The following is a 56,359-nucleotide window of genomic DNA, read 5'->3' as shown; positions in this document are numbered from 1 at the left end:
CAGAGGTTGGGCACAGACACTGTCGTGACGCCGGCCAGGCGTGATCAGGATTGCCAGCGGGCGGCCCTGGCCATCACAGGCGAGGTGGATCTTTGTGGTCAGGCCTCCTCGGGATCGGCCGAGGGCGTGATCGTCCGGTTCGTCCTGACGGGGCTTCCCCCTTTTCGGCCCGTGCTGGCGGCGTGCTGGTGGGCGCGGAGTGCTGAGGCGGTTGGATGTGAAGACATATCCGATCCGGCAGTTGGAGGCGCGGTGGCGGGGCCGGTAAGAATCCGGAGGCTGACTGACCAGAGGCTGATGAGGACACCGTGCGGGATGTGATTCAGGTTCAACGAGATCGGCCTGGCCTGTCTGGACCCTAAGAAGCCATCTCAATTGGTTCGGTAGGCTCTCCGGTTGTGTTGGGGATCGTGGAGCGGCTGGTGCCGGACGAGTTGTGGGAGTTGTTCCAGCGGGTGGTGCCGGAGGCTCCGTCTCGACCTCAGGGAGGCGGCCGACGTCGGCACGGCGACCGCGAGGTGCTGGCCGCGATCGTGTTCGTGGCCACGTCGGGCTGCACGTGGCAGCAACTTCCCGCAGCTTCCTTCGGGCCGTCCGGGGCAACGGCTCACCGCCGATTCACCGAGTGGACGAAGTCGCGGGTGTGGGCCAAGCTGCACCGCCTGGTCCTCGATGAACTCGGCTCCCGCGGCGACCTGGACTGGTCTCGATGTGCGATCGACTCGGTGAACATGCAGGCCCTGAAAAGGGGGACCTGACAGGTCCGAATCCTGTCGACCGGGGCAAGTACGGCTCGAAGATCCACCTGATCACGGAGCGGACCGGTCTGCCCCTGTCCGTCGGCATTTTCCGGCGCCAACGTTCATGACAGCCAGGCCCTGATCCCGCTCGTGAAGGGCATACCGCCGGTCCGGTCCCGCCGGGGTCGTCGGCGGCGCAAGCCCAGCAAGCTTCATGCCGACAAGGGCTACGACTATGCCCTCCTGCGGCGATGGTTAAGCAGCCGAGGCATCCGACACCGCGTCGCCCGCAAGGGAGTTGAGACCTCGCAGCGACTGGGACGTCACCATTGGACCATCGAACGCACGATGTCCTGGCTTTCCGGCTGTCGCCGCCTCCACCGTCGCTACGAGCGCAAGGCCGAGCACTTCCTGGCCTTCACGAGCATCGCCTGCACTCTCATCTGTTACCGGCGGCTCACCCGCTGATGTGGGCCCGCAGCAGATTCACCGCCGGGTCGTGGCCGTAGTGAACGGCCATGTCCATAGGCGTGTGACCGTCTGGATCGGCGAGCTCCGGGTCAGCCCCGAAGGCCAGGAGCACAGCAGTGGTATGCACGGTCAACGGTTGGCCGCTCTGCAGCGAGCCATCGCCCTCGATGTCGATCGCGTGCGTCAGCAGTGTCATGTTGCTGAAGACCTCATTGGGATCGGAACCGCCGGCCAGCAACCGGGCCAGGGCCTCCGCATCCTCGCGCTCGACGGCATGGTGGGCGGGTGTCCAGTAGTCACTCACCAAGACATTCAACCGCCACCGCAGCACCTCTGCCAGCGACTATCTACGCGATCAGTCCGCAATTGAGATGACGTCTAAGTGGGCCAGAGGCCGTCCCCGCCAACTCAACGCTGATGACGAGGGCTTCGTCGCCGCGACGGCCACCACCCGCCCGACCAGGCTCGGCCAGCCCTTCACTCGCTGGTCGATCCGCAAACTCGCTGCCTACCTGCGTAGAGTCCACGGTCGGGTGATCCGCATTGGCCGTGAGGCCCTGTGCTGCCTGCTCGCCCGCCGCGGCATCACCTTCCAGCGCACCAAGACGTGGAAGGAGTCCACCGACCCCGACCGCGACGCCAAGCTCGACCGGATCGAGCACGTCCTGGAGCACTTCCCCGACCGGGTAGGGAGGGCCGTCAGGGGCGAGTTGTACGGCATCACCCAGGGACGAGCCGCGAGCTCCGCGGGGGTCATCGACTGCGGCCCCGTGGAGTGCGCGGCGACGACGCAGACCCAGCGGTCCTCGTACAGGTCGATGGCCGGGACGGTGGCCAGCAGCCCCTGGGGCAGCAGGATCCCGTCGACCGTGCGCAGGTGTTCCTGAGCGCGTCGCACGATCTGTGAGGTGAGGTGCTGGAAGTGCTCCTGTACTCCCGGTGCGACCTCGCGCATCAGCTTGTCGGCTGCCAGCGTCCGGCCGTGCTCGGCGGGCAGCGTCGACCGGGCGTAGGTCCGCTTGAGGTCGTCGGTGGCGATGGACCAGGCGAATACCGGGACGGGCGCCTCCCAGCCGAGTCGGCGGACGTACCCGCCCGACTTCGTCCACAGCGTGGAGACCACTGCGCCCTGGTCGCGGAGGTGGCGGAGCCGTTCGGCGAGCATGTCGACCGAGAGGTGGGCGCCGCGTTCCTCGGGCGACGCACCCGGCGCTGAGCAGGGCGGAGGGCACGGGTGCCCCGCCGAAGAACTGCGGGGCCAGGAGTCCGAGGCCGCCGGCGATGACCAGGCCGCCGCGGAGGGCGACGCGGAAGCGGGCGCGGGCGTGCGATGTCGCCGACGGGATGGCCGTAGCTGCGGATGGCGAGGGTGTCGTACTGCTGCCACAGCTCCTCGTCGGCCTGCACGATCTGGATCGCATCCTGGCGCGCGGGGTGCGAGGGCTCGGGCCGCGCCGCTGTACCTGTGGACAGCGAGCGATGACAGACAGTCAGGTCACGTTGCTTCACCGGGTCCCGCACCGACCACGTGATCGCGACCGAGTCTCAGTCTTGACAAAGTCTAAACTGGAGTCCTACCTTTCAAGCCTCTTGCGCAGGTGTGTGCGGCCTGGGTGGGTTTGTTCGCTTTGGCCGGTCGCCACGTCCGGCCCCTACGGAATGGGAGTGGGACATGAGGTGCTACGACTGCCTGCAGGAGGAGCGCAGCGACATCACCGGCATCGGTGTGTGCTCGCGCTGCGGCTTGGCCACCTGCGAGAGCCACGCCCGCGTACGTCCGGTACGCGTCAGCCACCAGAACGGCCTGGGCGCTGCGCACGGCACCGTCCCGGCCCGCAGGGTGGTGTGCCACACCTGCGACACAGCCGAGACGACGCCCTGACCCGCACGGCGCGCTCATCGCAGCGCTTCACCGGTCGGGTGAATGCGCGCCGCCCGTCCGAGCATGCACTCTCGGCCGCCCGGACGCCGTGCCGGATCCCTGGCGCGGCGTCCGGGCCTCAGTCGCGGCCACGACGCCGACGCCCTGTACCGCCTCGCCGACGCTGACGTGGGCAGCCATCGGCATGGAAGGCATCGTCGCTTCACGCTCGCGGCCAAGCTCGTCAACGAGCTGTTCGAGGCAGCGGACGAGAAGGTGCTGACGAGGACCATCGCCGCTACGGCTGCAAGGCCGTCCGCTGACCGGAGAACTCCTGGATCCTGGTGTGCAGTTCGTGGTTGAGGTCGGAGTAGGTCACGGGTTCGCCATCGGCCACGGCCTTGGTCATCGCCGTACCCAGGTCCGTCAGCTCGGCCAGTTGGTCGTCGCCGGCCAGGGTGGCCGCCTTCGCCGCGCACAGCCCTTCGAGGGCCATGCGGCATTCGGTGATGGCGACCGCTTTCTCCACGGTCACCACCCAAACCCGCGAGCCGCGGTTACGGATCCGCTCGACGAGACCCTGAGCCTCCAGATTGATCAGTGCCGCGCGGATACTCGCCCGTGTCACACCGAACTGCTCGGCAAGTTCGTTCTCCACCAGCCGCTGTGCCGGTGCCATGTCGCCGTGCAGCGGCGGATCAGGTCGCGGACGCGGGGTCCGGCGTGCCCGTCCGCGGTGGTGCCGTCGTTCCGCGGATCTCCAGGGTGGGCGTGGCCAGTTGGGTCCGGCCCGCTTTCCCGGCTCCGTCGAAGCGGTCCAGGAGGCAGCGGGCGGCGCGTCGGCCGACCTCGTGCCCGGCGTTGTCGACCCTGGTGAGCCACAGGTGGCGCAGCGGGAGTGCTCGTGTTGTCGTAGCCGGTGACGGACAGGTCCTCGGGGACGCGCAGGCAGTGAGAGCGCGAAGGAGGCCCGATGAGCCGCCCGATGCCAGACCCACCGCTGGACTTCCAGGCCTTCTACCAGCGCTACCACCGCGTCTACCTGCGCTACGCGCACCTCCATCTCCGGGAGCGCAAGGCCGCGATCGAGACGGTGGAGTCAGTCTTCGTCCAGCTCCTGGAGACCTGGTCCGACGTCCTCACCCAGCCCAGGGTGCACCGCTACGCCCACTCCGTGCTGCGCCGCACCCTCGCCAGGCGGGCGGTCCCAGTACGCCTGGAGCTCCCGCATGTGCGCCGGGAGGGACTGCCGTTGGGGGCGGTTCGAGCTGGGCATAGCGACCTCCTGGACGACGTGCTTTCCGGCCGCCATGTTGTCGGGTGGGTCTGACACCAGCAGCACGGTGAACCGCGCACCACGCGAGGTGACGGTCACCCCGGGACGGTGTGACCGCCTTCGTCCTTTCCGACCCTGTGCCGTCAGGCCTCCGCTACCGAGGCCGCCGCCAGGACCGTCCCGGCGGACGGGCCCAGCGACCGGGCCTCCAGCACGGCGGAGCGGAGCGTGAAGGCCGTGCCGCGGCCCTTTGTCGGGACTCCCATGAGTTCCCTCCGCTTAGAAAATTGAACACGACAGGTCAGAGCGCATCCCGAAGTGCTGAACAACTGCTACCGAAAGTCGAAGACGACCAGGCCCGAGCTGCCGAGCTTCCCGGCGTCGCGCTCTGCAACAGCGAGGCCCTGTGATCGCCCTGCGACAGCTTCGGGACACGGCCCCGCATGAGGCGCCAGGTCGTTCTTCGACAGCCCGGCCGGTGGCACAGTGGCTTATATGTGTGGCCGATACGTCTCCACCCGCAGTGTCGAGGATCTGGTCCAGCTCTTCCAGGTTACCGACTGGCGTGCCGAAGAGACGCTCCCGCCGAACTGGAATGTCGCGCCGACCAACGATGTGTGGGCTGTCCTCGAGCGCACCGCACGCGGACATGATGCCGTGCCGGAGGGCAGGAAATTGCGGCCGCTGCGCTGGGGCTTGGTGCCGTCGTGGGCGGCATCTGCGGCGCGGGCCTGTCGACCACGTGATCGGGTGTCATTGGCCCGATTTTCTGTCGAGCGGATCCTGGGTGGCCTTGAGTTTGGTGTTCTCCGCCTTGCTCAAGGGCGTCGGCACAAGCCGCATCGTCAGGCGTGTTGGCTATATACGGGTCAAGTGGTGGGGCGCAGTGCGAGGTTGTAGTAGCGGATCTCCTGGTACTCCTCGAGTCCCTCGCTGCTGCCCTCGCGTCCGAGGCCGGACTGCTTGACGCCGCCGAACGGTGCGGCCGCGTTTGAGGGAACGCCCTGGTTGATGCCGACCAGTCCGGTGGCCAGTTGGTCGGCCACGTTGAAGGCGCGGTCGAGGTTCTCGGTGAAGACGTAGCCCGCCAGGCCGTGCTCAGTGTCGTTGGCGCGGGCGATGGCCTCGTCCTGCTGGGAGAAGCGCTGGATGGCGGCGATGGGACCGAAGATCTCGGTGTGGGCGAGGTCGGCGTCAGCCGGTACGTGGTCCAGGAGCGTCGGTGTGAAGAACGAGCCAAGGTGGCTGGGAGCCGAGCCGCCGGCGAGGAGGTGTGCGCCGCGGGAGGTCGCGTCCTCGACGAGGCCGATGAGTCTCGTCACGGCGGTGTGGTCGATCACTGGGCCGAGCCCCACACCGGGGGCGAGTCCGTTGCCGACCTTCACGGCGGACAGTCGCTCGGTGAGGGCGTCGACGAACGCGTCGGCGATGCCGTCCTGGACGAAGATGCGGTTGGCGGCAATGCATGACTGGCCGCCGTTGCGCATCTTGGCGGCGAACGCGCCGTCGACTGCCCGTTCCAGATCGGCGTCATCGAAGACCAGCAGCGGGGCGTTGCCGCCCAGTTCCATGGAGCTCTTCAGTACGTTGTCCGCAGCGAGACGCAGCAGGACCTTGCCGACCGCGGTCGATCCGGTGAAGGACACCTTGCGCACCCGTGGATCGGCCAGAACGGCGGTGCTGAAGGACGGGGCATCGGTCGTGGTCACGACCTGCACCAGGTCTTCGGGCACACCGGCTGCGACTGCGAGTTGGACAGCGAAGATCGTGGTCAGAGGCGTATGAGGCGCGGGTTTGATGACCACGGGGCAGCCGGCGGCGAGCGCCGGGGCGATCTTGCGGGTGGCCATGGCGAGCGGGAAGTTCCACGGGGTGATGAGGACCGACAACCCCACCGGTGCGCGCCGGCTGAGCAGACGGGCCCCGCCGGCCGGAGCGTCGCGAAGGTTTCCGCCAGGGCGTACCGCTTCCTCGGCGTACCAGCGGACGAAGTCGGCACCGTAGGAGATCTCGGCACAGGTCTCGGCGAGCGGCTTGCCCATCTCACGGGTGATGAGCAGAGCGATCCCCTCGGCGTTGCTGAGGATGAGGTCGTGCCAGGCGCGGAGGATGTCGGCGCGGTGCCGGGTGTTGGTGGCAGCCCAGGAGCGGCCGGCTGCGTCGGCGCGGGCGACGGCGTCGAGGGACTGGTGCGCGTTGAAGTCGGGGACCTGGGCGATCACCTGGCCGGTGGCCGGATCGTGGACGTCGAAGGTGCGGGTCACGCCCGGTACGGCGAGGTGGAGGTTGGCCAGGACCTTGTCGGAGTCGGCGAGGACAGTGGGGTCGGCGTCGGGGAGGGTGCGCATGGTGGTCACTTGGCTTCCTGGGCGGAGAGGACGGTGCCGATGGCGGCCGTGGCTGCCGGAACGTCGTTGGTGGAGATGAAAGGCGGGCTGATCTGGACGGTGTTGCCGCGCAGGTCAGAGACGGGCGGGCAGCAGGTTGCGGTGGCGCACGGAGTGAATCCGGTTCTTCGCGCGAATGCATTGACGCGTCAGATGAGCGCGCCGCATGGTCACCCTGCGCAGCATCTGGGTGCGCTCGTCCGCCAGCCACCTGCCTAACAGGAAGTCTGTGGCCAGTAGCTGGACCAGAATTTGCGCGTCGACCTTGTCGGTACGGTGGACACGGACGCTGACCGCGACGAGCGATCCAGGCCCTTGACCGAAGCCCTCACCGGACTCGGCTATCAGGCCACCCCGGCCCTGGGGGCGAGCATTCGATCCGCATCGACCCGGTCGCCGCCCGCGGCCTGGACATGGGCCACTCGTCACAGCATCGGCGTCACCCCGGCCTAGGCCCACCAACTCGCCGAAGGCGACGGCTTTGACCGGAGCAAGAGCCGGGTCGGATGCGCTGCCGAACCGCTGCCGCAGGTCCGTGCCCTGCTACAGCACTTTTTCGAGGAACGCCTGGGTCCGTTTCTCACGGGGATTGCCCAGCACTTCACGGGCGTCGCCGCGTTCCACCGCGATGCCGCCGTCCATGAACAGCACCTCGTCGGCTACCTCGCGGGCGAAGCCCATCTCGTGGGTGACGAGCAGCATGGTCATTCCGTTGCCGGCGAGGTCGCGCATGACAGCGAGTACTTCGCCCACGCGTTCCGGGTCCAGCGCGCTGGTGGGTTCGTCGAACAGCATGATGGTGGGTTCCATCGCCAGCGCCCGGGCGATGGCCACGCGTTGCTGCTGGCCGCCGGAGAGCTGGGCGGGGTACTTGTGGCCGCACCCCTCCAGGCCGACCTTGGCCAGCAGTTCTCGCGCCTGCTCCCGGCTGGCCGCGCGGTCCTTCTTCTTCACCAGCACCGGTCCGGACATGACATTGCTCTCGGCGGTCATGTTGGGGAACAGGTTGAACTGCTGGAACACCATGCCGATGCCGGCGCGCTGCTCGGCCAGCTGCTTTGGGCGGACCGCGTGGTAGGCGTCGTCCTTCTCGACGTAGCCGAAGTCGTCTCCGTTGACCTTCAGGACTCCGTGGTCGACGGTCTCCAGGCCGTTGATACAGCGCAGCAGTGTCGATTTGCCTGATCCGCTGGGCCCGATGATGCAGGAGATCTCTCCGGCCGCCACGGTCAGGTCGATGTCGCGCAGGACCTGGTGACGGCCGAAGCTCTTGCACAGCTTGCGTGCGACGATCGTTCCGTCGGCGTTCACAGCAGGGACTCCCTCGTGATGGGAACTGGCTGGCCCGCCCCCGGCTCGGCCGAGGTGGCGGCTCGGGTCAGCCGCGCCCGGGTCGAGCGGGAGAAACGGCGTTCGATCATGGACTGCGGCACGCTCAGCACCAGCGTCATGATCAGGTACCAGAGGCTGGCCACGATCAGCAGCGGAATCGTCTGGTAGGTGCGGGCGTAGATCGACTGTGCGCTGTTCAGCAGGTCGGCGACGCCGAGCACGCTCACCAGCGAGGTCTCCTTGAGCATGCCGATCACCTGGTTGCCGGTGGCCGGAATGACCGCCGGCATGGTCTGCGGGATGATCACGTGCCGGAGCTTGGTGAACCCCGACATGCCCAGGGACTCCGCTGCCTCGTGCTGTCCGCGACTGACCGATGCGAATCCGCCACGGATGATCTCGGACATGTACGAGGCCTGGTTCAGCGTCAGCCCCACGACGGCCGCGGTCATCGGGGTCATGATCGCGTTCACGTTCACCGGCGTGGAGACGTCGGTGAAGGGGATGCCGATCGAGATGTTCGGGTACAGCGCCGCGATGTTGAACCAGAAGATCAGCTGCACGAGCACCGGGGTGCCGCGGAAGAAGGTGATGTAGAGCTGGGCGAGCCCGGAGACGGGCCGCTGGTGCGACATACGCATCACGGCCAGCAGCAACCCGAGCAGCGTGGCCAGCGCCATGCTGACCACGGTGAGAAGGAGCGTGAACAGCAGGCCGTTGAGGATGGTTTCAGTGGTGAAGTAGCTGAACACCACCGGCCAGCGATAGTTCTCGTTCGTCACCGCGGTCCAGACCAGACCGGTGACGATCGCAATCGCGACGGCCCAGGCGACGTAGTCGCGCGGACGTTTCGGCGTGATCCGCTTCTTTTCTTCGGCCAGTAGTTGTGGCACCGGTCGGCTCCTGGTCGTCGTATCGATCACGTCCATCGGCAGGTCAGTCCTGAGGGACGGCCATGGCCGCGGTCTTGATCCCGAGGTCCTGGAAACCCCAGCGGCCCAGTGCCTCGGCGTAGTTGGGGCTGTCGATGACGGACTGGATGGCAGCCTGTACCGCGGGGGTCAGCGGAGAGTCCTTCTTCAGCGCGACGGTCACGGTCTTGGTAGCCACCAGGGGCTTCAGGACGTCGAACGTCTTGGGCTGCTGCGTGGCCGCCCACTGAAGCCCGGTGAAGTCGTACATCACCGCGTCGATCCGCTTGGAGACCAGCTGGGTGAGAGCGTCGTTCACGCTGGGCAGGGTCACCGCCTTGATGGCCGCCTTGCCCTTGCTCGTACAGTCCTGCTCGGACAGCTGGGGCAGCCACTGCAGCTCCGCGGTGCTGCCGGACGTGACACCGACGCGGTGCCCGCACAGCGTGTGGGTGCCCAGGTCCTGCGGATTTCCGTAGGGGACTGACACTCCGGTCCCGGCCTTGAAGTAGTCGACCATGTCGAGCACCTTCAGCCGGTCCTTCGTGGCGCCCATGGTGGAGGCGGTGAAGTCGTACCGGCCGGCCTGCAGTCCGGTGATGATGGTGTCGAACTTGGTGTTGTTGAACTGCAGTTTCAGGCCGAGCTTGGCGGCGATCAGCCGGGCCATGTCCGGGTTGAACCCGATCGGGGTCTTGTTGTCCGATGCCATGAAGGTGGTGGGCGGGCTGGTCAGGTCCATGGCCACCGAGATCGCGCCTTTGGCCTTCACCGCCGCGGGCAGCAGCTTCACCGCCTTCGAGTCCGGCTTCACCCCGACCGAGATGTCATCGGTGTGCTCGGCCGACGAGCCGGAACCTTCGCCCTGCGCCGTGCCCTTGGACCCCACGTTCTGCGCGGTGCCGCTCGCGCCGCACGCGGCGAGCGCGAGGGCCAGGGCGGTCGTGACGACCGGGACGCTCAAGTGTCTTCTGATTCGCATGGGTTTGCTCCTTACAAAAGGGGGACGCGCGCTGGGAGCCGCTCAGATCCCCGATGGGTGGCTGTTTGGAACTGGCTGGGGCGATCCGGAACTCGTCAGACTGGGCGTGGGGCCTCGTGGAGTGCCGAAAGGCATTCGCTCATCGCGTCGACCGGACCTGCGGTTCGCGACCTTCACGTACGACAAAGGCGTTCAGAAGGCGGTGTATCCGCCGTCGACGGGGAGGACTGCTCCGGTGACGTACGACGACTCTGACGATGCGAAGAAGAGGGCCGCGTCGGCGACTTCTTCGGGGGTGGCGAGGCGTTGCAGCGGGATCTGGGTCTCGCGCTCGCGGCGGTAGGCCTCAGGGTCGGGGCTGCGCTGGATCGCTGCTTCGATGATCGGGGTGGCGGTCAGACCCGGAGCGACGACGTTGACGCGGATGTTGCGCGGGGCCCATTCGATCGCCGCGCCTTTGGCGAGCATGATGAGGCCTCCCTTGGCGGCGGAGTACAGGACTTCCCCGGTCTTGCCGACCATGCCTAGCCGTGAACTGACGCAGACGACTGAGCCTCCTTCGGGGGGCATCAGCGGTGCGAAGTGCTTCATCACCAGGAACGCGCTGAGCAGGTTGCTGTCGAGCACGTTCTTCGCGTCGTCGTAGGGCATCTCGGTGAGCGGACTGCTGGCCTGCAGGCCGTGGTTGAGGACGACGACGTCGACGGTGCCGAGGGACTGGGCGGCCTGGTTGGCCAGGCCCTCGACGAACGCCTCGTCATTGAGGTCTCCCGGGACGTACAGGTCGTCGGGCTGGGCGGTGTCGAGTTGCTCCTTGCGGCCGGTGAGCAGCAGTCGCGCGCCCTCGCGGCGGAAGTGGGAACTCACCGCCTGCCCGATGCCACTGCTGGCACCGGTCACCAGGGCCGCGACGTTCTTGAGTCTCATGTCAGACATTCCTTCACGGGGGGGGGAGAGGTCAGTCGGGTGGCGCTCGGCCAGGGGATCTCGTCCCGGGGCCCATCAGCTGAGGAATCCGCGGGCGTCGACCGGCCACCGCTGCAGCGACGTGCCGGCGCTGTCGGTGACGATCAACTCCTCGAAATTGACGACAACTGGACAGACGTGGTTCGGCACCACCGGCACCACGGTGCCGACCCTGGGGCGGAACTCGCCCGCGGGCAGCGCGAGGAATCCGTGGTACTCGTTGAGCTTGGACAGAACGGCCGTCGTGCCGGCGACCCGGCCGTAGCCGCGTTCGATGCTGCCTTCGCGGCTCAGGGCCTTGGTGCCCGCGTCGAGGATGACCTGCTCGGGCGCCCAGTCGCTGACCACGGTGGCGGCGACGAACAGCGCGATCTGATCGTCCGTGCAGGCGCCGAGCCGGGCGTTGTTCAGGTCCCCGAAGACGTATTCGCCGGGACGGATCTCGGTGATCACACTGCTGGTGGAGAACTCGACGGTGGGTGTGGAGCCGGCGCTGACCACTTCGGCGGTGATCCCGACGCTGTCGAGACTGCGTACTGCGGTGGTGAGCGCGGCATCCTGGTCCCGCGCGGCGCGCCCGCGAGCGTCCGGGCCGGAGCTGCCGTGACCTGGATAGGTGAAGACGCCCACCGGCACCAGGCCGCGCTTGCGGGCGGCGAGCGCGAGGTCGCCCGCGGCCTCGGGCGGCGCTCCGGAACGACGGGCACCACAGTCGACCTCGACCACGACCTGCAGCCGGTCCGGTTCGTCGCCCATCGCGTCGGCGAGGGCCTCGATCGCCGCGACGTTGTCCACGCCGACCCGCAGCCGGACGGACTCGGCGAGTCGGCGGATCCGGGCCCCCTTCGTTCCCGAGGGCCAGACCGGGTAGGCGAGGAAGATGTCGTCGAATCCGGCCCCGGCGAAGACCTCGGCCTCACCGACGTTGCCCGCGGTGATTCCGACCGCCCCGGCCTCGATCTGCCGCCGGCCGATTTCCACGCACTTGTGCGTCTTGACGTGCGGCCTGACATTGAGTTTGTGCCGGGCGGCGAAGCCCTGCATGCGGTCGATGTTGTCCTGCATGACATCGACCAGCACGATCGGCGCGGGGGTGTCGACCCGCTCGACCAGGGTGGCGAGTGCTCGCTGGAGCTGGTTCACGCTGCACTCCTCTTGCTTGTGTTTGGGAATGAACGAGGGAGCGGATGCCGACGCCCTCGAATGCCGAATGCCGAATGCCGAATGCCGAATGCCGAATGCCGAATGCCGAATGCCGAATGCCGAATGACGAATGTGCGTGGCGCGCACCATCACCCGCGCTCGCGCTGCACCGCCGTCGCGTCCGCCCTACACCGCGGTGCAGACCATCTGGATCTCGACCGGACTGTTCAGCGGCAGCCCGGCGACACCGATCGCCGTGCGAGCGTGCCGTCCGTTCTCGCCCAGCACCTCGATGAGCAGTTCACTGGCCGCGTTGGCGACCCGCGACTGCAGACCGAAGTCCGGTGTACTGGCCACGAACACCAGCATCTGCACGATCCGGACCCGGTCCAGATCTCCCACCGCCTGCACAGCGGCGGCGAGCGCGTTGAGTACGGCATGGCGTGCGAGCTCCCGCGCCGTCTCCAGCTCGACGTCCCGGCCGACAATGCCCTGACCCAGCAGCTCACCGTCGCGGTAAGGCAGTTGGCCCGAAATGTGGATGCTGGAGCCCACCGTCCGGTGGTGCACGTAGTACGGGTTGTCACGGAGCTCGGGAAGGTCCAGACCCGAGGCCTCGAGCCGATCGGATGCCGAGTCGGTGTGCACTGCCGAAGTCACGGACTGGCTCATCGCGTCACCGCTACGGAAGGAGCAGGGCACAAACCCTCGCAGTTGGCCACGAGAACCTGCTTCGCATGAATGTTGATCATCTGTACTGGGTTCTCCTCTCGAGTAGAGGTGGCGACAAAGCGCCGTATGGTGGCTTAAAATCGCCAGTCCATTGTCGTTTGTCGACCATATGGGCGCCTGTCGACACTGTCAATGCAAACTTCAGGCTTGAGTGCGACCTTGGAACGCCACCTGCGGCCCGCCCCAGCGCCACGGTCGACGCCGCGCCCCGGCTCACCGGTCTCATCCGGTTCGGCGTGGACGAGCACGTGCAACACGCCTGTCCGTATGTCGATCGCTGACAGCGGCGGGATGCTCAAGCGGTTGACACGGACGGTCGAGCCGATCCGGATCCGTCGGGGAGGCGGAACCGGCAGGGAGGCGGCCGTGACACGGAGGCAACTCGCCGACGAACAGGGGAAGTTGACCGCGACGTTCCTGCCGACAGGCGAGTACGGCCCTTACCCTGAGCGGCTGCGGAATCATTTCGAGGGTGCGATGCGGCGGTTCAGGACAGGGGCGCAATGGCGTGAGATCAGGCGAGTTCGGGACCGACCGCCTACGGGCGCTTGCAGGTCGGGCGGAACGCCGGCCTCTTCACCGATCTGCTCAAAGGCCTGAACGCCCACGTCACCCGCCGGCGCACGACGGACTTGTCCCTGGTCAGCATGAACTCCCCGACAGGAAACGGACCTGAGCGTGCCGAGCTACGACGTGTCCGTCGCCGACGCAGTCCGCTGACGGCCCTGCCCGAAGGCCCGCGGCGGACCGATTACGACATCACAGGCGCTGGGATTCGGCAGCCCAGGTTGCAGCATGTGGCGGCTCGGACCGTCTGGCGGTCAGGGGGTGTCCGCCCGGCAGGCCGGGCACAGATCCCTCCAGGTGGTCGTGGCCTCGTCGATCACACAGCCCTGGAAGTTTCCAGGTCCAGGCAGGGCGCTCCACTCGCGCCGCAGTCGATGCCTTGGACACCCGGCGACTGATCCGTCATCGCCTGGCCCATACGACATCTTGTCGTCCGCGGCGTGCCTCCAGCATGGCGCACCGAGCCGTGGCGACGGCTGAGGCCCGGACGTCGTCCTTGACTTGCGGCATTGGTCTACAACGTCACGGTGGTGAGCGGGCGTGGATACTTCACGCAGGCGGCATGGCCTTATGCATGCCGGGGTGAGCGTTCCCCTGGATCTGCCGTCTGGGCTCCCAGCCCCATGGGGAAATGGGCAGCCAGTTCCTGGCGGAACGCGTTGGCGTCGCCCTCCAGGGCAACCGCGGCCAACCTCTCGTGCTCGACGACCAATTGATGCGGGTCGTCGCTGTAAGTGCGGTGATCGACGCTGAGGTGGAGGCGCAGCTTGGTCTCCCAGCCGTTCCAGAGACTCTGCAGGACGCCGTGCCCCGAGAGATCGTAGAAGAGCCGGTGGAATCGAAGGTGCGCGTCGATGCTGGCCGGGATGTCGTCCTTCTCCATTGCCCGGCGAAGATCCTCGACGGTTTGCAGCAACTGGGGCCGCTCAGGACCGCGCAGTGCTTCGGCCGAGAGTTCGGCGGCGAACGGCTCGACACGCAGCCGGACCGAGTCGATCTCGGCGACCTCACTAGCGCTCACCTCTACGACGAACGCCCCACGGTAGGGGATCTTGATGACAAGCCCTTCCTCCTCGAGCTTGGTCAGCGCCTCGCGCAGCGGGGACCGGCTGATCCCGAGATCAGCGGCGATGTGCGCCTCGCGCAGTTGGCCACCAGGAGGTACGGTCCCATCGAGGATGGCGGCACGCAGTGTGCGGTAGACGCCGTCCGGCGTCGTCATCCGCTGCTCCTGCCACTCGAACTTGTGGTCCACCCCGTTGCCCTCCCTCGACACTTGTCGACCATTTGGTCGTTTGTCGACTATACCCCTGCCGGTCTTGCATCCATACCTCAAGTCGGTTGTCTGGCAAGGAGCTGCACTGAGTTCACAACAGTGCCCCATCCGGCTCACGGGTCGCGGTGACATGTCGGTGTCTCGGATGGTGCCGTTTGGTTGTCAGGCCGGTGCCGGTCCGGCGACGCGGGTGCTTGTGGACCTGCAGCGGGGTGCAGCCGACCAAGGGGAGCGCGGCGGTCCGTGGCTCGGCGGACCAGGACGCGCGACGCAGCACCTTCGCGTCTCTTGACGCCGGCTCTTCGGCCTTCTTCGTCCAGTCGGTACCAGGTTTTACGTGAGAAGCCGAGCACCTGGCCGGCCGGTGAAGTTGCCGATGCTCGCGGCCTGCTCGATGAGCCACATCCGGCGCTCGTACACCCTGTCCTGGTGGGTCACGGGAACGCCTTCTTCTCTGGGTCTCAGCAATCCAAGATCGCCTCCGTGACCCACACCCGCACGAAGGGCCGGTCAGGTCGGGTGCCACTCCAAGTCGTGGTCCCCGAGTCCTGTTGCTCCGCGCCGAACCTGCGCATGGTCCGTTCCAGCGAGCGGACCAAGACCTGGTGGAAGGGCTCGCACTCGCCGAGGCGCTCGTCGATCGGGTATTGGTTGCTGGCCCGCACGAACTCGGAGGCGACCTCGGCCGAGAGCCGATTGCGCCCGACCCGGCAGATCACCGGATTCATGCGGAAAAGGGGATCAGGGTCGGGTCTACCCGAGGCGCTCCTCTGACGACGTTGACAGCCCAGACCTCTTTGGTCGACAATCGACCAAAACATGGTCGACAATCGACCGGAGTTTCAGCCTGCTCCACACTTGGAGGACCAGTGGGATTCGATGTAAAGCCCAAGTTCGTGACGTTCGACATGAACGGAACGCTGATCAAGTTCAGCATCAACGACACGATGCGTGAGGTCCTGGGCGACCGACTGCCGGCCGAGGTCACCGATGACTTCCTGCGGATCTGCAAGGCGTACCGGATCGACGAGTGCACGGGCGCGTACCAGCCGTTCCACCAGGTCGTCGCTCGTTCCATGGAGCGCGCCTCGCGCAAGGTCGGCCTCAAGTACCGCGAGGACGACGCGCGCGCGGTGTACGACCGCATCCCCACCTGGGGCCCGCACCCCGGTGTCACCGAGGCGCTGAACCGCCTGGCCGAGGAGATCCCGCTCGTCATCATCACGAACAGTGACACCGCGCACGCCGTGCGCCTCGCGGAGAACCTCAAGGCCCCGTTCGAGGTCGTCATCAGCGCCGAGGAGATGGGCGTCTACAAGCCACGGCTTCGCGCTTTCGAGTACATGTTCGACAAACTCGGCGTGACCCCCGACGAGCTGGTGCACGTCTCCGCGAGCCCGATGTATGACCTGCGCTCCGCGGCGATCATGGGCATCAAGAACAAGGTGTACGTCGACCGCGGCTGGGAGCACGACGAGCACTGGCTGGGCTACGAGCGAATCACCGACATCGCCGACCTCCCGGTCCTCTTCGGCCTCCCGCGTCCCTGACGCCTGAGCGGAGAACTGAGGACTGGAGCCACCCGTCCTCGTCGGCAACGCGTACGTCGTGCACCACCGGGCGGGGGCTCGGTCATCTACATCTCGGGCCAACTGCCTTTCAGGGACGGTGAACCGCTGGGTGAGGGCGTTGCCGGCCAGGACGCGATCTGGACCGGGTGCGGATCGTACACATGCTGGTCCTGGTGGCCACTACGCCGGACTTCGGTGAGCAGTCGAACGTCGCCAACGCGGCCAGTGAACTGCTCATCGAGGTGCTGGGCGAGAACGGAGGGCACGCCCGCACCGCGATCGGTGTCGCCGGGCTCCCCCTCAACACTCTGCCGCGTTGTCGTCGGTTGCCGACTCCCCCACGCTCGGTTGCGCTCGCGCGGGGGGACCCCCATGACCCTACTCACCGGCATCGACCAGCACCGTCAGTTTCCTGCGGCCTGATCCAAACGACAGGCCCTAGAAGAGCTGCACCGCGGTGTAGCGGACCAATCATGAGGAATGCATCTGGGAACCGGCTCCAACAGGCACTCGACATCCTCGTTGAGCGAATGACACCCCGGCGCCGATCGTGCTGGCCGACGTGATGCAGGACAACGTCGACCGTATGCAGGGCTTCGCCGCACCGCCCTCTTCCTCGCATCGTCGGAGTTTTTGTACACCAGCGGGACAATCCTCCCCCGTCGACGGCGGCTGCACCGCTTTTTAGTACCGGCCCACGCGGTTCCCAGAGACAGATGAAGGACACACCATGAACGCCCTTGCGGCACCGCCCCGAAACGGAGAGCTCGGCTTCTGGGTGGCCCAACTGGCCGACAAGAGGCCCTCATTCCCCCGCTTCACCGGCCAGGACTCCGTCGACGTGGCCATTGTCGGCGGCGGCTACACCGGCCTGTGGGCGGCGTACTTCGCCAAGAAACTCGAACCGTCGCTCTCTGTGGCCGTCTTCGAGGCCGAACAGGTGGGCTACGGCGCATCAGGACGCAACGGTGGCTGGCTCTCGGCCATGCCCCCAGGAAACCGTGCCACTTTCGCCCGCGCCGGGGGAGGGCTGGAAGCGAGCCGGGCGTTGCAGCAGGAATTCGTCGCCGGCGTCGACGCGGTCCTGGACATCCTCCGGGCCGAGGGCATCGATGCCGATCAGCACAAGGGTGGCGCGCTCGTCGCCGCCCACACTCGGGCGGGGTTGGGCCGGCTTGTCGCGAGGCGTGATGCCGACCTGAAGTACGGGCTGACCGACGACGAAGTTCACATGCTCGACCGGGAGGAGTTCCGGAGCCGGATCAACATCTCCAGCGTCCACGGCGGGCTCTTCTACAAGCACTGCGCGCGGTTCCACCCCGCGAAGCTCGTCTACGGCCTCGCGGACACCCTGACCTCCATGGGGGTCAGGATCTACGAGGGCAGCCGGGTGGACAGTGTCGGGGGCAAGACCCTCACCTTGGCCGACGGACGTGTCACCGCATCCAGGACGTTCATCTGCACCGAAGGCTATTCGGGACCGCTGCTCGGCAGCCGGACCCTGATCCCTGTCAATTCCTCGATGATCGCGACCAAGCCCCTGCCTGAGGAGGCATGGCAGCAGATCGGCTGGGACGGGCCGCAGTGCCTCAGCGACTCCGCGCACACCTTCATCTACGCCCAGCGGACGTCGGACGGCCGTATCGCCATGGGGGGCCGCGGTGTCCCCTACCGCTTCGGGTCCGGCACAGGGGGAGCTGGTGTGACCGCCCAGTCCACCATTGACCTGATCTCGCAGAAGCTCAGTTCCTTCTTCCCGAGCATCCCCTTCGAGGTGGATCACGCCTGGTCGGGAGTCCTGGGCGTCACGCGGGACTGGAACGGCGGCGTGCACTGGGACCCGGCATCGGGGATCGGGTCGTCCACCGGCTATGCGGGACATGGTGTCACGTCGGCCTACGTCGGTGGCAGGACTCTCGTGGAGCTCGCCTTCGAGAGGGAAACCGAGCGGACCACTCTTCCCTGGGTCGGCTACCGGGCACGGAAGTGGGAACCGGAACCCTTCCGCTGGCTGGGCGTTCACGCCATGTACCGGCTCTTCGGCATTGCCGACCGGTGGGAAGAGCGCAGAGGTTCCAGCAAGACCTCACTCCTGGCCAGATTCGGCAGCCGACTCGCCGGACTTCACGAGTAAACGAACAGGAAACTGCTCTCATGGACGCAAAACTCGCAGTCATCGGCTTGGGCAGCATCGGAAGCATGGCCCTATGGCAGGCCTCCCGGTTGTCCGACTCGGTAGTGGGCTTCGAGGCCGACACCCCCGCACACGGCCGCAGTGCCGTGGGCGGGGACACCCGCCTGTTCCGCATGGTCTACCTCGGGAAACCCGACTACTACCCCATCATCGAGCGCTCCCGCAGCCTGTGGGCCGAGCTCGAAGCGGAAACCGGGCAAAAAATCCTCACGATTACCGGGGGCCTGTCCATCGGGACGGCGAACGGCAGCTTCATCAACAACCTCCTGGAGGCAACACGCGTCACCGGAGCCGAGCGCTGCGTCCTCAGCCGGGAGGAGATGGCGGACCGCTACCCCCAGCACAACCTCCGCCCCGACGACTGCGCCATCTATGACCCCCGCGCCGGCGTTCTGCGCACCGACCGCGCCGTCAGCGCCGCCGTCGCGGCGGCGCAGGCCAACGGTGCCACCGTCCTGCAGAACACACCTGTCGACAGCATCACCAAAACCGACCACGGCGTGGTCGTCACCTCGGGCGACAGGACCTGGACGTTCGAGAAGGTCATCGTCGCCTCGGGCGGCTGGTCCCGGAGGCTCATGCCCGAACACCTCAAGGCCGTCACGGAAACCCATCGGATCGTCCTGACCTGGTTCATCGCCCAGGACGGCACGCAGTTCTCGCCGGAGAACTTCCCCGTCTTCAGCCGGCTGTACGGCGGTCGCTCCCTGTACGGCGCACCCGCCGTCGACGGCGTGACGGTCAAGGCCTCGGTGGACGGACCGCTGGACGGACGCGGAAGGGAAACCCCCGACCCGAACTCCGTGCCCAGGGAACTCACCCCGCAAGAAGTCGAGAAGGTCACCGACATCGTCACCGAGTTCTTCCCCGGCCTGATCCCCACCATCGTGCGCTCCGACGCCTTCCCCGACCTCTTCACCAAGGACAGGCATCCTCTCCTCGGCTGGCTGGACGAGAACAGCCGGGTCTACTGTGCCACCGGATTCTCCGGAAAGGGCTTCAAGATGGCGACCGGCTATGGCCACATCGCCGCACACGAGGCGCTGGGCAAGCAGACCATCGAGGGCTTGGACTTCGTGCGTCCGGGCCGGTTCAAGACCAGGTAGCCACCCACTTCCGCCGCCTCGGCGCGGAGCGCCGGTATCGCCATTCGGCTGACGGTCGTTGCGAGCGTCAGACGGCGTCCTAGGTGGCGAGGCGGACGAGTCGCTTGTAGCAGCACAGGTTTGCGGCGAGGCCGAGAAAGGCCAGGTAGTTGATCGCCCTGAACCTGGCCGTGCTCAGCTTCCACGGCCTCGGTGCCCAGCCCCCGAATGGGGCCTGCTACTCGCCGAGAACCAGCCGTATGCCGAACGCGTCCCCTGGGCCGTCCTTGCCCCGGCCGTCGTCCTGGCCTTGCTCGAGGCGCTCGCGGTCACGGCGGCCGGCGGGGTTCGGTGCCGGCCATAGCGATGGCGCTGCTGCCGAGCCGCTCGGAACGGCAAGCGGATGCGGAAGGGGCTCACTGACGTCATTGGTTCCCGCCCGCACATAGCCGGCCTGACTCGTGGCCTCCTCAACTGCACCACCCTGCCAGGCATTCATGCTGATGTCAGCTGGGCTGGGGCGGGATGTACTGGACGGGAAGGACGCGGACGGCCGGGTCGGGAGCCGACAGCAGTCCGCGCAGCTGCCGGTTTTCCCATGTCAGTTGGTTGACGGCCCGCACCAGCCCTTCGACATCGGCCCGGAGTTGTTCGAGCTCGGCTTTGTCCTTCTCGCGTAGTTCCTTGAGCCGTACGACCTGTGGTGCCATCCGTTCCAGGTGCGGCCCGCAGAAGGCCCCGAGGGCGCCACCCGTCACCGTCGCCTCAGCGCAGGCGGTCCTTGGCCTTGTAGTAGGCGCCGCCGAACGGCAGGAACCAGGCGGTGCCGTTGTAGAAGGGGACGGGGACCTTGGGGAAGCCAAGGTCACGTAGAGGGTTGGCCTCCGGCTTGCCGTCCATCATCTCGGCGATCGCCCGGCCCATGTAAGTGGCCATCTGGACTCCATGGCCGCAGTACCCCATGGAGTAGTACAGGCCCTTGGCCCCCTCGGCCTCGCCCCCGTGTGGGATGCGGTCCCAGGAGAAGCCGACCATGCCGCCCCAGACGTAGTCGACCCGGACGCCCGCCAGTTGCGGGAAGATCTCTGTCATCTCCCGCTTCAGGACGTCACCGCTCTTCACGTCGGAGGCCGGGTTGGAGGGCGCGAAGCGGGCCCGGCCGCCGAAGGCGAGGCGGTTGTCGGGGGTGAGGCGGATGTAATGGCCGACGTTCTTGGAGTCGACCACCAGGCGCCCGTTGGGAATGATCTCGCGAGCGCGTGCCTCGCCGAGCGGCTCGGTGACGATGATGAAGCTGCCGACGTTGATCAGCCGCTTCCGGAACCACGGCATCGACTTGTCGGTGTAGGCGTCGGTGGCGGCCATGACCTGCTTGGCGTGGATGGTGCCGTGCATGGTCTCGACGAGGAAGCCGCCGGGGGCCCTCGTCAGGCCCATGGCGGCGTTCCGTTCGTGGATCTCCGCACCGGCGCGTTCGGCGGCCTCGGCCAGACCATGGACGAACTTGCCCACATGCAGGGCAGCGCCGAGCGGGTCGAGCAGGGCGCCGTGGTAGTACTCCGAGCCGAGTTCGGCGCGCAGTTCGTTCTTGGTCAGCAATACCGTGTCGTGGCTGTAGTTCTCGGCGAGATCGCGCTGCTTGGACCGCATAGCGTCGAAGTGCTGGGGCTTGAAGGCGACGCCGAGGCGCCCGGCACGGTGGAAGTCGCAGTCGATCTTCTCCTTGACGGCGAGTTCCTCGACGAGGTCCACCGCGTCGCGGAACGCATCGTAGATCTCGCGGGCGCGCTCCACCCCGTACCGCTTGCGAGCGTCGGCCGGGCTGATGGTGATGCCGGGGTTGCAGTGACTGCCGTTGCGCCCGGAGGCGCCCGAGCCGACCTTGTCCTTCTCGACGAGAACGACCCGGGCGCCCTTGCGGGCGGTGTGGTAGGCGGTGGACAGCCCGGTGAGGCCGCCGCCGATCACCACCACGTCCGCCTCGTCGGGCAGGTCCTTTCCGGAACGGTCGGGCAGGGCGGGAGCGGTGTCGAGCCAGTAAGGGATCTGCTTCATGGCGTGCGTCCTCTGCGTTCTCTGTCCTGTGTCGCCGTGTCGCCGTGGGGTCAGTCAGCAGCCGAGCAGGGCCGGCAGGCCGGACAGGTCGGGCAGTTCGTCGTAGGGCTGGTAGTCGCTGCTGCCCAGGCGGCCGCTGCGGTTGATCCACACCCGGCGCTTCAGGCCGAGGTCGCGGGTCGGGATGTGGTCGTACTCCCAGCCTTGGGCGACGTGGATGACCTGCGACGGTTCGACGCCTATCGTCTTGAACGCGCATTCGAATGCCTGCAGGTCCGGCTTGTACGCTCTCGCCTGCTGCGCGGTGATGACGTAGTCCCACTCCACGCCCATCTTCTCGACGTTCCCGGCGATCAGGTCCTCGTCAGTGTTGGAGATGATGGCGATCTCATACTTGCTCTTCAGCGCACGCAGTGCATCCGGGACCTCCGGGTGGGGGCCGAAAGTGGGGACGGCCTCCACGAGCGCGTCGCCGTCCGACGTGCGGTACTCCAGACCGTGCAGACGCATGGCCATCCGCAGGCTGGAGCGCACGACCTCGTGGAAGGGGCGGTACGCCTCCAGGACGGACTGGAAGCGCATGACACGGAAGTCGTCGAGGAACTCGTCGACATCCAGGTTGTCCAGGTCCAGCCGGTCGGCCACGACTTCCAGGGCGGTGGGGCCGATCTGGAAGTCGACCAGAGTGCCGTAGGCGTCGAAGGTGACGATGTCTCGCATGGTGTTCGGCCTCGATTCAGGCGTTGCAACGGGGTGGGAGGGGGACAGGGGCGTTCTCTGTCGGCTGGGTGGGCGACCACACCTCGACCCATGACCTCGGTCCGAAGCGCCGGGTGCGGATCAACCGCCAGGGCCGCCTCAGGCACAGCGGCTACCAGACGGGGCGGTGTGGGTGACCCGCGAGGGCTCGAGCCCGCCATGCCGCATTGTGGAACGTTGTGCTGGAATCTGGCACGATAATGTCAGCGGCGTTGAGGAGAGTCAAGGGGTGGATTCGTTAAAAGTTTCAGTTTGAAACTGGAATGAATGCTGTTAGGCTGCAGCCATACAGCGGTGCGAACTGCGACCTGCGAGACAGAAGGTGAGCTGCTGATGACTTCGACGCTGAGTCGAGCGCTTGTCAATTACCCCAATCGGTTCGACCCCGCCGTACTCGGCGAACTGCCTGAGCGGTTGCGGTCCACCATCCAGCGGCGACACAACGTGCTGGGTCCCGGCTACACCCTGATCTACCGGGAGCCGGTCGAGTTCGTCTCCGGTCAAGGTGCTCACCTGTTCGACCGGGACGGCAACGACTACCTCGACGCCTACAACAACGTGCCGTGCGTCGGCCACGCCCACCCGCACGTCGCCGAACGCGTGTCCCGACAGATGAGGGCGGTCAACACCAACACCCGCTATGTGCAGGAATCACTCGTCGACTACGCCGAGCGCCTTCTCGCGACCTTCCCCGAAGAGCTGTCGAAGATCACGTTCGGATGCAGTGGGTCGGAGGCGAACGACCTGGCCATGCGCGTGGCCCGCTTCCACACGGGCGGCGAGGGAATCATCGTGACCCGCTGGGCCTACCACGGACTTACCCGTGAAGTCGCGAGCTTCTCGCCGACACTGGGCGCCGGGTCGCCGCTGGGGCCGAACGTCCGGCTCATCGACGCTCCCGATCCGCGACGCGTCCCGGCCGACTCGACGCTCGCCGAGTACATGCGTGCCCAGGTCCGCGGTGCTGTCAACGACCTGGAGCGCCACGGGTACAAGCTCGCGGCGCTCATCACCGACTGCGCGCACTCCAGCGACGGTATCTTCACCGACCCCGTCGGTTACATGCGCGAAGTGGCCGAGGAGGTGCACGCCGCGGGCGGCCTGTACATCGCCGACGAGGTTCAGGCGGGCTTCGCCCGGCTCGGAGAAACGATGTGGGGGTTCAGCCGCCACGGGGTGGTGCCGGACATCGTCACGATGGGCAAGCCCATGGGTAACGGCATGCCGATTTCCGGTGTGGTGTTCCGGCCCGAGGTGTGTGACGAGTTCGGCCAGAACGTGCGTTACTTCAACACCTTTGCCGGCAGTTCGATCCCGATCGCCGCCGGGGCCGCGGTACTGGACGTCTTCGAAGCGGAGAACGTGCAGCAGAGGGTCCTCGACAGCGGCAGGGCGCTTCGAGCCGGTCTTGAGGAGATCACCCGCGAGTCTCCCTACATCGCAGAGGTCCGCGGCAGTGGTCTGTTCGTGGGCGTCGAGTTCGTGAAGGACAGGGAGTCGCTGGAACCCGACCGTGCGCGGGCAGAGCACGTCGTCCACGACATGCGCGAACGTCGCATCCTCATCAGCGCAACCGGGGAGGCGGTCAACGTCCTCAAGATCCGACCGCCGCTGGCCTTCGACTCGGCCGATGTGACGCGATTCCTCGAGACCTTCGCGGAGATCGCCAAGACCCGCCTGTAGCGGGCCGGCAGCCGAAGGGACCCGACGATGAGCACCTCACCTTCCGCGAGTATCGTCCAGCAGCTGTTCGAGGAGAGCGGTCTGGCATCGTCCCACGAGCCCATCGACACAGCGTTGGTGGACGAACTCCTCGCCCGGCATTACCGGCTGAGCGGAGAACTCGAGCGGCTGGCAACCGAGAAGGACGACACCTTCCGGCTCCGGACGGGGACGGGGGCGGCCGATCATCTGGTCAAGGTGTCTCCTCCCGACGAAGCGGTAGCCGTCGTGGCTCTGCAGACGGCCACGATGCGCCACCTCGAAGCCGAAGCCCCCCACCTCCCCGTCCAGCGGGTCAAAGCGACCGCCGACGGCGGCGACCACGTACCGATCGAGACCAAGCACGGGAGGACCCGAGTCCTGCGCGTCTTCGACTTCGTCGAAGGCGCCGTGCTGGCGCGAACGAACCCCGACGCCCAGCAGCTTGCCGAGGCGGGCAGGATGCTCGGGCGAGTGGACCTGGCGCTGCGGACATTCCGGCACCCGGCGGACGAACGCCGCCTTGTCTGGGACCTCCGCCACTTCCACCACCTGCGGGAGCTCGTCGAGTACACGCCCCATGCCACGTACCGTCGACTGGCGCATGAGGTCTTCCACCTCTTCGACGAGACCATCGTGCCGAGGCTGGGTGAGCTGGAGACCCAGGTGATCCACGGCGACTACAGCCCCTACAACGTGGTCGTGGATCCCCGGGCGGACGGATTCGTCACGGGGGTGATCGACTTCGGGGACAGCGTGCGCAGCGCCCTGATCTTCGACCCCGCCGTGTCGCTCGCGAACCTTCTCGGCCGGACGCCGTCAGATCCCTGGCATGAAGCCTGCGCATTCGTCAGGGGATACGAGCAGGCACGGCCGATCAAGGACAGCGAGCTGCCCCTCTTGCCCGTCGCCGCTTTGGCACGCCTCACACTGCGCGCGCTGATCACCAACTGGCGCGCGGACCGGGTGCCGGAGCGCCGCGACTACCTGCTCGAGCACGCCGAGGACGACTGGGTCAACGTGGAGCGGGCAATGGCCGTCGCCAAGGAGGAAGTCGGCGACCGGATGCTGAGCGCCCGCCACGACCACGCCTAGAAAATTCCGGAGTCATGGCTGGCAAACGCCGGGTCGGCAGTCGTAGTACATAGGAATTGGGAGGATCGGCATATCACGTCGGCTTGGTCACCCTCTGCCGTACGTTCACCCAACGCACATCAGATCAGGAGAGTCGCGTGACCACTGATCGGTACATCGGCGTCAACGCCGACGCGGGCGAGACCTTCGGCCGCTGGAGGCTCGGCAACGACGGGGAACTGTTCTGTACGTCATTTCGGTCAAAGACGCGTGCGGCTACCACGCCGGTGACCCCGGGCCTCTCAGACCTTTTCGGCTTCGGCCGACGAGCTCTTGCCCAGCACAGACAGCGACATGGTCGACTCATCATTTACGAGGGGGGTGCGCGCCTGGCTGGCCGCAGGCCAGGGCCGAGGTCGCAAGTGAAGCCGCACAGCGCGATGCCGGCTGCGCGGTACACCACCCCGGAGCGCGCGGTGGCCGTCGCCCGAGCCCTGCAGACGGTGCGACCGGGCATCCTGCTGATGCCGGCGCCTCGACCACTGGGCTACCGGCCCGTCGTCCAGGCCGGACTGCCGGCGGCCCGAGCACCGCAACTCGTATCTCGCGAAGAGCCAGGGCGGTGCAGGCGCCCCCGACCTCCGGGCCTGGAGTGAATACATCGGCCGCTCAGGCCTGGAGGTCCGATCGGAGGCAGCGAGGCAGACTCAAGACATGATCGAGTACGTGGCCGCCACCGGAGACGGCCACGAGGTTCTGACCCAGGAGAGAAGGGGCTGTGTTGAAGCGAAGGACGGATGAAGCGGGGACCAGGGTCCTCGCGGCGCGACAGGAACTCGGGCAGGTCCGGCACAGCCGCCGGCGCTTTGACGGCGTCACCCACAGCCTCGCTGAGGTCATGAGGTGAGCAGCAGCAACCCCACACCGCGCGACTACAACAAGGCGAGCGTCCTTGAAGTGGTCCTGTCGCGTGCGCCATTGACCCGGAACAAACTCATCGAACTCACGGGACTGAGCAAGGCGACCGTGTCGAGGGCGGTCGAGGAACTGCGCGCCGACGGATTCGTCGTGGATGGGGGAGTTGATGCTGTCATCGGGCGTGGCCGTAGGTCGACGTACCTTGATGTGCCCCCGACAACGGGCCACGTCGTGGGTGTCAGTTTCGGCGTTGTGACCACTTGTGTGCTGGTGACTGATCTACGCGGCCGTGAGATCGAGCACGTGATCGTGCCGACGGTGGAGCACCACGATGCCTCCGCTGCCGGCGCGTGGCTGGTCGACCTGATCGAGCAGACCAGCACAACCGCACGAGGTCCACTGCGCCAGGTTGTCGCAGCTCTGCCCGCCTGGGTCCGGGGCGGCACCGAGGTCTTTCGTCCCGCCGACCCGATGAAGATCTTCGCCGGCGCAGGTCTCCACCGAACCGTTGAGGGCCTCGTCGGTGCTCCAGTGACCTTCGACAGTGACGCGAACGCGTCCCTGCTGGGGGTGCTCGCGGACGACGCGAGCATCAGGAACGCCGCTCTGTTCAGCGTCAGCAGCATCCTCAATTTCGCCACCTGCACGGATCACGAACTGGCTCGAGGACGCACTCCTGCGTTCGGCGACTTCGGTGTTCTTTCCTCCGGTGTCGACGACCAGACCCTCGACGGGCTGCTGAGTACCAGAGGGCTTCTCAGGTTCGCTCGTGAACACGGACTGGACGTCCAAAGCGTCGAGGACCTGTGGCAGGCGCCGCAGGACAATCGAGCGCGCACGGAGGTGGTCGATGCGTTCACCACGGCGATCACCACGGGCGTGAACGTCGTCGCCGTGACACTCGATCCCGAGTCCGTCTACTTCGTCGGCCGCCTGCGCCCCCTCGTGGAAGAGGTGCTCCCCGAGGTACGAACGCGACTCGAGCGGACCTTGCCGACCGTCCCGCGGATCGCGACCATCGCCCAGGTACTGGGACTCTCGACAGCACGCGGTGCCGTGACCGCGGGCCTGGCCATGACACACAATCGCCTCCGGGACGTGCTGCTCAGGGCACGCAGTCAAGGCCCGCAGCAGGAGCAATCCGCGCCGGCGTTCTGAGCGCGACGCCTGGCGGGGCGTCGCATAACACCAGGACGCGGTGCACATTTGCTACGAAGCCCGGGTCGGTGGAGGCCTTCCAGGTCGTTGTGGTCTGCCAGGAGACCTTGCCCTCGCCGGATACGGCGCAGCGTCTACCGGCTGGGCCTGGGCCTGGGCCTGGGCACGGCATGACGGTCGCATGCACCGCGTACATGCCGAAAACGGCCAGGCCGCGGGCAAGGTCCAGCCCAATTAGCCGGCCCACGCCGGGCGCGCCGGTCGAGGGGTCACTGCGCTCGCGTTCGGGGGACGGCGCGTCGGCCGTAAGGGGCCGGGGGTCTGGGTCATGGCCCTCAGGGTGGAAACTCGGGCCGATCATGGACTATCCGGCAGAAGGGTGCCGTGTCCCTGCCGAGTGGTGGGTGCTACCCCGCCGTGTGGCTGGAGCTGACTCGGCCACCAGCGGATCGCGGCGGCGCTCGCTCACTCGCTCAACGTGCCAGACACTGACGACTCCTGGACGCACCCGTTGCCCGTCCTGCCTGTTGGTCGGGCACGATTCTTGCGTGCCGCGTCAGCCGAGGTGCGCTGGGTCGCCGGATTCCTAGGTCCGTGGATCGGCAGGCGCGCGCGTGGGCGTTCCTCCGGAGACGGTCGCGTGGCCAAACGCCCGGACCTCCTGTCCGTCGGCAGCTCCGGCCAACACTTCGGCCGTGCCTTCCAGCGTGGACAAGAGCCCTTCGTCGACCTGGCAGACGCCTCGGAGTAGCGAGATCCGCTTGTCCGAGCATGAGTAGCGGTCGGTGCTCGCCCGAGTCGGGAACGACGAACGACGCCCACTACGCCCTTCAAGAGCACGCGGACGCCCACGACAACCTGCAGTGCATCCAGGTGGCAAGAACAGGGACGACCCGAACCGGTTAAGGTTCCACGGCACCGGCTTCTACCTCAAGACCGCCGCTCAGACGGGGGACCTGTTCGCCGAACTGCCCGAGGCATGCGACAACACCCTGCTGATCGCGGAGTCAGCGAGCGCGCGAGGGCCTTACGGCGGAGATGTGACGGTGTGGCCCTGACACCTCCGACCACTGCCAGGGCCGACGGCCATTCGGCCCTGTCTGTGATGTCCAGGCGAATGGCCAGCGCGTGCTCTCCGATGCCATCTCAACTCGCCGGTGTGCCGCCTTTGGCCGACGGGACCGGCGTTGCATGCGTGTGTGCCGGCGCGGTCAGTCTGTGGTGAAGCTGGACAGCATCGCAGCGGGGTAGCGGCTGCCCGCCGAGCCGTGGGGAAGGAGCTCGGTGATGCGGGCCAGATCGGCGGCGGAGAGCTGGACGTCGGTGCCTCGACGCCACCGGGCGTACGGTGGCCTCCGGTGCCTCGGAGGTGTTCACCACCGCCGCCGGCGCCGAGGATCTCGGGGGCGCAGCCGTCGGCCTGGAGCCCTGGCAGACCCGGACCCTGTCGAAGCCGGGCCGCACGCCGCTGAACATCACCGCGGTCCCCGCCCGCCACGGTCCAGTCGGTACCGAGGACATCACCGGTCCGGTCACCGGCTTCCTTCTGCACACCGACGACGGCTCGACACCGAGCGTGTACGTCTCCGGTGACACCGTCGACCTGGACGCGATGAGCGCCCTGGCTGAGCGGTACCGCGTCGACGTGGCGCTGCTGCACCTGGGCGCGGCCGGCTTCGAGGCATTCGGTGACATACGACTGTCGCTGACCGCGGTCCAGGCCGTCGAGGCCCGCCGCCTGCTCGGCGACCCCCTCGTGGTGGCCGTGCACGCCGAGGGCTGGGCGCACTACACCGAAGACCGCAGCCACGTCCAGCAGACCTTCGACGCCGCCGGCGTCCCGCTGCACTGGCCCACCCCGGGCGAGCCCATCACCCTGCACGACCCGCACACCCGCTGACACCTCACCCAGGGCCGCCGCCGGCGCACCGGCCCGCTCCTTCTACGCCGCCGGAGACGCGGGAGCTGCTGCGGTCACCGCACTGCACGAGGGCCTCGCCACCGTGCCGGACAAGATCATCAGCGGGCACAACAGCGCCCGGCAGCTTCTGGGGCTGACGCCGCGCACCACCGGTCAATGGCTTACGTAGATCGGCCTGTAGCCGACCCGCCCGTCCGCAACGAAGAAACGAAAACGAAAAGGAAAGAACATGACACCGGAAGTCGTGCACGAGCGCTTCGTCCAGTACCTCAAGGACCGGGACCTCGACGGACTGGGTTCCCTGTTCGACGAAGACGCCATGTTCGTACCGGGTCCGGGACAGAAGCCGCTACGGCAGGGCAGGAATCAAGGAACCGCTGAAGTCCTACCTCGATTCGCCCAGCACCATGGAGGTGGGGGCCAGGTCGGTCCATCAGAACGGCGACCTGGCGATGGTCCAGGTGTCCTGGCGGATCACGGGTGAGAGCGGCATCGTGGAAGGAAAGGCGGTCGAGGTGATGAGGAGGACGAGCGAGGGGGACTGGGTCTACATCATCGACAACCCCTACGGCGTCTGATTCTCGTCGTCCCGGCATCACCGCCGACGGAACCTCGTCACGGCAGCGGCGGCCGTATCGACTTTCTCGGGCGCCCAGGAGGCGCGTCTGGCCGGCCGCGGTCGTCAGTCCCAGGACCTTCCCGGCCCCTGTCCCCGGCACCGTGATCCGAAAACTGCTGACGGCAGGGGATGTACGGGACTGCCAGGAGGTCGGGCGGGCTCTGACCTCGGCCCGTCCATCGTGCGGGATGTCGCGAAGTCGCACGGCGGCACCGTCTTCGCATGCACAAGAAAAGGCGGCGGCGCGGAAGTCGGGTTCAGCGCGAACGGCTCACGACTGGTGCGGCGAGCCTCGCTCACGGCGGGCCGTCCGGAATCGGGGCTGGCTGGACGACAGCAGGGGGTCAGTCACCGGGCGGACTCCGGCGCGACTGCCGGTTGTTCGGCCTCGGAACCAGGCGGGACGCCGATGCGCAACTGCCTGGGCCGCTGTGCTCCAGCTGTGCGGGCCAGGGTGAGCGCGGCGGTCATGGCCAGAACGACGAGGGCGGCGCCCGAGAGGAGGAAGGCGTCCTTGACTCCGGTGAGTGCGATGGTGGTCGAGGCCACGAAGGGAGAAACGGCCAGGGCTCCCGCCACTCCGGCCTCCCACAGACCCAACGCCTTCGCCAGATGGTGACTCGGTATGCGCTGCTGCACCAGCGCGATCAGCGGGATGTCCGTGAGGGCCGAGGCCAGCCCGGTGGCGATCAGGAGCACTGCGGCCCCGGTGGTGGAGGTGACGATTCCGAGCGGGGCACGGAAGATTCCGAGCAGGGCCCAGGCCAGCACCGCCGCCAGGGCGAGTCTGCGCATCCGCAGGCCGGCCAGCAGGAGTGCCCCCGCCACTTCCGCGACCCCGGCGACGCCCAGCAGCAGGCCGTAGCGGCCGCCCTGCCCCACGACGGCGACCAGCCCCACCGTCAGGAAACCGCTGGTCAGAGCGAGGGCGAGCACGAAGGTCACGATGACCACCAGCACGTCGGGAGCGGCCTGAACGGCCCTGAGCCCGGCGGCGAGATCGGCCCACAGGCCCGCCTGGTCGGCGGCCAGGACGGGGCGGGTCACGCGGATGGCGGCCACGGCGCCCGCCGAGCCCAGGAAGGTCAGTCCGTTGACCACCAGCGCCGCCCGCATGGAGCCGTAGGCCAGCAGCGGCGCGAGCATGAGCGGGCCGACGAAGAAGGCGGCCCGGAAGGCGACTTGCAGAAGCCCGTTGGCCTGTTGCAGACGGTCGGCCGGGACGATCTGCGTGACGATGGCGTTGCGGGCCGGGGCGAACGGGGCGCCGATCAGGGCCAGCAGCGCCGTGGTCGCCACGAGCAGGGGCAGGTTCAGCAGGCCGAGGGCCAGCAGCACCGCGGCCACCGCCACCACGGCTACCCGGGCCAGATCGGTGGCGATCATCAGCTTGCGGCGGTCGTAACGGTCGGCGTACGAGGCGGACACGAACGTGGCCAGGAACGCGGGCGCGAACGCGGCCACGCTGACCACGGCGACGGCCGTCGGGTCCTTCGTCAGCGACCAGGCCAGCCAGGCGGTCGCGGCGGTGTACAGGCCGTCGCCGAAGCGTGAGACGGCCTGGCCGGCGAAGAGAAGCAGGAAGTCGCGGTCCCTGAGCAGTGACATGCCGCCACTGTCGGATCTCCTCCGCAACCTGATCCACTTATTAGGCAGATGGCTAATCAATGGTCGTTGGCGTGCAGAAAGCTCTCCAGGCTGGGAGCGAGATCCGCCACCTGGCCGGGCAGGAGCCGGTACAGGACGTAGTAGCCCTCACGGCGGCGTTCGAGCAGGCCCGCGTCCGTCAGGACGCGCAGGTGCTTGGACAGGGCGGCCTCGCTGACGCCGACGAGCGGGGCCAACTCCTGGGTGCTGCGCGGCCGTTCGGCGATCAGCCGGAGGGCGCGCAGGCGGGTGTCGTCGGCGAGCGCGCGGAGCATGGCGACGAGTTGTGCGGGAGGAATCCTGGGGCGGGCTTCCCGGGCGATCGACGAGACGGGAAAGACGAGCCCGAGGGGCCAGGGGCCGTCGCAGTTGACCCGTACGTGCGGCCACACATAGGCGCTGGGGGCGAGCAGCAGGGTGTCGCCGGGGCCGATGGCGACCTCGTGGTCGTGCGGGCGCTCCAGCCAGAAGCGTTCGGCATGCCGGTCGCTGCGCACCTCCGGCCACAGGCCGCGGAGCATGCCGTACAGGCCGCGCTGTTCGATCTGGTGCCCGGCCTCGCTCACCCCGGCGGCCAGTTCCGGTTCGATGCGGGCCCATTCCTCCTCGAACGCCTCCCGCCAGTAGCGTTCCAGCATGCTCAGGAACCTTTCGAGGAGCGCGCGGGGGTCGTCGAGGAGCATCGCGGCCATCGCGTCGTCGCTTTCGCTTGCGACACGCTCCCGCAGCAGGGCGCGTACGTCCGGTGCCCACAGCGCGTGGGGATCCCTGCCCTCGCCGCCGCCCGGCCACGGCGAAAGCAGCGGGACGGCGAACTCCAGCCGGACCAGCTCCGGGTCCGCCGTACGCAGGCCGGCCAGCTCGCTGGTGAAGTCTGCCAGCCCACCGGTCGGCCGCGGAAAGAGGAACTCGGGAAAGTACGAGCGCACCGCGTAGGAGAACGCCTCGATCTCCCGCTTCAGCGCCGGCGACAGCCTGCGCATCGCGCGTACCCAGCCGTGTTGGACGGGGTGGTGCTTGGGCTCCACCAGCACATGAAGGCTCAGTACGGCTTCCATCGTCGGCGAGTAGGCGAACCCCACCCGCTCAGTACCACCGGCGGGCACCCGGAACACGATCGTCATGACTCGTCATCCTCGCCGTCCGGCGTCCCCGGAGGGAGCGTGCCGCGCGAGGCGGTGGTCGGAAATGCTGACTTGACGAAGATGTGCGTCGTTCTCGCCGTGGGCCGTTAGCGCTGGACAACGGACAACAACAAACCCTGTCCATAATTTGGGCTCCGCAGCACAGCCAGGCCGCAGATCGGGCACGGACAAGGGGGTGGTCAGCATCGGCTCCGGCAGCGTCCATGTCACCTCCCATCCCTTCCACCCGCCATGTCCGCACCCGAGTGACTGCGCATCGCCGGGCGAGTGAGGTACGACTCCGCTCGCCAACGACACGAGGGCCCCGGCCGCACTCCCCAGGGGCGTGGGCATACTGCTGGCCATGAGGACCCCGCTCCGTACCCGCGTTTACGTGATGACCGTCGCGGTGCTGGTGTCCGTGGTGGGCAGCGGAGCCTGCTTCGGCTTCGTCCTGGACGGCTGGGTGGGCGCCGTGGTGGGCGCGACTACCACCAGCCTGGGCGCGGGATTCGGCATGCTTGTCCGCCCCCGGCCCGCGGTGGCTTCCGTCCAGGCCGTCAGCGGCGACGGCTATGCGGAAGGGATCGCCGACACGGTCCTGTTGAGCATCGCGATGTACGAGGCAGCGGTCTTCCCACTGACCCCTGACGGGGCGAGCGACGAGGAACAGGATGCCCGCCGCACCGTCGCGTACGGGCTCTCCGCCTACGACGGCCTGCCCCGTTCAGTACGCGTGTCGGCGGCCGCCGCGTTGGAGGCTCTTGACGACGGAGCGGACGCCGAACGTGCCCGCGCTGCCGTGAAGGAACTGCCGCTCGCGGTATACGAGTGCCGCAACGGCCGCTCTCCGACGGGTGATGCCTCTGACTCCAGCAGCGGGTAGAGATCACCCAGTTTCTAGGGCCCGATGCCTCTGCACGCCCGGCAGGCCGGAGACCTCGCCCGTTCGAGGGCGGCGGCTGGTGTCTTCGGCCGGTGCGCTCACGCCGGTTAGCATCCTGCCCGGCTAGTGCGTACTGCCGATCACTGCCTGCTTCCGGAGCCACGCCGACGGACGCGGGGGTCAAGGTCCTGCGGGGCCCGCTCCTTCCTGTTCTGCGTTCCGTCGTGTCCACGGCAGTCGTACGAACCGGTGTCGGGGGCGTGGCCCGGCCCGGCCAAGGAGTACGTCATGCCGAAGAGCCAGTCCACCGCCGCGCAGAGCGCCCGCAGGGCGAGCCGGAGCGGGGAGAAGTACACCGAAGCCCTGCGCCGCGCGGCGACCGGCGATGCGCAGCACGCACCTCATGTCCTGCGGTTCCTGGCGGAGCGCTCGGGGAACCTCCACTACCTGGTCGGCGGGATCGCGGGGGCCTGGGCACACAGCGGACAGCGGGTCCTGCTCCTCGAGGAAGCCGAGGACTACTGGCGTTGGACCATGAGGGGAGTGGGTCGCAGCCGGCGCCGCCGCAAGAAGGAGATCGGGCCGGCCACCCCGCCGGAGCCGACGACCAGCACGCTGTGGGCCTCGCCGGACGGCCCCGGCCTCCTGGCACGTCACACCTGCATGTGGCAGGTCCGCCACCCCTCGCAGGAGAGTCACCGCGGCTTGCCCCGCACCGATCGCAATCCGCTCACGGTGGCGGTGGCCGACGCCCTCGACGCCTACGACGTGATCGTCCTCCTGCCGAGGTACTGGTCCTACCCCGACCGGGAGAACGCGACAGCGCACGTCGTTATCGGAGAGATCGACATCTTCCCGCACACCGACTGCAGGACCGCGCTCCCCGGCCCCGGGGGCGAAGAGATGGGTGTCCCGCGAGCCCCGAGCAGAGCGCGGCGGTTCTGCGCGAGCGCTGTCTGGACTTCCTCTTCGGGTCTCCTCATCCACCCGTCCATCTGGGGGGGGGCGGGGGGCCGCCGCTTTCGCCGCTGTGCTCACCCTTGCTGCCGCTGTGACCGCGGCGCTCGCCTCCCTCCTGTCCTGACTCGTGGCCATTCTGACGCCAGCCCTCAGATGTTCGGGGCGGTGTGCAGGGCTACCGGAGAGCGATGACATTCGCTTCCGGCCCGGGGCCGTTTCCCCGCCTGCTGGGCACCTGAGAAGAAAGTTCGGCCGCCCCTCCCGTCTGGCGGGACGTGCCGCTGATCGGCATTTTCTTGCAGGTCAGAGCCGTGTGACGTGGCCTCCATGACAGTGGATATCAAGGTCATCCGGGCCGGTCAGATGTACCGCTACTACCTGCGCCAGACCGTCGTAGGCGACGGCCGCCGCCCGGCCCGCACGCCGCTACGGGAGGCCCAGGAGCAAGCCGGTGTCCCGGCTGGGCGATGGATGGGCCGCGGCCTGGCCGTGCTCGGAACCGCGCGCGGCAGTTGCTGCACCCCCGTCCGTCCGAGCGTGGAACTCCGGCCGGGGGTGTGCTGCTGTCAGCCCTCGACGGGCTCCGGGTGCCGGACGGCGTTCTTCACCGCCATCTCCACCTCAACCCGCAACTTGCCTTCGGCTTCGGCGTGTTCGGTAACGGCGGCCTGGAAAGCGGCGGATGCCTCCCGCCACGCCTGCCACTGCTTGTCGTAGTCGACGACCAGGTCGTTGAGGCGGGCGTGCGCGTCGACGGCTGCCTGCTCCAGCGTCACGAGATATTCGAAGGTGTGTGCCACAGCGGGATCTTACGTGCAGGTCCTTCACCGACAGCGCATGCGGCTACGGATGCCGGGAGCGCATCCAGCTGACTGTCCGGTCCGGGGTTTGGACGGGGCGCCACATAGGTGCTGCGGGGCCGTCCCTGAGCAGGTCGACCAACGAGGCCGCGAGGGCGGGCATGTCGCACAGGAGGCGGAACGGCGCCAGGTCCCTGTGGCCGCGCGTAGGGCGCTGACCAGGGTCTCGACGCCAGCACGGCCGGTGCCGTCCGGGACGAACAGCAGCCGCGGAAAGAGCGGGTGGCGCCGCCGCCACTCCTTCACCGCCGGTTCCTGGATGGTCGGCCGGTGCCCGGGGGAGGGCGGGAGCGCTCGCTGGTCTCCGGTGGAGTATTTGACCTACAGGACAAATACTGGCTACGGTAGCGGTATGGGCAGACCGAAGGGCTTCGAACCGGACGTGGTCATCGCGCAGGCGATGGAGACGTTCTGGACCAAGGGCTACACCGACACTTCCCCTGCTGACCTCGCGGAGGCGACCGGGGTGGCCAAGGGCAGCCTGTACCACTCCTTCGGTTCCAAGCGTCAGCTGTTCGGCAAGGTGCTGGACCTCTACGGACGGACACGTGCCGAGCAGGCCGAAGAGTTCCTCTCGCACCCGGGCACCGCCAAGGAGCGCATCCGTGCCTACTTCGTGCTGCTCGTGGACGCGGACCTGGACGGACCGGCCCGGCGCGGGTGCCTGGCCCAGAACACGATCGGGGAGCTCGGCGGGCGCGACACGGAGGCCACCCGCGCTGTGCACCGCATGGACGAGGGCCTGATCGAGCTCCTCGCCGCCCGTATCGCGCAAGGGCAGCGGGACGGTGACGTCGACCGGAGCGTCGACGCCAGAGCGCAGGCGCTGTTCCTCCAGAACACCCTCGCCGGGCTGCGGGTCATGGCCAAGACGTTCGACCGGCCGGCGCTCCATCGGATCATCGACATCGCCCTGACTGGCCTCTGAGACACCACACTTCGGGCGGTAGCCGCTTTTTGCGCCCTAATTTTTGACCCCCAGTTCAAGAATCTGCAGTTCTCCAGGAAAGGGAGATCATGGACCTTGGCATCAGCGGAAAGACCGCTCTGGTCACCGGCGCGAGTCGCGGCATCGGCCTCGCAATTGCTCGGACCCTGGCCGCGGAGGGCGTGCGGGTGGTGGGTGCCACCCGGACCATCACCTCCGAGCTGGAGGAGGTCGCCGCCGCGGCCATCTCCGTCGACCTCAGCACCCGCGACGGCGCGACGTCGATCGCCGATCAGGCGCGCGCCGCGGTCGGCGGGATCGACTTCCTCGTCAACAACGTCGGCGCGGGCGACCCGGACGGGCTGACCGTCGGCACAGTCCTGGACGTCGACGACGAGCAGTGGCAGCGGATATTCGATCTCAACCTGTTCAGCGCGGTGTGGACCACCAAGGCGGCGTTGCCGAGCCTCCTGGAACGCAAGGGCGCGATCGTGAACATCTCCTCGATCAACGCCCGCGTGCACACCGGCACGCCGGTCGGCTACGCGGAGGCCAAGGCGGCACTGACCCAGTTCGGCAAGCGGCTCAGCGAGGAGCTGGCGCCGCGCGGTGTGCGCGTGAACACCGTCTCCCCGGGCACCGTGGCCAGTCGGCTGTGGACCGACCCGGACGGATACGGCGGCAACGTCGCCGCCGCATACGGGGTCGGCCACGACGACCTGCTCGCCTCTCTGCCCGCACAGGTCGGCATCGCCTCGGGGCGCCTGACCGAACCCGAGGAGGTGGCGGATCTGGTCGCCTTCCTGCTGTCGGAGCGCGCCGCCAACATCCACGGCGCCGACCACGTCATCGACGGCGGCACCCTCAAGGCCGCCTGACAGCGGCTGCCCGACCCGGCCGCCCCCGTCCCCTCCCACCCTTCACTCCACAACCGGAGGTTTCACCGTGGACTCCACGCCGCACTTGTCCGCTTCGCATGACGTACCCCTGAGGGCGACCGTGTTCGCCGGCCACTGGCCGACGATCCCCGCCCAGAAGAGCGCCGAGGTCCCGCCCGGCACGTTCTCGCCGACGACCGCGACGCTGATCAGCGGCCCCACCGAGATCGTCCTGATCGACGCCCTGCACCTCAAAGCAGAGGTGCAGGAACTGGGTGATCTCATCGAGCGGACCGGCAAGCGCCTCACCACCATCTACGTCACCCACGACCACGCCGACCACTACCTCGGCATCGGCCCGCTCCTGGAGCGTTTCCCCGGCGCGAAGGCGGTGACGCTGCCGCACATCCTGGAGTCGATGCGCACCACCTGGGCCGCACAAGAGGCGCAGTGGAAGCTGATGTTCGGCGACAAGGCCGTGCCGCACGGGCCGATGCCCGAAGCACTGGAAGGCACGACCCTGTACGTGGACGGCTCTCCGGTCAACGTCATCACGGTCAAGCAGGCCGACATCCACCCCACGAGCATCGTTCACGTCCCGGCGATCGACGTAGTCGTCGCGGGGGACGCCATCTACAACGAGGTCTTCCCCATGCTCGCGCTCTCGACCCTGGACGAGTGGAAGGATTGGCTCGACACGCTCCAGGTCATCGAGGACCTCGCGCCGCGCATGGTCGTGGCCGGGCACCGTCGTCCCGACGGCGACGACCATGCCGTCGCGGCCATGCTCAGTCAGACCCGGTCGTTCATCCACGACTTCGCCGCCGCATCCGAGGTCGCCAAGGACACCGGTGAGCTCTTCGGCATGATGAAGGCGAAGTACCCGCACCACGCCAACGACTGGAGCCTGCTGGTCTCGGCGTACGCGACGATGCAGCGAAACGGCTCAGCTTCGTAGCCACACCCTGCCGCCACGGCGAACGGCCGACTCCGCGCATGCGAAGCCGGCCGTTCGACATTTCCGCCAGCCGGGTGTGTCCCAAAGAGGGCTGCACCATCATGTGCGGCCGTTACAGGTGATCGGCGATCGCGTCTGCCACAGCCTGCATGCCGGCGCTGTTGGGATGGAAGGCGCCCATGAGTCTTGAGCCGCTAAGACGCTCGGGGAGACCGGTGACCCAGGACTGGGGGGATCCGAGGGCGTGGTCACGGCTGAGTTGTCCCATGGCGACGAGTTCCGCATCGGAGCGGGTTGCCGCGCGGGCGAAGACGTCGGCGACGTGGCCGCCGAGGCGGCGGAAGTCGTCCAGGGTCGCCGCGTCGAAGGGCGTTGCGCGGCCGTAACTGGTGTCGGGTCCGACCACCGTGAGGTAGTCGACCAGGACCACCCGTGCGCCTTTCGCCCTGCCACGGACCTCCTCCACGACTCGGGCGAGACCGGCCGCCGCCCGGTCGATGTCGTCCTCCGACGGTCGCGGTACGCCGCGCCTCTTCAGTACCGCGCCCAGCGGGCGGGTGAGGGGGTGGGAGGAGAAGCGGCCGGCCAGGCCCAGCCGGACCATGCTGCCGATGTAGTGGAGGTCGTTGCCGCCGACGGTGATCGTCACCAGGTCGGCATCCGTCGGCAGGCCGTCCAACTGGGGCGCAATCGTGCGGAACATGAGACGTTGGGGCGTGGAGGTGATCGTCTCGGTAGTGGCTCCGCTCACGGTGAGATCCGTGAGCGCGGCACCGAGACGTTCGGCGAGCAGGTGCGGATAGTTCCGGGAGGAGCGGTGCGCTCTTTGGTCCGCGATCGGCTCGATGCCAGGCCCCGCTGCGTACGAGCTGCCCAGCGCGGCGATATGCCGAATATGTTCTGACCTCATCGAAATCTTCCCCTTGGGTGGTTAGTCGTCGCGCGCCCAGCCCGAGAACGGCGCCCATGCCCCACGCGCCGTCCCCACAGACCTCTCGCGTGAGTTCGCCCCGCAGGTGTACGGCCTTCCGCGCACCGGCGAAGGTCAGGACACCCGCCGCGACGGCGGAGGCGAACGCGCCGACAAAGTGACCCGGCGACCGCTGTCAGTCTGCTCGAGAGCCCTCGTACAGGGCGATGGTCTCCTGCGCCCTACGGACCAGCACCCCACGCAGCTCGGTCGGCTGAAGGACCTCGACGGCGGGACCGAAGAGGAGCAGCTGCTCAGCTGAGCCCAGCGAACGGAACCTCACCTGCAGTTGCACCGGATCGGTGCTCTCGGCATCGGCCGGCTCCGGCGGCGGCGGGGCGGCAAGCTCCGCACCGTGCAGAGCCAGGAACTTCGCCAGCATGCGGCGCTGGACCTTCACCGACACGTTCACCGGTGTGGGCACGTTGTCGACCCCATGACGCAGGCTCTCCCACAGATCAGCCAGCTCCACCCCGCTGCGCCGCTGGACGGGATCCTCGATGACCGTCGCCGAGAGCATCCGATCCGCCCGGAACATCATGGGCTTGTCGCGGTGATCGGCGATCAGATACCAGATGCCCGCCTTGCTCACCAGCCCATACGGATCAAGGGTGTAGGAGCGGACCTCGGCATCGCGGCCGTGACGGTAGCGCAGCCGAAGCCTCCGGTCATTGAAGACCGCGGCCTGGAGCACGCCGAGGTCGACGGTGAGCTCCTGGGGGCTGCCGCGCCAGCGCACCGGGTCGATCAGGATGCGGCGGCTGGCGAGATCGGCGTCGCCGCGAAACGGCGCGGGCACAGCAGCCATGACCTTGCGCAGCGCCGAACCGATCGCCTGCCCCAGCCCCAGGTCGGCGTGAGCCCGGTCGGTGACCAGGACGAACAGCGCGCGGGCTTCGTCGGCCGTCAGGCCGGTGACATCGGTGCGGTAACCGGGAAGCAAAGCGATACCCCCGTTGCGGCCCCGCTCGGCGTACACAGGCACACCGGCCGCGGACAGCGCCTCGACATCGCGGAAGATGGTCCGGACCGATACTTCCAGGCGCTCGGCCAGGTCGGTCGCGGGCACCTGCCCGTGGGTCTGCAGCAACAGCAGCAGTGACAGCAATCGGTCGGATTTCATATCTCAAGAATGACCCGGATACATGACGAAACCCGTCATGTATCCGGAGTGTGCTCCACGGCAGCTCCCCCCACCCCGACCGAGCCTCGGCCGGTGCACCAACGCCGCTCCTGCAAGGACCGGAGCGGCCACCCTGCGCGTCGGCCCCCGCTCATCAAAGCCGCCGCATACGCTCGGCTCCGCACACGTCGGCCCGGCCAGCCGCGCCGCCTCTCCTGCGGGTGTGCCGAAAAGGTCCCAGATATACATGACGGCACATGTCAGGTATCTGGTCGTACGTTCATGGGGCAGCAGCACGCGGCTCAGCACGAGAGCGAGCCAGCCGATGAGAGCTGCTTCAGAACCAAGACTTCGGAGGATCTCATGACCGGCATGGATGTCGAACGTACCCCTGACGAGCGTTTCGAAGGTCTCGCCGACTGGCCGTACGAGCCGCGGTACGTCACGGTCGGTGAGGGGCTGCGGATGCACTACGTCGATGAGGGGCCGTCCGACGGTCCGGTCGTGGTGCTCGCTCACGGTGAGCCGTCCTGGGGGTACCTGTACCGCAAGATGATCCCCGGCCTGGTGGCAGCGGGCCGGCGGGTCCTGGTCCCGGATCTGATCGGGTTCGGCCGCTCGGACAAGCCGGTCGACCGGGCCGCGTACACCTACGAGTCCCACATCGCCTGGACCGGTGACTGGCTGGACCAGCTCGGCCTCACTGACATCACCCTGTTCGGCCAGGACTGGGGCGGCTACATCTTCAACGTGCACGTCGGGCTCACGCCCGACCGGTTCGTGGCCGTGGTCGCTTCCAACACCGGCCTGACCGACCCGGGCTTCATGGCCTCGCTGACCGAGGAGCAGTTCACGCAGGGGTTCAGCGCGTTCCTGCAGTGGCGGGAGATGTCCGAGGCGCCCGACCTGACCGCTGCGCGGGCCATCGCCGCCGCTCTCAGCGTGAGCGGCGACGTCCTGACCGAGCAGGAGGCCGCCGCCTACGACGCCCCCTTCCCCTCCGAGCGGTACTTCGCCGGGGCACGGCAGTTCCCGCACCTCGTCACGCTCGAGACTCCGGAACCGCTCGCCTCGACGCTGCGCAGTGCCTGGGCCGGGCTGGAAGCCTTCGACAAGCCGTTCCTGACCGCCTTCGCCGAACACGAACAGATCTCGCGCCCCTTCGAGGGCATCCTCCAGGCACGCGTCCCCGGCGCGAAGGGGCAGAAGCACGTGACGGTCCCCGACGCCGGTCACTTCCTGCAGGAACAGCAGCCCGACCTGCTGGTCGAGACCATCCTCAGCCTCGGCTGACAGCCCACCCGCACGACGGCCCCCCACACCTGCCCGCTTGGGCGGGTGGGCGGGTGGGTGTGGTGACGTGGCGGAGACCGGCCTCACCCCTGCCGGGAGCGGGGTCCACCCCGCGGGGGTGCTCTGTATGCGGATCGTTTCAAAGCCCGGTTGTCGTGACCGGCGCGTTCTTCCCCGCGGTTCCCAGGAGCTTTCCCGGTGACCGATTCCTTTGTCCACCTGCACAGTCACACCGAGTACTCGATGCTCGACGGTGCTCAGCGGTTGCAGCCGATGTTCGCTGAGGCTGCCCGGCAGCGCATGCCGCCATCGCGATGAGTGACCACGGCAACATGTTCGGTGCGTACGAGTTCCAGCAGGTCGCCAAGGGCTTCGACGGCGTTGAGCCGATCATCGGGATCGAGGCGTACGTCGCCTCGTTGAGACAGATCTCGGGAGCTGGAACGGGAAGCATTGAGTACCGTCTGGTCTCAGGGCGGGCTGCCGCTGTACTGGTCGGACCGTCACGCCCTGGCGTTGGCGACTCCTGAGCCGTCCAGGTAGTCGCGGACTCGGGTGATCAGTCCATTGCAGACGTGGAGTATCAGGAGACCGGGGACGCTGAACGTGGTGGCCTTGGCCGGCAGCGCTCCCACCACGACATGCTCGGCGATGCTTCCCGACGAGAACGGGGGGTTTGCCGGTGCTCAGGCCTTGTAGTCCGGGGCGACGCGGTCGACGAGCCGGAGCAGTGCCCACCAGGCGAGGTCGTAGGCCTTGTCGTCCTGGAGGTCGGATCCGTGGTCTTCCCCTTCCAGCTGGCGGGCACTGAGTTCGCAGACCTCGGGGTCGGGGAGGACGGGCTTGGCGCCCCCGGCCATGGCGGTGGTCTGGATCTCGCAGGCCTTGTCCAGGTAGTACATGCGCAGGAACGCCTGGGCGGGGGTCTCGCCGACGGTCAGCAGGCCGTGGTTGCGCAGGATCATCGCCGGGTGGCCGCCGAGGTCGGCGACCAGCCGCTGCTGCTCGGCGAGGTTGAGGGCGACGCCCTCGTAGGAGTGGTAGCCGAGCCTGCCGTAGAACTCCATGGAGATCTGGTTGAGCGGGAGCAGGCCCTCCTCCTGGGCGGCTACCGCGCAGCCGGCCCTGGTGTGGGTGTGCAGGACGCACCGGGCGTCGGGACGGGCGGCGTGGATCGCGCTGTGGATGACGAAACCGGCCGGGTTGACGGGGTGAGGGGTCTCCTCGACGGGGTGACCGGCCAGGTCGATCTTCACGAGGTTGGAGGCGGTGATCTCCTCGAAGAGCAGCCCGTAGGGGTTGATCAGGAAGTGGTGTTCCGGGCCGGGGAGCCGTACCGAGATGTGCGTGAAGATCAGGTCGGTCATCCGGAAGTGAGCCACCAGGCGGTAGACGGCGGCGAGTTCACGGCGCAGACGGAGTTCTTCCGCGGCGGGGGTGGGCATCGGGGGCCTTTCAACGAGGTACGGGCACGTGCGGGTGCGGGTGCGGGTGCGGGTGCGGCTTCGGGTGCGCTGGTGGGCGGTGCAGGGGGGCGATCGGGTCGTGCAGGGGCGCCATCGGGTCGCGGTCAGGCCGTGGTGAGCTCCGGGGCGGCCGGGGCGGGGGCCGGTGCCGGCTCGCCCGCCAGGCGGCGGCGCCACACCTCCAGGACCGTTTCGTCGGTCGGCCTGGTGACGAGGCTGGCGGCCACGTAGGCGACGAGGCCGGCGAGCAGGCCGTAGTAGATCGGCTCGTTGGCGAGCAGGCCGTCGGTGACCATGAAGGTGATCACCGTCGTACCGCCCGCGATCATCGCGGTCAGCGCGCCCGGCAGGTTGCCGCGCCGCCAGACCAGGCCTCCGAGGATCGGGACCAGCAGACCGCCGACGAGCAGGTTGTAGGCGACCGTGAGCGCCTCGATGACGTCCCCGAGGACACAGGCGATCACCATGGAGACGACGCCGAGGACGCCGATGGCGAGCCGGTTGGAGCTGATCTCGTCGTGGTCCGCCGATGCCGATACCGAACGGCGGCGCAGCCGGGCCCAGATGTCCTGGTTGGCCACGGTGGCGGAGGCGATCAGGGCGCCGCTGGCGGTGGACATCATCGCGGACAGCGCGGCGGCCAGGACCAGACCGCGCACGCCCGTCGGCAGGGCGTGCCTGACGATGGTGGCGAAGGCCTGGTCGGCGTCGGCCAGGTTCGGGTAAAGGGTCTTCGTCGCCATCCCGATGACGGCGCCGGCCAGGGCGTACACCAGGCAGTAGACACCGGCGACCGTGCCGCCCCAGGCGGCGACCCTGTCGCTGCGGGCGGTGAAGACGCGCTGCCAGATGTCCTGCCCGATCAGCATGCCGAAGGTGTAGATGAGCACGAAGGTGGTGATGGTCTGCCCGCCGATGGAGGTGAGGGAGAAGTAGCCGCCCGGCAGCCGGTCCGCCATCGCGCCGAAGCCACCCGCCTTCACCACCGCGATCGGCAGCAGCAGGACGAGCACGCCCACGCTCTTCACGACGAACTGCACCATGTCGGTGAGCGTGATGGACCACATGCCGCCGAGCGCCGAGTAGCCGACGACGATCGTGCCGCCGACGACCACCGCGGCCCAGCGCGGCACGTCGAAGAGGACGTCGAAGACACTGGCGTACGCGATCGTCGAGGTCACCGCCAGCATGAGGGTGTAGATCCACATGACGACGCCCGAGATCACGCTCGCCGCGTCGCCGTAGCGCAATGACAGCATCTCGGCGACCGTGTAGACGCGCAGCCGGGAGATGCGGGACGAGAAGAAGACGCTGAGGGCCAGCAGTCCGAGGCCGATGGCGCCGACCATGGCGGCACCCGAGACGCCGTAGGTGTAGCCGAGACGTACCCCTCCGATGGTGGAGGCGCCGCCCAGGACGACGGCGGCCATGGTGCCGGTGTACATGAGCGGGCCGAGCCGGCGGCCTGCGACCAGGAAGTCGCTCTTGGAGGCGGCGCGGTGTCTGCCCCACCAGCCGACGCCGATGATGCCGGCCAGGTAGACGGCCATGACGAGATAGTCGACGGACACGGGGGACCTCCGGGGGAAGGGGAGGGAGCGGGAAGGGGAGTTGGGGGGTGACATGACCGTAGCCACGGGGTGTACTGGGGCTGAAGTGCCGTTTCTGCCCAATCGGGAGATGATCATTGGACGAGTCCGACACCGCGGATGAGGCAACCGGCGCGTCGGGCGGCGCGTCCGCGGGCGCCGACACCGCCGCCGAGCAGCCGTCCGTGCGCCTCGGTGTGCTGCTCGCCGATCCGGGTCTCGGCCTCACCCAGGTCGCCGGACCGGCGGCCGAGGACCGTCTGGTCGGCACCGTCGGCACCACGGAACTGGAAGACCCCTCGCCCTACCTGGTCGGCGGTGAACTCCTCCTCACCTCCGGCGTACGGCTCCCCGACGACGCGGACGGCACCGACACTTACGTACGACGGGTGGTGGCCGCCGGGGTCGCCGCGCTCGGCTTCGGCGTGGCCCCCGTGCACGCCGAGGTGCCGCCCGAACTCGTCCGGGCCTGCGACCGGCACCGCATGCCGCTCCTGCGCCTTCCGCCCGCCACCCCCTTCGTCGCCGTCGGGCAGGCCGCGTACGCGGCGATCGCCGAGGCCCGCCACCGCGAGCTGCGCGAGATCTCCCGGTCCCAGTCGGCGCTGGCCTCGGCCGCGGCCCGCCCGGACGCCCTGCGGTCCGTCCTCGGCCAGCTCGCCGCCCACACCGGGGCATGGTCGGTCCTGTACGACGCCCAGGGCACCGAACTCCTCTCGGCGGGCCGGCGCCCCGCCGCCCCGCACCTGCTGCGCGACCTCGCCGTACGCACGCTGCGCCGGGACGGCGGCCCCACGGCGGCGGCGACCCACGACGTCGACCGGGGCATCCACCTGACCGTCCACACCCTGCCCGCCGGCGTCGACCGGCAGGCGGCCTCGACGCTCGCCCTCGGACAGGCCGCCACCACGCCCCCGACCGTCGTGCACCGCCAGGTGACCGGCACGGGGACGGTCCTGCTGGCCCTGCTCACCAGCCCGCGGCACGCCCTGAGCACCGACACCCGCAGCGTCGGCGCGCTGGTACGGCTCATGCTCGGGGCCACGCCCGCCGAGGTCGCCCCCGCGCTGGTCCCTGGGGACGGGGCGGCGGACGGTCACTGGACGGTGGTCCACGGCCGGTACCCCGACGGCGCGCCCTCCGTCGCCGGACCAGCTCAACTGGCTGGCCTGGCCGCCCTGTTGGGCACCCCCTATGTGCACATCGACGGCACCGCGCTCAAGGCACTGGTCCCCTGCGCTGCCGACGCCCGGCCGAGCGTTCCCGCCCGGGCGGCCGAGCTCGGTTGGGTCCTCGGCTACAGCGCACCCGCGTCCGTGGGCGATCTGCCGATCGCCGGCGCGCAGGCCGAACGCGCCCTTGAGCGCGCGGTCGCCGCCGGGACACCCGCCGTCGTCCACACCGCCGACCCCCTCACCCTCCACGCCCTCGTCGCCCCGGCCGACGCCCGCGACCTCGCCCGCACCCGCTTCGCCCCCCTGGACCGGGCCGGCCCGCCGGGCGCAGACGTCCTCCTCGACACGCTGCGGACCTGGCTGACCCTCCACGGCGGCTGGGACCGCACCGCTGCGACCCTGCACGTCCACCGCAACACCGTCCGCCACCGCCTGGCGCGGGTCGCCGACCTCCTCGATGTCGACCTCCAGGACCCCGGAGCCCGCATGGAACTCTGGTTCGCCCTGCAGTGGCTGCCGGACGCCCCGGCCGACCCACCGCGCACGCGCCCCTGAAGCGGCGCCCGCCGTGTGCCTGCGCCCCCGGAAGGCGCGTGGTAGCGTCCGTATACAAGGTGTATGCGATTGCTGGGGGTTGCGGTGACGTCCGGTCGGGAGAAGGCGTACGCGTATCTCAAGGACACGGTGCTGACGGATCCCGGTATGCAGGGCGCCTTCCTGTCGGAGCAGGAGCTCGCGGACCGTATCGGCGTCTCCCGCACACCCGTCCGGGAAGCGCTGCTGCAACTCGCGGCCGAGGACCTGGTCGAGCTGGTGCCCAAGCGGGGTGCCCGGGTGTCCCCCCTGACGGGACGGGAGATCCGCGAGCTCATGGAGCTGCGGGGCATCGTCGAACGGTACGCTGCCCAGCAGCTCGTCTCCGGTGGGGGAGCGCCGGTGGCTCAGCTGCGGTCCCTGCTGGAACGGCAGCGCGAGCTCACGGGTGCCGACCAGGCCCGGGAGTTCATCGCCGTGGACCACCGCTTCCACTCGGCCCTGGTGTCCGCCGTCGGCAACGCCCTCCTCGACCGGCACTACGACGGCCTGCGCAGCCGCCAGGTCCGTGCCGGAGTGGTCGCCCTCTTCAACCAGCAGGGGCGCCAGGAAGCGGTGCTGGAGGAGCACGAGGCCATCCTGGACGCCCTGGCCGCCGGTGACGCGCAGGCCGCGTGGGCCGCGATCGACCACCATCTGGAGTCGACGCTCAAGGTACTGCTCGCGGGCTAGCCGGCGCCTGGACCGGGTTCCGGGTAGGTGATCACCAGCATGGTGACGCCGTCCTGGGAGGTCCAGGGGCCGTGCGGCATGCCGGGTGGGCGGCAGGCGTACATGCCGGCCGTGAAGGTCCGGCCGAGCGTCAGGTCGTGCATCGCTCCCTCGACGAGGTAGACCTCCTCCCAGAAGTCGTGGCGTGCCACGCCTTGTGCGGAGCTGTCGGTGCCCGGCGCCCAGCGGACGAGCGCCGTACGGGACCCGTGTCCGGGATCGTCGGCCAGGACGCGCTCCTCGACACCCGGTCCGGCGCCGGCCGGGGTATGCCACGGTCCGTCGGGCAGATGGAACTCCAGCTCGGGCTTGCTCATCGCCACACCTCCGGGCGCCTGTTGGCCAGCACTGAGGTCCGCTGCCGGACCGCGGCGACCTCGTCGATGTCCAGGTCGGCCGCCAGCAGCTCGGGCTCGGCGCCCAGAGCGTGCCGTACGGTCCCGTCGGGTCCGGCGACGAGACTGTGCCCGATCCCCGTCGGGGCGGGACCCGGGCCGGTGCCGGGGTCGGCCTGGCCGACGGCGGCGAGCCACACGGTGGCGTCCAGCGCACGGGCCCGCGCCAGCAGCTCCCACTGCTCGCGCTTGCCGGGCCCGGCGCCCCAGGAGGCGGCCAGCAGGGTGGCGACGGCTCCGGCGTCGGCGTGCGCCCGGAACAGCTCCGGGAAGCGGATGTCGTAGCAGGTGGCCAGGCCCAGCCGGACGCCGTCCACGTCGATGACCGTCGTGCCGGAGCCCGCGGCGACGGTGTCGGACTCGCGGAAGCCGAAGGCGTCGTAGAGGTGGATCTTGTCGTAGGACGCTTCGACCCCGGGCCCGGTGGCGAGCAGGGTGTTGGTCACCCGGCCGTCGGTGGCCGGGGTGAACATGCCGGCCACGACGACCGTGCCGGTGGCGCGGGAGATCCGGCGCACGCCGTCGGCCCATGGTCCGTCCAAGGGCTCGGCGAGCGGTGCCAGTGGGGTGCCGAAGCAGGCCATCGACGCCTCCGGGAAGACGACGATGCGCGCTTTGGCGTCGGCTGCGCGCCGGGTCCATTCCTCGATGAGTACGAGGTTCTTGCCGGGGTCGGGGCCGGTGGTGAGCTGGCTCAGGGCGATCCGCACGGTGTGGGCCTCCTCAGGAACTGGTGGTCGTGTGCGTGTGCCGCGCCTTCGGCGCGGCGAGGGCGGCGTCCTCGTCGACGGCGGCATCGGGGCCGCGCCCCAGCCAGACGCCGACGACGGAGACGGCCGAGGCGGAGGCGATGTACACGGCCAGCGGCGCCCAGCTGCCGTAGACACTCAGCAGGGTGGTGAACAGCAGCGGGGCGACGGCGCCGCCGATGATCCCGGCCAGGGTGTAGGCCAGGGACGAGCCGGTGTAGCGCAGCCGGGGCGTGAACTGCTCGGCGATGAAGGCGGCCTGTGGACCGTACAGACAACAGTGGATCACCAGGCCCCCGACGACCCCCGTGGCGAGCGGCAGCCAGGTGCCACCGCCGATCATCGGGAAGAACACGAAGGGCCACACACCGGCGGCCGTCGCGGCACCGCCGTACAGCAGACGGCGGTCGACCCGGTCGGAGAGGGCGCCGGCCAGCGGCATGAGGAAGACCTGGATCGCGGAGCCGATGAGCACGGCCGCGAGGGCGGAGCCGCGTGACATGCCGAGTTCCTCGGTGGCGTACGTGAGGACGAAGACGGTGAACATGGCGTACAGGACGTCCGGGCCGACGCGGCACAGGATCGCGGCGACCAGGGCGCGGCGCTGCGTGGCGAACACCTCGCGGACGGGTGCCTGCGGCCGGGGAGTGCTCGGCCTCCATCGCCTTGAACACCGGAGTCTCCTCCAGCTTCGCCCGGACCCACAGCCCGAACGCGACGAGCACGCCGGAGAACAAGAACGCCACACGCCAGCCCCATGACTCGAACTGCGCCTCGGTCAGCAGCGCGCCGAGGGCGGCCAGCACGCCGTTGGCCAGCAGATTGCCCGCGGGTGGGCCGACCTGGGCGGCGGAGGCGTAGAAGCCGCAGCGGCGCGGATCCCCGAACTCGCTGGACAGCAGTACGGCGCCGCCCCACTCGCCGCCGACGCCGACGCCCTGCGCGAAGCGCAGCACGACCAGGGCGATCGGGGCGGCGACGCCGGCCGTCGAGTACGCGGGCAGGACGCCGATCAGGAACGTCGCCACGCCGATGAGGACCAGCGTGGCGATCAGTACCTTCTTGCGGCCGATCACATCACCGAGGCGGCCGAAGACGAACCCGCCCAGCGGGCGTGACACATAGCCGACCGCATAGGTGGAGAAGGCCAGGAGCGTGCCGGTGAGCGGGTCCTGCGAGGGGAAGAACAGGTCGCCGAAGACCAGGGCGGCCGCGGCGGAGTAGACAGCGAAGTCGTACCACTCCAGGGCCGTGCCGGTCAGGCTCGCGATGAAGGCCCGGCGGACGCCGGAGTGCCGATCGGACGCCTTCGCGTCGTCCTTGAGGGTGTCGGGCATGGTTCCCATCCTTGCTCGGGGGCATCGACGCTCGGGGCATCGACCTTCCGGCATACTTCTTGTATACAGGTCGTATGCGCAAGCCCTGCGCGACGAGAACTTCGACCGCGACGGGAACTTCACCGCGACGAAACCGGACGCACCGCCGCCGCGGTCCCGTCCCCCGACCTCCAGGAGTGCCCTCATGGCCGTACTGACCTTTGAACTGCCCGACGGATCGACCCGCGAGGTCGACGTCGTCCAGGTCCTCAACGCCGGGTATGCCGGACGCAGTCAGGAGGACGTCGCCGCACACGTCGCGGAGCTTGCCGAGCTGGGCGTGCCCGGCCCGTCCGTGACGCCCGCCCTCTACCCCGTCTCCCCTTACCTCGCCCAGCAGACCGACCGCGTCCACGCGCAGCACGGGCACACCTCCGGCGAGGCGGAGTGGGCGCTCGTCGTCGCGAACGACGGGGAACTGCTGCTGACCGCCGCCTGCGACCACACCGACCGTGACCTGGAGGTGCACGGCGTGGCCTGGAGCAAGAACGCCGGCCCTGACGTCCTCGCCCGCCGCGCTTGGCGCCTGGCCGACGTGGAGTCCCGCCTGGACGAGCTCACCCTGCGGGCCTGGGTCACCCACGGCGACACCCCGACGGAGATCCAGAACGGCACCCTCGCCGAACTCCTCACCCCCGCCTACTGGACCGATGTCCTGCGCTCCCGCGGCGATCTCGCGCCCGGCACCGTCCTGATCTCCGGCACCATCCCCATGACCCCCGGCGTCGACCAGTTCGCCGACGGCTGGATCGTGGAGCTGGCCGACCCCGCCACCGGAGACACGATCCGCCTCCAGTACGACGTCCAGTCCATGCCGGCACCCATCGGCTGAGCACCGGGGCGGCGTTCGGCATCACTTGTCTGCGATCACGGGGAGCCGTCACGGTCGGTGAGGGGCGCGTTCGATGCGCATGTCTGTGCCGGGGTGCGGTGCGCCCGCATCCCGCATTTCTGACGCCCCATCAGCTCTACGGGGATCGGGCCGGCAGAACGAGCTGCTGACCACGTCCTGGACTTGGATGAACGTGAACTCTCCTGGCAGGGCGTCCTGTTCGCGGGAATCGCGGTGCTTTCCGAAGCGGCCGTGTGCGGCAGGTGAGCGATGACCGTCCGGGCTCGGTGGCGGTCCGGTGAAGGGTGCTGTCCAAACGGCGGGTGCCCGTCGGCTCGTGTCCACGACCGCTACCGCCGGCAGTTGCGGGACGTGCCGCCGGCCACCCGGCGGGTGCGGATCGTGGGGGAGGTCCGCCGCTTCGTCTGCGCGAAACCGGAGTGCGACAGCGGACGTTCGCCGAGCAGATGCCGGGCCTGACCCGCCCCTTCGCTCGCCGCATGACAACGGGCGCCTCGCCGCGCGGTTACAGGCCCATCCCGCCTTGGTCCACGGGTTGCTGGACCGAGGTATGGGGATCCGGGCCGGTGCCAGTCACCTGAGGTGGGGTCGTCACACGGTGCAGCGGTACGCCAGAGCCGAAGACCGGCACCAAGTCTCGCTCCATGCGGGTGCCTGATCGGTGTCTGCGGCAACTGCGAGAGGAGCACAGCGCGGTTGCCATCGCCTCCAGCGAAAGGACTTTGCGCCTGTGTCCGTCCGGATGATGGGGTGGCACGCTGATCAACCACGATGAGGTGGGGGCCGTCCGCCCGTTGACCCTGGCTTGGGTGAGCCGGTATCTGGACATCGGCGAACGGGTCGTCGGAATCGTTGAATCAGGAGGTTGCCGTCCTCACGCTGCTCGCGGGGACCGGCGTGCCTGCTCCCGCACTGGTCGCGGCCGATCCGACCGCCGCGTACTGCGAGTATCTGTCGCTCCTGATGACATATCTGGCGGGCCGGACCGTCCTCGACGACGAGCGACTGGAGGCGCGCGTCCCCCTGCTGGCCCGTCAACTCGTGGCGATCCACGCGTTGCGACCCGCCGAGCGGCCCCGGGCATATGAGGCGTGGACGACCGCCGACGCCGTCGTTCCTCCAAACGGTGCCGACGCGGCGGCATGGGCAGCGGCGATCGACGTGATCCGCAAACCTGCGCCGTCCTATGAGGGGCGGTTCCTGCACCGGGACTTCCACCCCGGCAACGTGCTGTTCGACGTGGCGTTCCCGAGCCTGGCAGGCCCCCCGGATCACCGGGGTGATCGACTGGGTACAGACCTCCTGGGGCCCGGCGGACCTCGATGTGGCGCACTGCTCCACCAATCTCGGAACTGACCACACGGGCCGTGGAGAAGCGGCTGAATGCCCATGTCACCGCCCTGATGAACCAGATGAGCTGAGCCAAGACGGCCCGGGGACCGGGCGCGGTGGCGAGTGCCGGGCCCGGCTGCCACGTCCGGATGGCGCCGCTCGCACACCCGCACCAGGCACCCCGAATTGCACATTGGCTTCCAGCCGACGGCTCTGCGACGCGTCCGGAACGAACGGCGACATCACTCCCCGTGACCACTCGCCGTGACCGCTCCCCGTGACCGCTCCCCGTGACCGCTCCCCGTGATCGCTCCGCGACGGTCCCGTCCGGGGCGAGTTGGTAACCCTCGCCGATCTGGACCGGGTCGATGCCTCAAGCGGCTACCTTCCGGTCCTCCACTTCGCACAGCTTCCGGGTGCGGATCCGGCCCATGGTGGCCGGTCACGGGTGAGATGATCTTGTGGCCGTTTGGTCACGGCGTCGGAGCGCGTACAAGAAACTCCGGTGCGTCGGCTCGCGCACCTCTGCGATCATCCCCGAATGGCGCACAGTCTCGAATCGCTGGTCATCCGGCACACCCACCGCCTTTCCGCCCCCAAGGGCCCCAACGGCTCCGCCGGGGAAGGGGCCGCTGCCGCACGACAGTTCGACGCGGCGCTGATATCCGTGGGATTCAAGCTCTCGGGCGAGCTGCTGGAGCGGCTGTCAGGGCTGTCCGAGGCCGCAGTCACGCACACCGCCAAGCGAACGCTGCGCACTGTGAGCGAGATGATGGGCGACCACGTCCGGCACAATGCGTACTTCATCGACTTTCCGGCGAACGTGCCGGACACCGAAGAGTTCTGGATGCGGTGTGTGGCGAAGGCGCTCGGCGACGACACGTCCCGCGAGAACGTGCTGACGCAGCTGGCGCACGGGGTGTTGGACCTGCTCAGCCTCCCCACGTACGGCCGCTACCAGCACACCTACGAGGAGATGCTCGCGGCACAGGACGAACTGATCGCCTCGGCCGGCGACCGGGTGACCGTCCTGCACCTCGGGCGGGACCTGGACGACGAACTCACAGACCTGTACCTGGCCTTGGCGGGCAGTACGACGCCCCTGGGCGAGGACCACCTGCGCGACCTCAGGACCCTGGCCGAGCGATGCGCGCTCGGCCCCCAGCCGGAGGCGATCCCCGTCCGGGAGAACCGGGCGGTCGTCAACGAGGCCCGCCTCGGCGTCGGCGCCGACCTCCTGCTGGACACCGTCACCGATGTCCTGCGTCTGGCCTGCGCACTGTCCGGCGGCGACGTGACGCTCCAGGAGCCGACCCGGTTCACGAAGCTGTCGCGGCCGGTGCGCCGGGGGCTGCTCGCGGGCCTCGACGCGGTGGTCGCGGCGAACCCGGCGAAGCTCGCCGATGTGCACGCGCACCGGGAGCCGTTCAAGCGGCTCGGTGAGCGTCTCCATCCGCACGAGTACCCGCGCTGGCCACACGCCGCCGATGTGTTCGCCGTCGCGCGGGGCGAGAAAGAGGCGCGGTCCTTCGACAGTCGCGTCGAGAAGTTGCTCGACGAGTTCGACGTCCCCAGCGCGGTGAAACTGCTGACGTCCGCTCCCGGCAAGCTGTTCCGCGCCCTGGACCTCCTGCTGCGTATCGCCGCCGACCAGGAGGAGCGGGACGCTGTGGTGACCGCCGCGGTGGAGGTCGCTCCCGAGGTCTCCGGCCGGGTCCTCCTCGCGGTCCGTGAGCACTTCCACAACCGGGAGCGGGAGACCGACGAACCCCGCATCTTCGTCAACCGCCGGGGCCGCGCCTGGGTGACCCCCGACGTCCGGCCTCCGGTACCGGCCGCCGACCGCGACCGTCTGATCGCCGCCCTCGACACCGAGATGCGCCGTCGGCTCCCGGCGCCGGGCCGGGTGTTGCTCGACCCTGACGTCCTAGACGTGGCGCTCCCGCTCAGCGGCAGGGCGACCGCGGCCGGGTTCGGCGTGATGCCGCGGGGTTCGGTCTCTACTGTCGACGGCGAACTGCTGCGCTTCTTCGTGTATTGGAAGGAGACCGAGCGCCGGACCGACTACGACCTGTCCGCCCTGCTGCTGCACAGCGACTACAGCACCGACTCCTGGCTCTCCTACACGGCCCTCACAGCCGTCGGGGGAGAGCACTCGGGCGATGTCACCGAGGCGCCCGACGGGGCCTCGGAGTTCATCAACCTGTCCTTGGACCGGGTGCGCAGCACGTTCATCGTTCCGCAGGTCAACATCTACGCGGGCGAGAGTTTCGAGGAGGTCGAGGAGTCGTTCTTCGGGTTCATGCTGCGTGACGGTGAGCAGAGGGGCCGTCCGTTCGAGCCGCGCACGGTGCGGATGAAGTCGGAGCTGCGTGGGGTAGGTCGTGTGGCGCTTCCTCTGGTCTTCCAGCGCGGGGACGACGGCCGGTGGCGTGCGAAGTGGCTGCACCTTTGTCTGAAGGGCATCTCGGAGGCGAACCGGGTCGAGGAGAACCAGGTGTCGGTCTCCAAGGTGGTGCGTGCCCTCGTGGAGCGCGAGCAGCTGACAATGAGGTACCTGATCGACCTGATGTCCCGCGACACCACGGCCGTGGGCCTGTGGGACGGTGAGCCGGTCCCGGACGAGCCCGTGATGTACATCGGTCTCGAACGTCCCGAGGGGCTGCACCCGGACTCCCGAATCATCACACTCGAAAATCTGCGCGACTTGATTCCGGGCTGAGTGCTAGCGTTGTCGACGGCGAGGCCATGAAGGGGCTTCCTCCTCATTCACTCCAAATGAAATCAAGTTCTTTCGCTCTCCTCGCCCTCGACTTCGCTCGACTTCGACTGAGAGGCGCCCGCGCGGCGCCTCTCAGTTCTCGTGTCCGCCCACGGCTCAACACCGGGAAACCGGCACGACTTGGCCCCGAATCGACTGGTAACGTCGCCTGCGGCGAGGCCATGAAGGGGCTTCCTTCTCCTCCGCCGTGAAAGCGGCTCAAATGCGACGAGTCTCTTCGCTTTCCTCGCCTTCGATGCTGCTACGGGCGGTGCCCGCGCTCACCGGCGCGAGCGCCGCCCGAGCCGCTTCCAGGACTTGTCCCGAGTGTCCACGGCCGAAGAGGGCGAGCATCGCCAGGTCGGTATCGCGGTGGCGCATCCATACCTTTGCTCTGGAGGGTGCTGACGCGTTGATTCTGGGCCGTATCGGCGGCACCGAGGGTGTCTTCAAGGTCCTCATAGGTGGCGGGAGTGCCTGATGGCTCGGGGTGAGGAGCCCAGTTCCCGGCGGCAGGTCTTGTTGAATGCCTGGAGATCGGGGATACCGACGGTCGCGGCGATCGCCGGGATGGCCAGCGTCGAGGCGATCAGGAGATGCCGGGCGCGCTGCATGCGGCGGCGCCGGATGTAGCCGATGACTGTGAGCCCGGTGTCCTTTCGGAACAACCGTGTCAGCTGGGTGTGTGAGAGCCCGGCGGCACGGGCGATGTCCGGGACGTCCAGCGGGGCGGCCAGGTGCTCCTCGATGTGGGCCATGGCCGTTCGCAGGGCGGGGTGCCGGGATCCCTGACGGTTGCCGGAGGTACCGGGCAGGCCGGTCGTGCGCCACAGCGCTGTCCAGAGTTCTGCTGCGGCCCGCGCCGGGGACTGCGTTCCGGCCGCGACCGTCTGGCGCAGCATCGCGCTGAGCGCCGCGGCGTCCGCACCTGCGTCCTGTATCACCGGGACGCGGTGCCGCTCGCCCTCGCCCGGCAGCCTGAAGTGGGCGTACAGGTGCTCGCAGGGCGTGCTGTCGTAGTGGAAGTGCGCTTCTGTGTCGGGTGGTACGAGGCTCACGTACCCGGGGCGGATCCGATGCCTGAAGCCGCCGAACTCCAGGGTGCCGGAGTAGCCGTACAGATGGAGCTGCCACAGCCGCGGCAGCCGGAACACGTCGTGAGGGCCGGCGTACCCGTGTACGCCGACGCCAGCGTTCTCCACCTGCGGAGGCAGGTCGAGAGCGAGCTCCACGCAGGGCGTCATGGTGGACATTTACCAGTGCTTGCTGATTACAGCCCACGACTTCCGGGCCGCCTCTTTCTACCGTTGCCGTATGTCAACCACACGACAACTGCTGAGTTCCGCCCAGGTGGCTCGGTTTGTGGCACACGGATTCCTGCGCCTGGACGGCATCGTGCCCCGGGCACTCAATGAGGAGGCGCTCGGCGTCTTCGCTCCGGGACTGCCCTCCGTGCCGTACGGCACTCCTGTACCCAAGGCGTTCCCCGAGGGCTCCTTCGCCAGGCGGCTCGTGGAACTCCCCGCCGTCGCGGGCGCGTTGGAGAGTCTGGTGGGTGCGAATCCGACCGTCGATCACCATTTCGTGCACACCCGTGAACCGCGTGAGGGGAGCGCGCAGCCGCTGCACGCCGACGCCCTCATCGACCTGCGGACCGACGCCTTCGACGTGCAGCTCATGTACTACCCGCAGGAGGTCACCGCGGACATGGGCGGCACCCTCCTCGTCCCGGGCAGTCATCTGCGCCGGACCAACGAGTCCGACACCGGCCGCTATCAGAACTTGCGCGGCCAAACCCGGCTGACCTGTCCTGCCGGTACGGTCGTCCTGCTCCACCACGGCATCTGGCACGGCGGGCGGCGCAACGACAGCGACACCGTGCGCCACATGTACAAGATCCGTTTCAATCCGACCGTGCCGCAGGTGCGGCTGTGGGACACGGCGGACCTGAACGACCCAGTTGTGTGTGAGGAGCTGGGACGCACCTTCTCCTGGTATGAACCGGCCGCCGGCCGTCTGGAGATCCACAACC

Annotated in this window: 49 protein-coding genes and 11 pseudogenes (2 of these 60 only partly in view); 31 read left to right on the top strand and 29 right to left on the bottom strand. The window is 68.5% G+C overall.

Features of this window, described 5'->3' with window-relative positions:
- On the bottom strand, positions 1-375 hold the 5' portion of the coding sequence (locus ABZ027_RS04145) for an IS5 family transposase (protein WP_356764149.1). 360 nt of this gene lie to the left of the window's left edge; 375 of the gene's 735 nt are visible here — the first part of the coding sequence; it begins with the start codon at positions 373-375; its stop codon lies beyond the left edge, outside the window.
- Positions 376-410: 35 nt separating this feature from the next.
- Here ABZ027_RS04145 and ABZ027_RS04140 point away from each other — a divergent pair.
- Positions 411-1,208 (top strand): annotated as a pseudogene (locus ABZ027_RS04140) (IS5 family transposase).
- Here ABZ027_RS04140 and ABZ027_RS04135 read toward each other — a convergent pair.
- Positions 1,198-1,515, bottom strand: a complete 318-nt coding sequence (locus ABZ027_RS04135; protein WP_356764147.1) for an ankyrin repeat domain-containing protein — start codon at positions 1,513-1,515, stop codon at positions 1,198-1,200. The pseudogene ABZ027_RS04140 and the gene ABZ027_RS04135 overlap by 11 nt on opposite strands.
- Positions 1,516-1,591: 76 nt before the next feature.
- Here ABZ027_RS04135 and ABZ027_RS04130 point away from each other — a divergent pair.
- The 3 genes and pseudogenes from ABZ027_RS04130 to ABZ027_RS04120 all read left to right on the top strand — a co-directional run.
- Positions 1,592-1,900, top strand: a pseudogene (locus ABZ027_RS04130) (IS630 family transposase); the annotation flags it as partial.
- Positions 1,901-2,883: 983 nt separating this feature from the next.
- Complete coding sequence (locus tag ABZ027_RS04125) at positions 2,884-3,093, top strand: DUF2180 family protein (protein ID WP_356764145.1); 210 nt, start codon at positions 2,884-2,886, stop codon at positions 3,091-3,093.
- 198 nt (positions 3,094-3,291) lie between these two features.
- Positions 3,292-3,369: pseudogene (locus tag ABZ027_RS04120) on the top strand (AAA family ATPase); the annotation flags it as partial.
- A 10-nt stretch (positions 3,370-3,379) separates the two neighbouring features.
- On the opposite strand, the pseudogene ABZ027_RS04115 reads toward ABZ027_RS04120, so the two are convergent.
- A pseudogene (locus ABZ027_RS04115) lies at positions 3,380-3,763 on the bottom strand (GntR family transcriptional regulator); the annotation flags it as partial.
- 7 nt (positions 3,764-3,770) lie between these two features.
- Positions 3,771-4,020, bottom strand: a pseudogene (locus tag ABZ027_RS04110) (substrate-binding domain-containing protein); the annotation flags it as partial.
- Positions 4,021-4,045: 25 nt separating this feature from the next.
- On the opposite strand from ABZ027_RS04110, the gene ABZ027_RS04105 reads away from it, so the two are divergent.
- Positions 4,046-4,402: a hypothetical protein gene (locus ABZ027_RS04105; protein ID WP_356764461.1), complete on the top strand. Its 357-nt coding sequence runs from the start codon at positions 4,046-4,048 to the stop codon at positions 4,400-4,402.
- Positions 4,403-4,491: 89 nt separating this feature from the next.
- Here the strand turns inward: ABZ027_RS04105 and ABZ027_RS04100 are convergent, their stop codons facing one another.
- Entirely contained in the window at positions 4,492-4,614 is a 123-nt protein-coding gene (locus tag ABZ027_RS04100) for a hypothetical protein (RefSeq protein WP_356764143.1), read from the bottom strand.
- 229 nt (positions 4,615-4,843) lie between these two features.
- Here ABZ027_RS04100 and ABZ027_RS04095 point away from each other — a divergent pair.
- A pseudogene (locus tag ABZ027_RS04095) lies at positions 4,844-5,068 on the top strand (SOS response-associated peptidase family protein); the annotation flags it as partial.
- Between the two features lie 149 nt (positions 5,069-5,217).
- Here ABZ027_RS04095 and ABZ027_RS04090 read toward each other — a convergent pair.
- The 9 genes from ABZ027_RS04090 to ABZ027_RS04050 form a co-directional block, all read right to left on the bottom strand.
- Complete coding sequence (locus tag ABZ027_RS04090) at positions 5,218-6,696, bottom strand: NAD-dependent succinate-semialdehyde dehydrogenase (protein WP_356764430.1); 1,479 nt, start codon at positions 6,694-6,696, stop codon at positions 5,218-5,220.
- A gap of 582 nt (positions 6,697-7,278) precedes the next feature.
- Entirely contained in the window at positions 7,279-8,046 is a 768-nt protein-coding gene (locus ABZ027_RS04085) for an amino acid ABC transporter ATP-binding protein (RefSeq protein WP_356764141.1), read from the bottom strand.
- On the bottom strand, positions 8,043-8,960 hold the full coding sequence (locus ABZ027_RS04080) for an amino acid ABC transporter permease (protein WP_356764139.1): 918 nt from the start codon (positions 8,958-8,960) through the stop codon (positions 8,043-8,045). The genes ABZ027_RS04085 and ABZ027_RS04080 overlap by 4 nt, the downstream gene beginning before the upstream one ends.
- Positions 8,961-9,003: 43 nt before the next feature.
- Complete coding sequence (locus ABZ027_RS04075; RefSeq protein ID WP_356764137.1) at positions 9,004-9,960, bottom strand: ABC transporter substrate-binding protein; 957 nt, start codon at positions 9,958-9,960, stop codon at positions 9,004-9,006.
- A gap of 192 nt (positions 9,961-10,152) precedes the next feature.
- On the bottom strand, positions 10,153-10,887 hold the full coding sequence (locus ABZ027_RS04070) for an SDR family NAD(P)-dependent oxidoreductase (RefSeq protein ID WP_356764135.1): 735 nt from the start codon (positions 10,885-10,887) through the stop codon (positions 10,153-10,155).
- A 75-nt stretch (positions 10,888-10,962) separates the two neighbouring features.
- Complete coding sequence (locus tag ABZ027_RS04065; RefSeq protein WP_356764133.1) at positions 10,963-12,069, bottom strand: alanine racemase; 1,107 nt, start codon at positions 12,067-12,069, stop codon at positions 10,963-10,965.
- Between the two features lie 186 nt (positions 12,070-12,255).
- Positions 12,256-12,729, bottom strand: a complete 474-nt coding sequence (locus ABZ027_RS04060) for a RidA family protein (protein ID WP_356764131.1) — start codon at positions 12,727-12,729, stop codon at positions 12,256-12,258.
- Positions 12,730-13,936: 1,207 nt separating this feature from the next.
- Positions 13,937-14,623 carry a GntR family transcriptional regulator gene (locus ABZ027_RS04055; RefSeq protein ID WP_356764129.1) on the bottom strand — a complete coding sequence of 229 codons (687 nt, stop codon included), beginning with the start codon at positions 14,621-14,623 and terminating at the stop codon, positions 13,937-13,939.
- 482 nt (positions 14,624-15,105) lie between these two features.
- Positions 15,106-15,372: a hypothetical protein gene (locus ABZ027_RS04050; protein ID WP_356764127.1), complete on the bottom strand. Its 267-nt coding sequence runs from the start codon at positions 15,370-15,372 to the stop codon at positions 15,106-15,108.
- Between the two features lie 141 nt (positions 15,373-15,513).
- Between ABZ027_RS04050 and ABZ027_RS04045 the strand changes: the two genes are divergently transcribed.
- The 4 genes and pseudogenes from ABZ027_RS04045 to ABZ027_RS04030 all read left to right on the top strand — a co-directional run.
- Positions 15,514-16,194 carry a haloacid dehalogenase type II gene (locus tag ABZ027_RS04045; protein WP_356764125.1) on the top strand — a complete coding sequence of 227 codons (681 nt, stop codon included), beginning with the start codon at positions 15,514-15,516 and terminating at the stop codon, positions 16,192-16,194.
- A gap of 751 nt (positions 16,195-16,945) precedes the next feature.
- Positions 16,946-18,349, top strand: a complete 1,404-nt coding sequence (locus ABZ027_RS04040) for an FAD-dependent oxidoreductase (RefSeq protein WP_356764123.1) — start codon at positions 16,946-16,948, stop codon at positions 18,347-18,349.
- A 20-nt stretch (positions 18,350-18,369) separates the two neighbouring features.
- Positions 18,370-19,515 carry an N-methyl-L-tryptophan oxidase gene (gene solA, locus ABZ027_RS04035; RefSeq protein ID WP_356764121.1) on the top strand — a complete coding sequence of 382 codons (1,146 nt, stop codon included), beginning with the start codon at positions 18,370-18,372 and terminating at the stop codon, positions 19,513-19,515.
- A gap of 152 nt (positions 19,516-19,667) precedes the next feature.
- Positions 19,668-19,846, top strand: a pseudogene (locus ABZ027_RS04030) (ABC transporter permease); the annotation flags it as partial.
- A 154-nt stretch (positions 19,847-20,000) separates the two neighbouring features.
- Here the strand turns inward: ABZ027_RS04030 and ABZ027_RS04025 are convergent.
- Genes ABZ027_RS04025 through ABZ027_RS04015 form a run of 3 tightly spaced genes read right to left on the bottom strand, consistent with a single transcriptional unit; the run spans position 20,001 to position 22,269 of the window.
- Complete coding sequence (locus ABZ027_RS04025; protein ID WP_356764119.1) at positions 20,001-20,204, bottom strand: hypothetical protein; 204 nt, start codon at positions 20,202-20,204, stop codon at positions 20,001-20,003.
- A gap of 55 nt (positions 20,205-20,259) precedes the next feature.
- Complete coding sequence (locus ABZ027_RS04020) at positions 20,260-21,549, bottom strand: FAD-binding oxidoreductase (protein WP_356764117.1); 1,290 nt, start codon at positions 21,547-21,549, stop codon at positions 20,260-20,262.
- A gap of 54 nt (positions 21,550-21,603) precedes the next feature.
- Positions 21,604-22,269: a haloacid dehalogenase type II gene (locus tag ABZ027_RS04015; protein WP_356764115.1), complete on the bottom strand. Its 666-nt coding sequence runs from the start codon at positions 22,267-22,269 to the stop codon at positions 21,604-21,606.
- A 372-nt stretch (positions 22,270-22,641) separates the two neighbouring features.
- On the opposite strand from ABZ027_RS04015, the gene ABZ027_RS04010 reads away from it, so the two are divergent.
- The 7 genes and pseudogenes from ABZ027_RS04010 (at position 22,642) to ABZ027_RS03980 (ending at position 29,658) form a co-directional block, all read left to right on the top strand.
- Positions 22,642-23,991, top strand: a complete 1,350-nt coding sequence (locus ABZ027_RS04010; protein WP_356764113.1) for an aspartate aminotransferase family protein — start codon at positions 22,642-22,644, stop codon at positions 23,989-23,991.
- A gap of 27 nt (positions 23,992-24,018) precedes the next feature.
- Entirely contained in the window at positions 24,019-25,104 is a 1,086-nt protein-coding gene (locus ABZ027_RS04005; RefSeq protein ID WP_356764111.1) for a phosphotransferase, read from the top strand.
- A gap of 137 nt (positions 25,105-25,241) precedes the next feature.
- Entirely contained in the window at positions 25,242-25,739 is a 498-nt protein-coding gene (locus ABZ027_RS04000; RefSeq protein ID WP_356764110.1) for a LamB/YcsF family protein, read from the top strand.
- A gap of 247 nt (positions 25,740-25,986) precedes the next feature.
- On the top strand, positions 25,987-27,159 hold the full coding sequence (locus tag ABZ027_RS03995; RefSeq protein ID WP_356764108.1) for an ROK family protein: 1,173 nt from the start codon (positions 25,987-25,989) through the stop codon (positions 27,157-27,159).
- 433 nt (positions 27,160-27,592) lie between these two features.
- Positions 27,593-27,910: pseudogene (locus ABZ027_RS03990) on the top strand (SGNH/GDSL hydrolase family protein); the annotation flags it as partial.
- Positions 27,911-28,507: 597 nt separating this feature from the next.
- Positions 28,508-29,059, top strand: a complete 552-nt coding sequence (locus ABZ027_RS03985) for a hypothetical protein (protein ID WP_356764106.1) — start codon at positions 28,508-28,510, stop codon at positions 29,057-29,059.
- A 434-nt stretch (positions 29,060-29,493) separates the two neighbouring features.
- Positions 29,494-29,658, top strand: coding sequence for a hypothetical protein (locus ABZ027_RS03980; protein WP_356764104.1), 165 nt, complete (start codon positions 29,494-29,496; stop codon positions 29,656-29,658).
- A 389-nt stretch (positions 29,659-30,047) separates the two neighbouring features.
- Here ABZ027_RS03980 and ABZ027_RS03975 read toward each other — a convergent pair whose 3' ends face one another.
- Positions 30,048-31,307 carry an MFS transporter gene (locus ABZ027_RS03975; RefSeq protein WP_356764102.1) on the bottom strand — a complete coding sequence of 420 codons (1,260 nt, stop codon included), beginning with the start codon at positions 31,305-31,307 and terminating at the stop codon, positions 30,048-30,050.
- A gap of 56 nt (positions 31,308-31,363) precedes the next feature.
- Positions 31,364-32,470, bottom strand: a complete 1,107-nt coding sequence (locus ABZ027_RS03970; RefSeq protein ID WP_356764100.1) for a DUF5937 family protein — start codon at positions 32,468-32,470, stop codon at positions 31,364-31,366.
- Between the two features lie 364 nt (positions 32,471-32,834).
- On the opposite strand from ABZ027_RS03970, the gene ABZ027_RS03965 reads away from it, so the two are divergent.
- Positions 32,835-33,356 (top strand): hypothetical protein, encoded by a 522-nt coding sequence (locus tag ABZ027_RS03965; RefSeq protein WP_356764098.1) that lies wholly within the window; start codon positions 32,835-32,837, stop codon positions 33,354-33,356.
- Between the two features lie 288 nt (positions 33,357-33,644).
- Positions 33,645-34,508, top strand: a complete 864-nt coding sequence (locus tag ABZ027_RS03960) for a hypothetical protein (protein ID WP_356764096.1) — start codon at positions 33,645-33,647, stop codon at positions 34,506-34,508.
- 374 nt (positions 34,509-34,882) lie between these two features.
- On the opposite strand, the gene ABZ027_RS03955 is transcribed toward ABZ027_RS03960, so the two are convergent.
- Positions 34,883-35,116 (bottom strand): hypothetical protein, encoded by a 234-nt coding sequence (locus ABZ027_RS03955; protein WP_356764094.1) that lies wholly within the window; start codon positions 35,114-35,116, stop codon positions 34,883-34,885.
- A gap of 412 nt (positions 35,117-35,528) precedes the next feature.
- Here ABZ027_RS03955 and ABZ027_RS03950 point away from each other — a divergent pair, with 412 nt between their 5' ends.
- The 3 genes from ABZ027_RS03950 (at position 35,529) to ABZ027_RS03940 (ending at position 37,940) form a co-directional block, all read left to right on the top strand.
- Positions 35,529-36,104, top strand: coding sequence for a TetR/AcrR family transcriptional regulator (locus tag ABZ027_RS03950; RefSeq protein ID WP_356764092.1), 576 nt, complete (start codon positions 35,529-35,531; stop codon positions 36,102-36,104).
- 89 nt (positions 36,105-36,193) lie between these two features.
- Positions 36,194-36,982, top strand: a complete 789-nt coding sequence (locus ABZ027_RS03945) for an SDR family oxidoreductase (protein WP_356764090.1) — start codon at positions 36,194-36,196, stop codon at positions 36,980-36,982.
- A 67-nt stretch (positions 36,983-37,049) separates the two neighbouring features.
- On the top strand, positions 37,050-37,940 hold the full coding sequence (locus ABZ027_RS03940) for an MBL fold metallo-hydrolase (RefSeq protein WP_356764088.1): 891 nt from the start codon (positions 37,050-37,052) through the stop codon (positions 37,938-37,940).
- A gap of 112 nt (positions 37,941-38,052) precedes the next feature.
- Here the strand turns inward: ABZ027_RS03940 and ABZ027_RS03935 are convergent, their stop codons facing one another.
- Both ABZ027_RS03935 and ABZ027_RS03930 read right to left on the bottom strand, forming a co-directional pair.
- Positions 38,053-38,850 carry an SGNH/GDSL hydrolase family protein gene (locus ABZ027_RS03935; protein ID WP_356764086.1) on the bottom strand — a complete coding sequence of 266 codons (798 nt, stop codon included), beginning with the start codon at positions 38,848-38,850 and terminating at the stop codon, positions 38,053-38,055.
- Positions 38,851-39,046: 196 nt separating this feature from the next.
- Positions 39,047-40,033 carry a WYL domain-containing protein gene (locus ABZ027_RS03930; RefSeq protein WP_356764084.1) on the bottom strand — a complete coding sequence of 329 codons (987 nt, stop codon included), beginning with the start codon at positions 40,031-40,033 and terminating at the stop codon, positions 39,047-39,049.
- 372 nt (positions 40,034-40,405) lie between these two features.
- Between ABZ027_RS03930 and ABZ027_RS03925 the strand changes: the two genes are divergently transcribed.
- Positions 40,406-41,326, top strand: a complete 921-nt coding sequence (locus ABZ027_RS03925) for a haloalkane dehalogenase (RefSeq protein ID WP_356764082.1) — start codon at positions 40,406-40,408, stop codon at positions 41,324-41,326.
- Positions 41,327-41,524: 198 nt separating this feature from the next.
- A pseudogene (locus ABZ027_RS03920) lies at positions 41,525-41,742 on the top strand (PHP domain-containing protein); the annotation flags it as partial.
- 87 nt (positions 41,743-41,829) lie between these two features.
- Here the strand turns inward: ABZ027_RS03920 and ABZ027_RS03915 are convergent.
- From ABZ027_RS03915 to ABZ027_RS03905, 3 genes are all read right to left on the bottom strand, one after another.
- Positions 41,830-41,961 (bottom strand): hypothetical protein, encoded by a 132-nt coding sequence (locus ABZ027_RS03915; protein WP_356764459.1) that lies wholly within the window; start codon positions 41,959-41,961, stop codon positions 41,830-41,832.
- Positions 41,962-42,012: 51 nt separating this feature from the next.
- A complete protein-coding gene (locus ABZ027_RS03910; protein WP_356764080.1) occupies positions 42,013-42,771 on the bottom strand; it encodes a class II aldolase/adducin family protein in 759 nt (252 codons plus the stop codon).
- Between the two features lie 125 nt (positions 42,772-42,896).
- Positions 42,897-44,363, bottom strand: a complete 1,467-nt coding sequence (locus ABZ027_RS03905) for a sodium:solute symporter (protein WP_356764078.1) — start codon at positions 44,361-44,363, stop codon at positions 42,897-42,899.
- 116 nt (positions 44,364-44,479) lie between these two features.
- Between ABZ027_RS03905 and ABZ027_RS03900 the strand changes: the two genes are divergently transcribed.
- Positions 44,480-46,111, top strand: a complete 1,632-nt coding sequence (locus ABZ027_RS03900) for a PucR family transcriptional regulator (protein WP_356764076.1) — start codon at positions 44,480-44,482, stop codon at positions 46,109-46,111.
- Positions 46,112-46,174: 63 nt separating this feature from the next.
- Positions 46,175-46,822, top strand: a complete 648-nt coding sequence (locus tag ABZ027_RS03895; RefSeq protein WP_356764074.1) for a GntR family transcriptional regulator — start codon at positions 46,175-46,177, stop codon at positions 46,820-46,822.
- Here the strand turns inward: ABZ027_RS03895 and ABZ027_RS03890 are convergent.
- From ABZ027_RS03890 to ABZ027_RS03880, 3 genes and pseudogenes are all read right to left on the bottom strand, one after another.
- Complete coding sequence (locus ABZ027_RS03890) at positions 46,819-47,178, bottom strand: cupin domain-containing protein (RefSeq protein ID WP_356764072.1); 360 nt, start codon at positions 47,176-47,178, stop codon at positions 46,819-46,821. The two genes, ABZ027_RS03895 and ABZ027_RS03890, sit on opposite strands and share 4 nt — an antisense overlap.
- A complete protein-coding gene (locus ABZ027_RS03885; RefSeq protein WP_356764070.1) occupies positions 47,175-47,966 on the bottom strand; it encodes a carbon-nitrogen hydrolase family protein in 792 nt (263 codons plus the stop codon). Before ABZ027_RS03885 ends, ABZ027_RS03890 begins: the two co-directional genes overlap by 4 nt.
- Positions 47,967-47,979: 13 nt before the next feature.
- A pseudogene (locus ABZ027_RS03880) lies at positions 47,980-49,342 on the bottom strand (MFS transporter).
- A 184-nt stretch (positions 49,343-49,526) separates the two neighbouring features.
- Here ABZ027_RS03880 and ABZ027_RS03875 point away from each other — a divergent pair.
- The 4 genes and pseudogenes from ABZ027_RS03875 (at position 49,527) to ABZ027_RS03860 (ending at position 54,288) form a co-directional block, all read left to right on the top strand.
- Positions 49,527-50,213 carry a DUF2848 domain-containing protein gene (locus ABZ027_RS03875; RefSeq protein ID WP_356764068.1) on the top strand — a complete coding sequence of 229 codons (687 nt, stop codon included), beginning with the start codon at positions 49,527-49,529 and terminating at the stop codon, positions 50,211-50,213.
- Between the two features lie 270 nt (positions 50,214-50,483).
- Positions 50,484-50,642, top strand: a pseudogene (locus ABZ027_RS03870) (transposase family protein); the annotation flags it as partial.
- Positions 50,643-51,131: 489 nt separating this feature from the next.
- Entirely contained in the window at positions 51,132-51,590 is a 459-nt protein-coding gene (locus ABZ027_RS03865) for a phosphotransferase (protein ID WP_356764066.1), read from the top strand.
- A 517-nt stretch (positions 51,591-52,107) separates the two neighbouring features.
- Positions 52,108-54,288 carry a hypothetical protein gene (locus tag ABZ027_RS03860; RefSeq protein ID WP_356764064.1) on the top strand — a complete coding sequence of 727 codons (2,181 nt, stop codon included), beginning with the start codon at positions 52,108-52,110 and terminating at the stop codon, positions 54,286-54,288.
- A 497-nt stretch (positions 54,289-54,785) separates the two neighbouring features.
- Here the strand turns inward: ABZ027_RS03860 and ABZ027_RS03855 are convergent, their stop codons facing one another.
- Positions 54,786-55,571, bottom strand: coding sequence for an AraC family transcriptional regulator (locus ABZ027_RS03855; protein WP_356764428.1), 786 nt, complete (start codon positions 55,569-55,571; stop codon positions 54,786-54,788).
- A 70-nt stretch (positions 55,572-55,641) separates the two neighbouring features.
- On the opposite strand from ABZ027_RS03855, the gene ABZ027_RS03850 reads away from it, so the two are divergent.
- A protein-coding gene (locus ABZ027_RS03850; RefSeq protein ID WP_356764063.1) for a phytanoyl-CoA dioxygenase family protein crosses the window boundary here: on the top strand, positions 55,642-56,359 show its 5' portion. 101 nt of this gene lie beyond the right edge of the window; 718 of the gene's 819 nt are visible here — the first part of the coding sequence; it begins with the start codon at positions 55,642-55,644; its stop codon lies beyond the right edge, outside the window.

Source organism: Streptomyces sp. NPDC006332, assembly GCF_040612855.1.
In the GTDB taxonomy this organism is placed as follows: Bacteria; Actinomycetota; Actinomycetes; order Streptomycetales; family Streptomycetaceae; genus Streptomyces.
Note: the sequence above shows the minus strand (reverse complement) of the source record. Positions and strands in the feature narration are given on the sequence as shown.

What these genes read in the sequence shown, in the direction of transcription:
- ABZ027_RS04005 (WP_356764111.1), top strand. Translation starts at nt 24,019, where the DNA reads ATGAGCACCTCACCTTCCGCGAGTATCGTCCAGCAGCTGTTCGAGGAG.
- ABZ027_RS03875 (WP_356764068.1), top strand. Translation starts at nt 49,527, where the DNA reads ATGGCCGTACTGACCTTTGAACTGCCCGACGGATCGACCCGCGAGGTC.
- ABZ027_RS03965 (WP_356764098.1), top strand. Translation starts at nt 32,835, where the DNA reads ATGAGGACCCCGCTCCGTACCCGCGTTTACGTGATGACCGTCGCGGTG.
- ABZ027_RS03930 (WP_356764084.1), bottom strand. Translation starts at nt 40,033, where the DNA reads ATGAAATCCGACCGATTGCTGTCACTGCTGCTGTTGCTGCAGACCCAC.
- ABZ027_RS04040 (WP_356764123.1), top strand. Translation starts at nt 16,946, where the DNA reads ATGAACGCCCTTGCGGCACCGCCCCGAAACGGAGAGCTCGGCTTCTGG.
- ABZ027_RS03860 (WP_356764064.1), top strand. Translation starts at nt 52,108, where the DNA reads ATGGCGCACAGTCTCGAATCGCTGGTCATCCGGCACACCCACCGCCTT.
- ABZ027_RS04070 (WP_356764135.1), bottom strand. Translation starts at nt 10,887, where the DNA reads ATGAGACTCAAGAACGTCGCGGCCCTGGTGACCGGTGCCAGCAGTGGC.
- ABZ027_RS03960 (WP_356764096.1), top strand. Translation starts at nt 33,645, where the DNA reads ATGCCGAAGAGCCAGTCCACCGCCGCGCAGAGCGCCCGCAGGGCGAGC.
- ABZ027_RS04090 (WP_356764430.1), bottom strand. Translation starts at nt 6,696, where the DNA reads ATGCGCACCCTCCCCGACGCCGACCCCACTGTCCTCGCCGACTCCGAC.
- ABZ027_RS04015 (WP_356764115.1), bottom strand. Translation starts at nt 22,269, where the DNA reads ATGCGAGACATCGTCACCTTCGACGCCTACGGCACTCTGGTCGACTTC.
- ABZ027_RS04020 (WP_356764117.1), bottom strand. Translation starts at nt 21,549, where the DNA reads ATGAAGCAGATCCCTTACTGGCTCGACACCGCTCCCGCCCTGCCCGAC.
- ABZ027_RS03890 (WP_356764072.1), bottom strand. Translation starts at nt 47,178, where the DNA reads ATGAGCAAGCCCGAGCTGGAGTTCCATCTGCCCGACGGACCGTGGCAT.
- ABZ027_RS03925 (WP_356764082.1), top strand. Translation starts at nt 40,406, where the DNA reads ATGGATGTCGAACGTACCCCTGACGAGCGTTTCGAAGGTCTCGCCGAC.
- solA (WP_356764121.1), top strand. Translation starts at nt 18,370, where the DNA reads ATGGACGCAAAACTCGCAGTCATCGGCTTGGGCAGCATCGGAAGCATG.
- ABZ027_RS03910 (WP_356764080.1), bottom strand. Translation starts at nt 42,771, where the DNA reads ATGCCCACCCCCGCCGCGGAAGAACTCCGTCTGCGCCGTGAACTCGCC.
- ABZ027_RS03950 (WP_356764092.1), top strand. Translation starts at nt 35,529, where the DNA reads ATGGGCAGACCGAAGGGCTTCGAACCGGACGTGGTCATCGCGCAGGCG.
- ABZ027_RS04100 (WP_356764143.1), bottom strand. Translation starts at nt 4,614, where the DNA reads ATGGGAGTCCCGACAAAGGGCCGCGGCACGGCCTTCACGCTCCGCTCC.
- ABZ027_RS03970 (WP_356764100.1), bottom strand. Translation starts at nt 32,470, where the DNA reads ATGACGATCGTGTTCCGGGTGCCCGCCGGTGGTACTGAGCGGGTGGGG.
- ABZ027_RS04105 (WP_356764461.1), top strand. Translation starts at nt 4,046, where the DNA reads ATGAGCCGCCCGATGCCAGACCCACCGCTGGACTTCCAGGCCTTCTAC.
- ABZ027_RS03855 (WP_356764428.1), bottom strand. Translation starts at nt 55,571, where the DNA reads ATGACGCCCTGCGTGGAGCTCGCTCTCGACCTGCCTCCGCAGGTGGAG.
- ABZ027_RS03935 (WP_356764086.1), bottom strand. Translation starts at nt 38,850, where the DNA reads ATGAGGTCAGAACATATTCGGCATATCGCCGCGCTGGGCAGCTCGTAC.
- ABZ027_RS04010 (WP_356764113.1), top strand. Translation starts at nt 22,642, where the DNA reads ATGACTTCGACGCTGAGTCGAGCGCTTGTCAATTACCCCAATCGGTTC.
- ABZ027_RS03895 (WP_356764074.1), top strand. Translation starts at nt 46,175, where the DNA reads ATGCGATTGCTGGGGGTTGCGGTGACGTCCGGTCGGGAGAAGGCGTAC.
- ABZ027_RS04125 (WP_356764145.1), top strand. Translation starts at nt 2,884, where the DNA reads ATGAGGTGCTACGACTGCCTGCAGGAGGAGCGCAGCGACATCACCGGC.
- ABZ027_RS04050 (WP_356764127.1), bottom strand. Translation starts at nt 15,372, where the DNA reads ATGAATCCGGTGATCTGCCGGGTCGGGCGCAATCGGCTCTCGGCCGAG.
- ABZ027_RS03945 (WP_356764090.1), top strand. Translation starts at nt 36,194, where the DNA reads ATGGACCTTGGCATCAGCGGAAAGACCGCTCTGGTCACCGGCGCGAGT.
- ABZ027_RS04075 (WP_356764137.1), bottom strand. Translation starts at nt 9,960, where the DNA reads ATGCGAATCAGAAGACACTTGAGCGTCCCGGTCGTCACGACCGCCCTG.
- ABZ027_RS03975 (WP_356764102.1), bottom strand. Translation starts at nt 31,307, where the DNA reads ATGTCACTGCTCAGGGACCGCGACTTCCTGCTTCTCTTCGCCGGCCAG.
- ABZ027_RS04025 (WP_356764119.1), bottom strand. Translation starts at nt 20,204, where the DNA reads ATGGCACCACAGGTCGTACGGCTCAAGGAACTACGCGAGAAGGACAAA.